Source organism: Gammaproteobacteria bacterium (assembly GCA_029880545.1).
GTDB lineage: Bacteria > Pseudomonadota > Gammaproteobacteria > Acidiferrobacterales > SZUA-150 > JAOUOD01.
This window is the reverse complement of record JAOUOD010000002.1, coordinates 115,343-172,683: the sequence shown is the minus strand read 5'-3', so window position 1 is coordinate 172,683 and position 57,341 is coordinate 115,343. Positions and strand designations below refer to the sequence as shown.

At 53.5% G+C, this 57,341-nt stretch carries 57 protein-coding genes, 2 tRNA genes and 1 pseudogene; 35 read left to right on the top strand and 25 right to left on the bottom strand.

Annotated features, from left to right (window positions below; translation table 11 throughout):
• Positions 1-206: 206 nt before the first annotated feature.
• The 23 genes from OEZ10_02870 (at position 207) to OEZ10_02760 (ending at position 24,209) form a co-directional block, all read left to right on the top strand.
• Complete coding sequence (locus tag OEZ10_02870; GenBank protein ID MDH5631914.1) at positions 207-1,202, top strand: hypothetical protein; 996 nt, start codon at positions 207-209, stop codon at positions 1,200-1,202.
• 140 nt (positions 1,203-1,342) lie between these two features.
• Positions 1,343-3,253 (top strand): cell wall metabolism sensor histidine kinase WalK, encoded by a 1,911-nt coding sequence (locus OEZ10_02865; protein MDH5631913.1) that lies wholly within the window; start codon positions 1,343-1,345, stop codon positions 3,251-3,253.
• Positions 3,253-3,651, top strand: coding sequence for a response regulator (locus tag OEZ10_02860; protein MDH5631912.1), 399 nt, complete (start codon positions 3,253-3,255; stop codon positions 3,649-3,651). The genes OEZ10_02865 and OEZ10_02860 overlap by 1 nt, the downstream gene beginning before the upstream one ends.
• Positions 3,644-5,848: an EAL domain-containing protein gene (locus OEZ10_02855; protein ID MDH5631911.1), complete on the top strand. Its 2,205-nt coding sequence runs from the start codon at positions 3,644-3,646 to the stop codon at positions 5,846-5,848. The genes OEZ10_02860 and OEZ10_02855 overlap by 8 nt, the downstream gene beginning before the upstream one ends.
• The gene (locus tag OEZ10_02850; protein MDH5631910.1) at positions 5,845-7,899 is read left to right on the top strand and encodes an ATPase, T2SS/T4P/T4SS family; all 2,055 of its coding nucleotides are present in this window, start codon (positions 5,845-5,847) and stop codon (positions 7,897-7,899) included. The genes OEZ10_02855 and OEZ10_02850 overlap by 4 nt, the downstream gene beginning before the upstream one ends.
• A 10-nt stretch (positions 7,900-7,909) precedes the next feature.
• The gene (locus tag OEZ10_02845; GenBank protein MDH5631909.1) at positions 7,910-9,040 is read left to right on the top strand and encodes a type II secretion system F family protein; all 1,131 of its coding nucleotides are present in this window, start codon (positions 7,910-7,912) and stop codon (positions 9,038-9,040) included.
• A 263-nt stretch (positions 9,041-9,303) separates the two neighbouring features.
• Complete coding sequence (locus OEZ10_02840; GenBank protein ID MDH5631908.1) at positions 9,304-9,840, top strand: type II secretion system GspH family protein; 537 nt, start codon at positions 9,304-9,306, stop codon at positions 9,838-9,840.
• A 36-nt stretch (positions 9,841-9,876) separates the two neighbouring features.
• The gene (locus OEZ10_02835) at positions 9,877-10,419 is read left to right on the top strand and encodes a prepilin-type N-terminal cleavage/methylation domain-containing protein (GenBank protein MDH5631907.1); all 543 of its coding nucleotides are present in this window, start codon (positions 9,877-9,879) and stop codon (positions 10,417-10,419) included.
• A 14-nt stretch (positions 10,420-10,433) separates the two neighbouring features.
• On the top strand, positions 10,434-10,913 hold the full coding sequence (locus OEZ10_02830; GenBank protein MDH5631906.1) for a prepilin-type N-terminal cleavage/methylation domain-containing protein: 480 nt from the start codon (positions 10,434-10,436) through the stop codon (positions 10,911-10,913).
• Entirely contained in the window at positions 10,913-11,944 is a 1,032-nt protein-coding gene (locus OEZ10_02825; GenBank protein MDH5631905.1) for a prepilin-type N-terminal cleavage/methylation domain-containing protein, read from the top strand. Before OEZ10_02830 ends, OEZ10_02825 begins: the two co-directional genes overlap by 1 nt.
• Before the next feature lie 51 nt (positions 11,945-11,995).
• Positions 11,996-12,301: a hypothetical protein gene (locus OEZ10_02820; GenBank protein ID MDH5631904.1), complete on the top strand. Its 306-nt coding sequence runs from the start codon at positions 11,996-11,998 to the stop codon at positions 12,299-12,301.
• Positions 12,302-12,327: 26 nt separating this feature from the next.
• Positions 12,328-15,072 (top strand): DNRLRE domain-containing protein, encoded by a 2,745-nt coding sequence (locus OEZ10_02815; GenBank protein MDH5631903.1) that lies wholly within the window; start codon positions 12,328-12,330, stop codon positions 15,070-15,072.
• Positions 15,073-15,336: 264 nt separating this feature from the next.
• Positions 15,337-16,506 carry a GGDEF domain-containing protein gene (locus OEZ10_02810; GenBank protein MDH5631902.1) on the top strand — a complete coding sequence of 390 codons (1,170 nt, stop codon included), beginning with the start codon at positions 15,337-15,339 and terminating at the stop codon, positions 16,504-16,506.
• Positions 16,503-17,639 carry a pilus assembly protein PilM gene (pilM, locus tag OEZ10_02805; protein ID MDH5631901.1) on the top strand — a complete coding sequence of 379 codons (1,137 nt, stop codon included), beginning with the start codon at positions 16,503-16,505 and terminating at the stop codon, positions 17,637-17,639. Before OEZ10_02810 ends, pilM begins: the two co-directional genes overlap by 4 nt.
• Entirely contained in the window at positions 17,632-18,282 is a 651-nt protein-coding gene (locus tag OEZ10_02800; protein MDH5631900.1) for a PilN domain-containing protein, read from the top strand. Before pilM ends, OEZ10_02800 begins: the two co-directional genes overlap by 8 nt.
• 2 nt (positions 18,283-18,284) lie before the next feature.
• Positions 18,285-18,836 (top strand): type 4a pilus biogenesis protein PilO, encoded by a 552-nt coding sequence (gene pilO / locus OEZ10_02795; GenBank protein ID MDH5631899.1) that lies wholly within the window; start codon positions 18,285-18,287, stop codon positions 18,834-18,836.
• The gene (locus tag OEZ10_02790) at positions 18,833-19,168 is read left to right on the top strand and encodes a hypothetical protein (GenBank protein ID MDH5631898.1); all 336 of its coding nucleotides are present in this window, start codon (positions 18,833-18,835) and stop codon (positions 19,166-19,168) included. The genes pilO and OEZ10_02790 overlap by 4 nt, the downstream gene beginning before the upstream one ends.
• Positions 19,155-21,086 carry an OmpA family protein gene (locus OEZ10_02785; GenBank protein MDH5631897.1) on the top strand — a complete coding sequence of 644 codons (1,932 nt, stop codon included), beginning with the start codon at positions 19,155-19,157 and terminating at the stop codon, positions 21,084-21,086. Before OEZ10_02790 ends, OEZ10_02785 begins: the two co-directional genes overlap by 14 nt.
• A gap of 182 nt (positions 21,087-21,268) precedes the next feature.
• On the top strand, positions 21,269-21,706 hold the full coding sequence (locus OEZ10_02780) for a hemerythrin domain-containing protein (GenBank protein MDH5631896.1): 438 nt from the start codon (positions 21,269-21,271) through the stop codon (positions 21,704-21,706).
• Positions 21,706-21,972, top strand: a complete 267-nt coding sequence (locus OEZ10_02775; GenBank protein MDH5631895.1) for a DUF2249 domain-containing protein — start codon at positions 21,706-21,708, stop codon at positions 21,970-21,972. The genes OEZ10_02780 and OEZ10_02775 overlap by 1 nt, the downstream gene beginning before the upstream one ends.
• 4 nt (positions 21,973-21,976) lie before the next feature.
• Entirely contained in the window at positions 21,977-23,272 is a 1,296-nt protein-coding gene (locus OEZ10_02770) for a hypothetical protein (protein ID MDH5631894.1), read from the top strand.
• Positions 23,273-23,382: 110 nt separating this feature from the next.
• Positions 23,383-23,799 carry an HIRAN domain-containing protein gene (locus OEZ10_02765; GenBank protein ID MDH5631893.1) on the top strand — a complete coding sequence of 139 codons (417 nt, stop codon included), beginning with the start codon at positions 23,383-23,385 and terminating at the stop codon, positions 23,797-23,799.
• A 2-nt stretch (positions 23,800-23,801) separates the two neighbouring features.
• Positions 23,802-24,209, top strand: coding sequence for a hypothetical protein (locus OEZ10_02760; protein MDH5631892.1), 408 nt, complete (start codon positions 23,802-23,804; stop codon positions 24,207-24,209).
• A gap of 140 nt (positions 24,210-24,349) precedes the next feature.
• On the opposite strand, the gene OEZ10_02755 is transcribed toward OEZ10_02760, so the two are convergent.
• From OEZ10_02755 to OEZ10_02735, 5 genes are all read right to left on the bottom strand, one after another.
• Positions 24,350-24,706 (bottom strand): DUF6488 family protein, encoded by a 357-nt coding sequence (locus tag OEZ10_02755; GenBank protein ID MDH5631891.1) that lies wholly within the window; start codon positions 24,704-24,706, stop codon positions 24,350-24,352.
• A gap of 42 nt (positions 24,707-24,748) precedes the next feature.
• A complete protein-coding gene (locus tag OEZ10_02750) occupies positions 24,749-25,561 on the bottom strand; it encodes a HupE/UreJ family protein (protein ID MDH5631890.1) in 813 nt (270 codons plus the stop codon).
• A 74-nt stretch (positions 25,562-25,635) separates the two neighbouring features.
• Positions 25,636-26,088 carry a hypothetical protein gene (locus OEZ10_02745; GenBank protein MDH5631889.1) on the bottom strand — a complete coding sequence of 151 codons (453 nt, stop codon included), beginning with the start codon at positions 26,086-26,088 and terminating at the stop codon, positions 25,636-25,638.
• Between the two features lie 127 nt (positions 26,089-26,215).
• Positions 26,216-26,833 carry a hemolysin III family protein gene (locus tag OEZ10_02740; protein MDH5631888.1) on the bottom strand — a complete coding sequence of 206 codons (618 nt, stop codon included), beginning with the start codon at positions 26,831-26,833 and terminating at the stop codon, positions 26,216-26,218.
• Positions 26,834-26,851: 18 nt separating this feature from the next.
• On the bottom strand, positions 26,852-28,351 hold the full coding sequence (locus tag OEZ10_02735) for a leucyl aminopeptidase (protein MDH5631887.1): 1,500 nt from the start codon (positions 28,349-28,351) through the stop codon (positions 26,852-26,854).
• Positions 28,352-28,529: 178 nt separating this feature from the next.
• Between OEZ10_02735 and lptF the strand changes: the two genes are divergently transcribed.
• Both lptF and lptG read left to right on the top strand, forming a co-directional pair.
• Positions 28,530-29,630 carry an LPS export ABC transporter permease LptF gene (gene lptF, locus OEZ10_02730; GenBank protein ID MDH5631886.1) on the top strand — a complete coding sequence of 367 codons (1,101 nt, stop codon included), beginning with the start codon at positions 28,530-28,532 and terminating at the stop codon, positions 29,628-29,630.
• A complete protein-coding gene (gene lptG / locus OEZ10_02725; protein ID MDH5631885.1) occupies positions 29,627-30,709 on the top strand; it encodes an LPS export ABC transporter permease LptG in 1,083 nt (360 codons plus the stop codon). The genes lptF and lptG overlap by 4 nt, the downstream gene beginning before the upstream one ends.
• A 4-nt stretch (positions 30,710-30,713) precedes the next feature.
• Here the strand turns inward: lptG and OEZ10_02720 are convergent, their stop codons facing one another.
• Complete coding sequence (locus OEZ10_02720; protein MDH5631884.1) at positions 30,714-31,160, bottom strand: RDD family protein; 447 nt, start codon at positions 31,158-31,160, stop codon at positions 30,714-30,716.
• 467 nt (positions 31,161-31,627) lie between these two features.
• Here OEZ10_02720 and OEZ10_02715 point away from each other — a divergent pair, with 467 nt between their 5' ends.
• From OEZ10_02715 to OEZ10_02705, 3 genes are read left to right on the top strand one after another with little or no spacing between them, the layout of a single operon-like run.
• Positions 31,628-33,622 carry a heme lyase CcmF/NrfE family subunit gene (locus OEZ10_02715; GenBank protein ID MDH5631883.1) on the top strand — a complete coding sequence of 665 codons (1,995 nt, stop codon included), beginning with the start codon at positions 31,628-31,630 and terminating at the stop codon, positions 33,620-33,622.
• The gene (locus tag OEZ10_02710; GenBank protein ID MDH5631882.1) at positions 33,615-34,136 is read left to right on the top strand and encodes a cytochrome c-type biogenesis protein CcmH; all 522 of its coding nucleotides are present in this window, start codon (positions 33,615-33,617) and stop codon (positions 34,134-34,136) included. Before OEZ10_02715 ends, OEZ10_02710 begins: the two co-directional genes overlap by 8 nt.
• Positions 34,133-35,014, top strand: a complete 882-nt coding sequence (locus OEZ10_02705; GenBank protein MDH5631881.1) for a hypothetical protein — start codon at positions 34,133-34,135, stop codon at positions 35,012-35,014. The genes OEZ10_02710 and OEZ10_02705 overlap by 4 nt, the downstream gene beginning before the upstream one ends.
• Before the next feature lie 108 nt (positions 35,015-35,122).
• Here the strand turns inward: OEZ10_02705 and OEZ10_02700 are convergent, their stop codons facing one another.
• The 7 genes from OEZ10_02700 to OEZ10_02670 all read right to left on the bottom strand — a co-directional run bounded on the left by OEZ10_02700 (position 35,123) and on the right by OEZ10_02670 (position 38,708).
• A complete protein-coding gene (locus OEZ10_02700; protein MDH5631880.1) occupies positions 35,123-35,650 on the bottom strand; it encodes a DsbE family thiol:disulfide interchange protein in 528 nt (175 codons plus the stop codon).
• A complete protein-coding gene (gene ccmE, locus OEZ10_02695) occupies positions 35,647-36,114 on the bottom strand; it encodes a cytochrome c maturation protein CcmE (GenBank protein ID MDH5631879.1) in 468 nt (155 codons plus the stop codon). Before ccmE ends, OEZ10_02700 begins: the two co-directional genes overlap by 4 nt.
• Complete coding sequence (gene ccmD / locus OEZ10_02690) at positions 36,111-36,278, bottom strand: heme exporter protein CcmD (GenBank protein ID MDH5631878.1); 168 nt, start codon at positions 36,276-36,278, stop codon at positions 36,111-36,113. The genes ccmE and ccmD overlap by 4 nt, the downstream gene beginning before the upstream one ends.
• Positions 36,275-37,018, bottom strand: a complete 744-nt coding sequence (locus tag OEZ10_02685; GenBank protein ID MDH5631877.1) for a heme ABC transporter permease — start codon at positions 37,016-37,018, stop codon at positions 36,275-36,277. The genes ccmD and OEZ10_02685 overlap by 4 nt, the downstream gene beginning before the upstream one ends.
• 60 nt (positions 37,019-37,078) lie before the next feature.
• Entirely contained in the window at positions 37,079-37,753 is a 675-nt protein-coding gene (ccmB, locus tag OEZ10_02680; protein ID MDH5631876.1) for a heme exporter protein CcmB, read from the bottom strand.
• Positions 37,750-38,382, bottom strand: coding sequence for a cytochrome c biogenesis heme-transporting ATPase CcmA (gene ccmA / locus OEZ10_02675; GenBank protein MDH5631875.1), 633 nt, complete (start codon positions 38,380-38,382; stop codon positions 37,750-37,752). The genes ccmB and ccmA overlap by 4 nt, the downstream gene beginning before the upstream one ends.
• A 249-nt stretch (positions 38,383-38,631) precedes the next feature.
• Positions 38,632-38,708 (bottom strand) — tRNA-Arg (locus OEZ10_02670).
• Positions 38,709-38,779: 71 nt separating this feature from the next.
• Between OEZ10_02670 and OEZ10_02665 the strand changes: the two genes are divergently transcribed.
• Positions 38,780-39,727, top strand: coding sequence for a flippase-like domain-containing protein (locus OEZ10_02665; protein MDH5631874.1), 948 nt, complete (start codon positions 38,780-38,782; stop codon positions 39,725-39,727).
• Between the two features lie 65 nt (positions 39,728-39,792).
• On the opposite strand, the gene OEZ10_02660 is transcribed toward OEZ10_02665, so the two are convergent.
• From OEZ10_02660 to ispB, 11 genes and pseudogenes are all read right to left on the bottom strand, one after another.
• Positions 39,793-40,530 carry a methyltransferase domain-containing protein gene (locus OEZ10_02660; GenBank protein ID MDH5631873.1) on the bottom strand — a complete coding sequence of 246 codons (738 nt, stop codon included), beginning with the start codon at positions 40,528-40,530 and terminating at the stop codon, positions 39,793-39,795.
• Positions 40,527-41,693 (bottom strand): glycosyltransferase, encoded by a 1,167-nt coding sequence (locus tag OEZ10_02655; protein ID MDH5631872.1) that lies wholly within the window; start codon positions 41,691-41,693, stop codon positions 40,527-40,529. The genes OEZ10_02660 and OEZ10_02655 overlap by 4 nt, the downstream gene beginning before the upstream one ends.
• Positions 41,690-42,412, bottom strand: coding sequence for a methyltransferase domain-containing protein (locus OEZ10_02650; protein ID MDH5631871.1), 723 nt, complete (start codon positions 42,410-42,412; stop codon positions 41,690-41,692). Before OEZ10_02650 ends, OEZ10_02655 begins: the two co-directional genes overlap by 4 nt.
• Positions 42,413-42,477: 65 nt before the next feature.
• Positions 42,478-43,329 carry a class I SAM-dependent methyltransferase gene (locus OEZ10_02645; GenBank protein ID MDH5631870.1) on the bottom strand — a complete coding sequence of 284 codons (852 nt, stop codon included), beginning with the start codon at positions 43,327-43,329 and terminating at the stop codon, positions 42,478-42,480.
• A gap of 36 nt (positions 43,330-43,365) precedes the next feature.
• Entirely contained in the window at positions 43,366-44,223 is an 858-nt protein-coding gene (locus OEZ10_02640) for a glycosyltransferase family 2 protein (protein ID MDH5631869.1), read from the bottom strand.
• A complete protein-coding gene (locus OEZ10_02635; protein MDH5631868.1) occupies positions 44,220-46,055 on the bottom strand; it encodes a hypothetical protein in 1,836 nt (611 codons plus the stop codon). The genes OEZ10_02640 and OEZ10_02635 overlap by 4 nt, the downstream gene beginning before the upstream one ends.
• 560 nt (positions 46,056-46,615) lie before the next feature.
• A pseudogene (locus OEZ10_02630) lies at positions 46,616-46,738 on the bottom strand (prepilin-type N-terminal cleavage/methylation domain-containing protein).
• Between the two features lie 443 nt (positions 46,739-47,181).
• Positions 47,182-48,558, bottom strand: coding sequence for a sigma-54 dependent transcriptional regulator (locus OEZ10_02625; GenBank protein MDH5631867.1), 1,377 nt, complete (start codon positions 48,556-48,558; stop codon positions 47,182-47,184).
• A gap of 18 nt (positions 48,559-48,576) precedes the next feature.
• On the bottom strand, positions 48,577-50,241 hold the full coding sequence (locus OEZ10_02620; protein MDH5631866.1) for a HAMP domain-containing histidine kinase: 1,665 nt from the start codon (positions 50,239-50,241) through the stop codon (positions 48,577-48,579).
• Between the two features lie 344 nt (positions 50,242-50,585).
• A tRNA-Pro gene (locus OEZ10_02615) sits at positions 50,586-50,662 on the bottom strand.
• Positions 50,663-50,694: 32 nt separating this feature from the next.
• Positions 50,695-51,663 (bottom strand): octaprenyl diphosphate synthase, encoded by a 969-nt coding sequence (gene ispB, locus OEZ10_02610; GenBank protein ID MDH5631865.1) that lies wholly within the window; start codon positions 51,661-51,663, stop codon positions 50,695-50,697.
• Between the two features lie 205 nt (positions 51,664-51,868).
• Here ispB and rplU point away from each other — a divergent pair, with 205 nt between their 5' ends.
• The 4 genes from rplU to proB all read left to right on the top strand — a co-directional run bounded on the left by rplU (position 51,869) and on the right by proB (position 54,719).
• On the top strand, positions 51,869-52,174 hold the full coding sequence (gene rplU / locus OEZ10_02605) for a 50S ribosomal protein L21 (protein MDH5631864.1): 306 nt from the start codon (positions 51,869-51,871) through the stop codon (positions 52,172-52,174).
• A gap of 37 nt (positions 52,175-52,211) precedes the next feature.
• A complete protein-coding gene (gene rpmA / locus OEZ10_02600; GenBank protein MDH5631863.1) occupies positions 52,212-52,469 on the top strand; it encodes a 50S ribosomal protein L27 in 258 nt (85 codons plus the stop codon).
• Positions 52,470-52,561: 92 nt separating this feature from the next.
• The gene (gene cgtA / locus OEZ10_02595; GenBank protein MDH5631862.1) at positions 52,562-53,599 is read left to right on the top strand and encodes an Obg family GTPase CgtA; all 1,038 of its coding nucleotides are present in this window, start codon (positions 52,562-52,564) and stop codon (positions 53,597-53,599) included.
• Positions 53,589-54,719 (top strand): glutamate 5-kinase, encoded by a 1,131-nt coding sequence (gene proB, locus OEZ10_02590; protein ID MDH5631861.1) that lies wholly within the window; start codon positions 53,589-53,591, stop codon positions 54,717-54,719. Before cgtA ends, proB begins: the two co-directional genes overlap by 11 nt.
• A gap of 94 nt (positions 54,720-54,813) precedes the next feature.
• On the opposite strand, the gene rpsT is transcribed toward proB, so the two are convergent.
• Positions 54,814-55,074, bottom strand: coding sequence for a 30S ribosomal protein S20 (rpsT, locus tag OEZ10_02585; GenBank protein ID MDH5631860.1), 261 nt, complete (start codon positions 55,072-55,074; stop codon positions 54,814-54,816).
• A gap of 256 nt (positions 55,075-55,330) precedes the next feature.
• On the opposite strand from rpsT, the gene murJ reads away from it, so the two are divergent.
• Positions 55,331-56,875 carry a murein biosynthesis integral membrane protein MurJ gene (gene murJ / locus OEZ10_02580; GenBank protein ID MDH5631859.1) on the top strand — a complete coding sequence of 515 codons (1,545 nt, stop codon included), beginning with the start codon at positions 55,331-55,333 and terminating at the stop codon, positions 56,873-56,875.
• A gap of 11 nt (positions 56,876-56,886) precedes the next feature.
• Positions 56,887-57,297 carry a DUF2203 domain-containing protein gene (locus OEZ10_02575; protein MDH5631858.1) on the top strand — a complete coding sequence of 137 codons (411 nt, stop codon included), beginning with the start codon at positions 56,887-56,889 and terminating at the stop codon, positions 57,295-57,297.
• Positions 57,298-57,341 lie beyond the last annotated feature (44 nt).

Below are 57,341 nucleotides of genomic sequence, written 5' to 3'. Positions count from 1 at the left end.
CTGGCAAAAAAGCAGGGTTTCCGGTAAAGCCAAAATACGGGGCCACGGAACCCGATAAAACCCGGATAAAGAAATGGCCGGATCGCACGATACTATAACCATAAACAGGGTTTGCCCACTCAAATATTATTGATTGATGGCGCAAGGTTTGAACATGTCGGGGTGCGCCGAATACGCACCGGCAGTACTGCATAAAAAGGATTGTTATGTCACCGAGCAAGTTAGCCCAGCGCATGATGGCTGCATCATTCATGATCGTGCTGGCTGGTTGTGCCGGCTCGCTCATGAAGCCGGTAACACCGGAATACAGGCCTGTTATCGAAGTCACCCGGGCACCCGGGCAGGATTTGTCCTCCTATCGCACCTTTTCCATGATTCCGCCATCCATGCTGGTTAATGACATGCCACAAAATGATATGGATGCCATTGATTATCACCTGGCATTCCAGGCGCGCAACCAGCTCGAAGGTCGGGGCTATCGCTGGGTGCGCGCCAATGAGAAGCCGGATTTCCTGGTGACGATACTGGCAAGACCGGGATCAAAAAAAGGTTTGTTCGGGGCCGGTGTTGAATCCGGCCCCAGGTGGGCGCCAGGCACAGACATTTTTCAATACAGGAACAGCGCTCGTTCATCTGACCTGGCGCAACTCCCCGAGACATTGCCGTCGTGGGGAAAAATGGACCGGTCGGACTATGTCGGCGCGGCTCACGATCCGGTTGCAGGAGATTCCGTGAGTGGCCCGGGCGCCCAACTGGAAGTCGAACTGGCAATATTTGATCGCATGCGGCTGCAATCGGTATGGAACAGTGTGGGTACCGGTATGTCGTCTGTCAGTGATCCGAGGATAGCCGGCCAGTTGATCGTGAGACTGATTACGAAGAACCTGCCTGTGTCCTCGTTCCGCGCTGATAATGTGCCTGCGGGCACGTTCAAAACCGGGCTCGGTTTCGTGATTACGACACTGAACGGAAATGAATATTTCCCGATGATAACCGGCTTGACCAGGAATGGTCCGGCCCACAAGTACGGTGTTCAACAGATGGATATGATCCTGTCCATAAATCACGCGGACACGGCCAATAAAAGTATGTATGAAATCGGGGAAATGCTGACAGCGGGAGAGCAATCGGCCCTGGTTCTGAAGTTATGGCGCGACGGAATGTTGCGGGAGTTAACAATCGATCGTCAACGGGGCACTTAATAATCGTATATCTACAATGTTTTACGACATAAGGCTTGAATCGTTACCGCTGTTTAATCTAGTTTTTATACCTGAGAAATCGATAGAACTCATCAGAGCTTATCACCGTGCATGCGGCACGTTTTTTAAAGGCCCATATTATGCTGCCGATACTTGAAGCGGTTGATAATACAGGCAGACAGGTGGATACCGAATTGATTACTCGGCGTGGTATAGCCAATCTTGAAAACGAGCGTCTCGGCCTGATCATGATCGGTATGACGTTATTGGTGATCATTTTTATCACCCTGATGATGTTTGATAACCGGCGTGATTCCAGGATGGAGTTTATCCAGGCGCAAGGTGTAAGCCTGGCGCGCATCCTTTCCGATTTGCCACTGTCGGATCTGGTAACTGAATCCGGGACTGGTGGTGTTCTGAGAGTGTTGAAGGAAATCCTGACCACGCCTGAATTCGCCTATGTTGCTGTTGTAGATCGCTCCGGCGCGAAGCTCCGCGAGGTAGCCAAGTCAGGTGTAATTGTGCCTGAGCTCAGGATAAAGGAAGAGCCGTCTTCATGGATCGGGCGTCGTACCATACCGGGAGAAAGTCGTAACAAGAACTTCATCGAATTTCACGCACCGGTCATATTATCGGGCGAGCTTTACGGTCATGTCAGGATTGCCTATTTTGAGCCAGGATATGGAATAGACAGCACGTACCTGCCATTTGTTTCTACGATGGCGCTGATGGTGTTTCTGCTGACTACGCTGTCCTACTACCTGGTGAAAAAGGAAATCAGGCCGATAAGAACGGCTTGTACTGCCATCCACGACATGGCAAACAGGAATGACTATCAGCCCATAGACGTGACAGCCAGCGGCGAGATCGGTGAACTGATCGGTTGCATCAATCACTATATCGAATATACCGGCAACCGGGTCAGCAGTCTCGAAAAGAGTCACTTCGATCTGGATGCCTCGGCCAAGTTCCTGAACTACAAGCGCGAACGCATTGAAATGGTCTTGCAGTCGTTGCCGGACCCGGTGGTTGTCCTGGATGAAACCGGCATTGTAAATATGGCCAATTCGAGGATATCCAATATCCTGAATATTCAGTCAGACGACCTGCGGGGCAAGCGGTTGATTGAGTATGTCAATCACCCGGCAATGCAGGGTTATCAACCAAGGGGAAAAACCCTGTCCCCGGCCAACAAGCGTGGCAATAACTGGTCATTTGTTCCGGAGAATGAAAAAAACAAGACCTATTCCGTAGAAGCATTCCCGCTGTTTTCGGTGAAGGACCGGAAAAAAACCTACGGTTCACTGGTTGTGTTCCATGACATTTCGGAAGAAGTGCTGGCCAAGCAGAGCCGGGCCGAATTTGTTGCCCATGTTGCCCATGAGCTGAAATCTCCGCTTAATGTGCTGACGATGTACAGCGAGGCACTGATCGGAGAGGAAGGGAAATCCAGGGAGTTCCAGATTGATGCGTCAAACGTCATACGTGACGAAGTCGAGCGCCTTGCATCATTGATTAACAACCTGCTGAGCCTGACACGGTTTGAAGTCGGCGGAATGCAGATCAGCCGGCAGCGCGTAAAGCTGAAGGAGATGGTCGAGGATGCCTTCGAGAATATATCGAGAAACGGTTACAACAAGAATTGCGAATTCAGCATTGATTTGCCGAACCAGGTCAGCGCCATTTCGGCGGACAAGGACCTGATGCGTATTGCAATCAACAATATCCTTACCAATGCCATAAAGTATAACAAGCCGGGCGGCAAGGTATCCATGACGGTAACCGAGGATGCGCAGTCGATAACAATATCAATACGGGATACAGGAATAGGCATCTCTGAAGATGATATCAGCCATATTTATGACAAGTTCTTCAGGTCCGAAAGCGAAGAAGTGAGAGACCGTCCCGGACACGGACTCGGGCTCCCGCTGGCGAAGGAAATTATCGAGCTTCATAACGGTGAGTTGCTGGTTGAGAGCGTGCTCGGAGAAGGTACCGAGTTCATCATTGTCTTCCGGAAAGACAGCGGCATCATCATGGAGGCAGTGTAATGGGTGGCTACATACTGATTGCTGATGACGAGCCACATGTAATAAGGGTGCTGAGGCTGGCGCTGGAGCGTGATGGCTACCAGGTCGAGTCAGCGCCAAACGGGCAGCTGGCATTTGAAAAAATCATGGAAAGACGGCCTGATGTCCTGATAACGGATATTGCAATGCCGAGAATGACCGGCCGGGAATTGTGCGAAAAAATAGAAGCCGAAATGCCTGATCGGGAATTCCTTATTTTTGTCTCGACTTCGCGGACCGAGCTGGAACACCGCGAGTGGTCCCGCAAGATCAGGAACCTGATGTTTATCGAAAAACCTGCAAGCACCAGGAGAATCCTGGATATGCTTAATGATTACAATGAAACCAGGATTGCCGCAGACGAGGTTCCCGGTGGATAGAAGATCTCTTGCGGCTATCGATTACTCCAAGTACATGCGACTGCTTGAATCCGGCGTCGCTGAAGTGGAAAGTTTTCTCGTGTATACATCGGACGGCTTCACCGTCTGGTCCAGCAATAATTCAGACACCAGTATCCACCTGTTCCCCGGCGGGAAATTCAGCAGCGTTCATGACAGAAAAATTACGTTTCACAAGCTGAGCGAAACAGAAATACTCTACCAGGCCGGAATAGTTACTGAAAATGACTGTCACATAGCCAACGTATCTGCGTTGCTTTCTTACCGAAACCAGGATGGTGTTACCGGTTACATACCCGGAACCGTAAAGCTGATGGATGATGTTGCCCTGTGCATCAAGACCGAGTTGATGCTCAACAAGGAACTCGACGAGATGGCCGAGGAGCTTGGAGAGCGCTACGAGGAGTTGAACCTTGTCTATCATGTCAAGGAAGAGACTGCCGGATTCGAGGATATCAACAAGACGCTATCGAGCCTGGTAAAACAGTGCCTTTCCTATCTTGATGTTGAAATCGTTGTTCTTTTTCTGCCTGAGCGAAATGTTGTCATAACACTTGGAAACAAGGACAGTGCCATGTGCAGTGGCACAATACTGTTGCCGGAGCTGAGGAACAGGGTGCTCAGGCACGTCAAGGAGACCGGAAAGAGTATCGTGGTCAATCACCAGTCTGAAGCAGAAGGGCTGATTGCGGGCATGAGGGACAAATTATTGTGCAGCCCGGTGTTTACCGGCTATGGCGCCGTGACAGGAGTATTGCTGACAATCAGCATGTGCGGCAAAAGGGAATTTACCAACAGTGATCGCAGCCTCCTGGAAGTAATGGCAAGCAAGGTCACCAAGCTTCTGAACAGGACCTACGACTCCCTGACCGGACTGCATACAAGAAAGAGTTACGAATATTATGTAGGCAAGAGTATCGAGTCGGCCCAGATGTCCGGCATGGAGCACTGTGTCCTTCATTTGAACCTGGACCAGCTGAAAATCGTGAATGAGAATGCCGGTCATGAAGCCGGCGATGCGCTGATCAGGATGGCGGGTGATACCATTCACAAGTATGTACGGGGCCTGGATATTGTCGCCAGGATAGGCGGTGATGAATTCGGCGTGCTGCTGGAAAGTTGCCCTATTGAGCGCGCCGAAAGACTGGCGGAGGACATCAGGCAGGCAATCGGAAAGAGCCCGTTCGAATGGGAATCCTCGGTCTTTGATATCAGCGTCAGTATCGGTGTAGCCTGCATAGACGCGGGTACAAGGCTTGTATCCGAGGCATTGAATGCTGCCGAGGTAGCCTGCATGGCGGCTAAGGATATTGGCAAGAACCAGGTAAAGGCATTCAGTTCCACCAATACGGATATGCTCGCCCGCAAGGATGAAATGCACTGGGTAGGCCGGATAAGGGAAGCATTGATTGATGACCGTTTCGAATTGTTCGGACAGGCAATCAAGGATCTTCAGCAGCACAGTGACGCTGTTCATGTGGAAATCCTGGTAAGAATGCGTCTCGAAGACGGCGAGGTCGTGGCGCCCGGGAACTTCATCCCGGCCGCCGAACGTTACAACCTGATGCCAAAGATAGATCGATGGGTTGTAACCAACCTGTTCAGGATTCTCGCCGAAAACGGCAACAGGATTCCGCACGGTTCCGTATTTGCCGTTAATCTTTCCGGCCAGTCCATCAGCAGCAAGTCGTTCCTGGAATTTCTGGTCAATATCATAGACAGGTCGGAAATGGATGCGAGCCAGATATGTTTTGAAGTAACTGAAACCGCGGCTGTTTCACATATAGACGACGCGAAGGAATTTATATCAACTATACGGGAAAGGGGATGCAGCTTCGCGCTGGATGATTTTGGCTCCGGCCTGAGTTCGTTTGTCTATCTCAAGAATCTCGATGTTGATTACCTGAAAATTGACGGAATGCTGGTCAAGGGTATTGTTACAGATCCGATTTCAGAGGCGATGGTCTCATCGATCAATCATGTCGGAACCGTAATGGGTATAAAGACCGTAGCGGAATACGTCGAGAATGCCGAAATCGAGGCCCGCCTCGTAGCGCTGGGAATATCCTATGGGCAGGGATACGCCTACGGTTTCCCGGTACCACTGATCCAGCACTTTGAGTGTGAACCGGATACTTCAAGCATTCATAGCGTGCACAATGGTCAGCGTCAACAATGATTTCGCCAGCGGAACAAAAATCCGAAAATGTGGTTCGTACGCGCATAGGCGTCATGACATGCCTGGCGCCCAGGAAGCGCCTGGACAGCGAAGGCATGATGGAACATTTGTCCGAATGCGTGGATGAATGTACGGAGGTCGGAGAAGACAGGATTGTTCTTGATCTCGCATCCGTACAGGCTATCGACAGCACATCTATCGAGCAGCTTCTTGATATAAATGACAAACTGATTCACCGGGGCGGTTGGCTCAAGCTGACCCGGATTAACTCGTTGTTAAAGGAAATATTCTCCATTACCGGCGTAAGTCACTACATACCCTGTATAGATGACAATGATGAAACCATTTCGACTCATGAACATTTGGAGCCCAAAAAGGCAAGGCTGGGAGACATACTGGTCAACAAGGGGGTCGTGAGTGAAGCGCGCATAGAAGAAGCAATCCAGTTGCAGAGAAAACTGGGAAGGCGCATGGGGCAGATTATTGTCGACAAGGGATGGGCGCCGGAACGTGTAGTCCTGGAGGCTGTCAGTGAGCAACTGGGCCTGGCATTTGTCAACCTGCGGACCGGTTTGTGTGATGTGGCCGTTGCCAGGGAACTGGGCAAGGATATCTGTACCCGGCTGAAACTGCTGCCACTGTTCAAGATCCGGAACCATGTCACGGTTGCGACCACCGACCCGCAGGCCATTCCCGCGCTTGAGGAGGTCGAGGAGCATCTGCAGTGCCAGGTTAACCCGGTAATTGCAGAAAAGGACGGGATCTTTCAGCTGCTCAACGAAATATTTTCGGAGCGAGATCTCACCGCGGACCTGATTGCCGAGGTCGATGATGACTTTGAGGTTATCAGCAGTGAGCGTCAGGACGACCCGGACACGATTGATGAACTGGCGGCCGGCAGCCCGGTAATCAACCTGGTAAATTCAATCATTCAGCGTGCTGTGCAGGATGGTGCCAGTGATATCCATATTGAGCCTTCACGTGACAAGACCCGCATTCGATTGCGAATGGATGGCGTCCTGTACGAGATCATGGCATTAAGAAGCGAGCTGCATTCGGCCGTGGTATCGCGTCTCAAGGTTATGTCCAACCTGGACATATCGGAACGGCGCCTGCCACAGGACGGTCGAATCCAGGTGCATACACGAGGTCGTCCGGTTGATCTTCGGTTCAGTTCATTGCCGGGCCTGTATGGTGAAAAGGTGGTATTGCGCGTACTTGACAAGAACAGGGCAATTCTCGATATCAACAAACTGGGCATGACCAGGAGAAATGTTGATTCCTTTGGCGGCCTGCTGGGTCATAGTTACGGACTGATCCTGGTAACCGGCCCGACAGGTAGCGGTAAAACCACAACACTCTACGCGGCGCTGAACTATCTCAACAGCATCGAGAAGAATATTGTCACCATTGAAGACCCGGTGGAATACCAGGTCGACATCATCAATCAGAATGAAGTGCGGGCGAATATCGGCCTGACATTCGCAAAGGTTCTGAAGCATGTTCTTCGGCAGGACCCGGATATTGTCATGGTTGGCGAAATACGCGAACGGGAAACGGCCGAAATCGCGGTGCAGGCGGCGCTAACGGGTCATCTGGTGTTGTCGACACTGCACACCAACGACAGTATTGGCGCCGTCACCCGTATGATCGACATGGGTGTCGAGCCATACCTGTTGTCATCGGCGCTGATAGGCGTTGTAGCCCAGCGCCTGGTGCGAACAGTGTGCCCGTCCTGCAAGACCACCTACCTGGCAGAGATGGAACTGGTCGAGCGGTTCGGATGGAATGCGGATGCCGGCATCAAGCTTGCCCGTGGCCGCGGGTGCAACGACTGTTACGATTCCGGTTACAAAGGCAGGCAGGGCGTGCATGAAGTACTGGTTGCAACCGAATCCCTTCAGAAGCTGATTATTTCGAATCCGAGTCGCGATCAGCTCGACACCTATCTCCGTGAAATGAATGTCGCCACGTTGTTTGATGACGGCCTGGAGAGGGTGAAGCGTGGTGAAACCACGCTGGAAGAAATATCGAGATCGATTAACATCTAGGAGTCCCGCCGTGCCAATCGACAGCAAAAACACGGGCAGCCAGCGCGCGGACTTGAATGTAAGCGGGTTGCTTGCATCCCTGGAGGCTTCGTTTCGCCGGCCCAGGAGCCTGCAAGTTACAGACAGGATGTTTTTCACCGAACAGTTATCCCTGCTGCTCAGTACCGGCGTAAGCCTGGTACCGGCACTGGAAGCGATGAAGAGTCAATCCGAGGATCAGTCATATGTCGCCATGCTCGAGTCGATGTGTGCCGCAATTTCCGAAGGAAAATCATTCTCGTTTGCGTTGTCAAATCATCCCGAACTGTTTCCCCCGTCTTATGTAAACCTGGTTGCCGCCAGTGAGAACGGCGGATTTATGGACAAGGTTCTGGTCCAGCTCTACGACATTGATGAAAAGCAGCAGCAGATGCGAAGCACGGTAATGTCAGCCATGTCATACCCGATTTTTCTTGTGTTGTTTTCCCTGGCGGTGGTGGCGTTTGTCCTGGTCGTCGTGTTTCCCAAGTTCGAGGACATGTTCAAGGCAATCGCCGATCAGTTACCGCTATCAACCATAGTGCTTATGCGAGCCAGCGACATCTTGCGGCATTACTGGGTGTTTGTGATCGCGGCAATATTCGGAATCCTTGCGTTAATACGCTACTGGATGCAAACAGAATCAGGACGCTTGCAACTTGACAGGGCAAAACTCAGCATACCTGTGTTAAAGGACGTATTTGTAAAAATATACCTGAGCCAGTTCCTGCGAGTTATGGGAACATCGCTGGCAAATGGAGTCGGTATTGTGGACACCCTGAACTCCTGCAGGGGCGTGGTTCAAAACAGCGTTTTCCAGCAGTTTATAACGAGAATGCAAAACGGCGTCCAGGATGGCAAGGGAATCGGCCCGGAGTTCAGCAACAGCAAGTTCATTCCTCCCGTTGTCAGGCAAATGGTAAAAACCGGCGAAGAAACCGGCAGCCTGCCCCTGGTTATGGCCAGGATTTCTGACTATTATGACCGCGAGTTGTCCAAGCAGTTAAAGACACTGGCAAGACTGGCAGAACCGCTGATGTTGATCGTCATGGGACTGGTTGTCGGGTTGCTCGTAAGTTCACTAATCCTTCCTATTTTCAAGCTTTCTCGCGCGGTGCATTGATTGTGAAAAATTATTGCCTCGGGATTGCATTGTTCATGTTCTGAACACGGCAAAGGGTATTGCCGGAAAATATTTTCACAAAAAAATACATTTACCGTGAAATTGATAAAGCGAAATATTCAGATTGTTATTTAATGTTATACGCCTTGTTTTCTCCCCGTTTGAACATAAAGTAGCAATAGGAGTTACCGATATTCGTTGGGAACAGAACTTGGGACAATGCCCTGTCTGTTTCGTGGATGCTAATTAACAGGGGTTTTGACATGAAAAAGTTGATGTTTAGGATGGAACAGGGCTTTACGCTGGTAGAGCTGCTGATTGTGGTAATCATTTTGGCGATTCTGGCTGCTATTGTCGTACCGCAGTTCGCATCTTCTACCGACGATGCAAAACTGTCGGCCCTGGATTCGACGCTCGCCAACATGCGCGGCGCAATTGATTTGTATTACCAGCAGCATGGCAAGTACCCGAGTGCCGCCGCAGCAACCGGCGCTACCTGCCCGGGTGGCGGTGCAGCAGGAACAGGTGCAATCAATACGGTGCAGTCGTTTGTCGACCAGATGACACGTTATACGAATTCCGCAGGACAGTCTTGCACCACCCGTGATGCGATCTTCAAGTATGGTCCTTATCTCAAGAAAGACTTGCTGCCGAACAATCCTCTTACCGACGTCAATACGCTGGTTGTATCTACTGCCGGTGCACTCGGAATGACCGGTGCTGCAGTCGGGGCAGGCTGGAAATTTGATAATGTCACCGGCCAGTTCATTGCCGATGACGCGGCTTATGATGATCATTAAACGGCAAATGTTGCTGACTGCCGACAGGATTTGTTTATGTTATTGAAAAAACAGGCCGGGATTTCGCTGATCGAGATGCTTGCAGTTGTGATCGTCCTGGGTCTTGCAGCGTCAGTTGTCACCCCGAATTTCGCAGCTACCAATCCGGCAAGGCTGGAAGTGGCTGCGGAAGAGGTGGCCCAGGCATTGCGGTATGCACGGAATCGCGCTATCAGCATGGGCAGCCCGGTGGGTTACGTCTACGAGAGTTCCAGCTACAGGATGCGCGTATTCAACATCAATACTGCGATGTCTCCCTGGGCGCCGGTCTATGACATTTACCATCCTGTCAGCAAAAAGCTTTATGACATTGATGTATCCGCCATTCCATCGGCTGCAGTAAGTAATAATTCCCAGTCTGTTGTCCATATAGGTTCGTGCAACGCCATGGATCAACTGTATTTCGACAGCCAGGGCATGGCCTGGTGCACCAACCCGGACACCACGGCAGTCAGGGAGTTCAAGGTTGTGTTGTCGCTCGACGGGTTCAGTCGCACCGTCACGCTTAATGGCAGAAGTGGCAGGGTAACCATTAGCTAGAGACGGGGGCTCGCATGCGCATCAATGCCAGGCGGCAGGCCGGTCTCAGCATCATCGAGGTTCTTGTTGCTACCGTGCTATTGAGCATTGCGCTCGTTCCCATGCTGGATGCCATTCAAACAGGCGTGACGGGGTCCGGGATGCACCAGTCTGCCGTGACCGACCAGTATCACCTGTTGCAGCGTGCTGAGGAAATATTGGCACAACCTTTCGCTGTTCTGAAAGCGGAAGCGGCAAGTCTCAACAACAAGAATACGCCCACCAGTTATTCCGACAGCGCCGGCAGTGAGCGACGCCGGCTGGTGTACCTGTCATTTTATGATTTTGGCAATACGGACGGCGACAGCAATCCCTTCACCATCATGGACCCGGACATTGACGGTGACGGCAATCCCTATACCGGTCACGAGGTGAAGATTCATTCCTTGTGGCTGCGCGTGGAGATTGAAGGCACCAGCATGGCCATGGAAACCATGACCGGTATGCGGCACTGATGATTGCGGCCCGTCGACAAGGCGGCATGACCATGCCGGAGTTGCTCATTACGCTGGTAATGGCCGGATTGTTAATGAGTGGCCTGGCGGGCGTGGTCAGCCAGGGCCTGCAGGCACAACAACAGGCAAGTGATGCCAATACGCTGGCACAGCAGGCAGCCTTTGCCATGCAGCGCATGACTGATTCGGTACTGGGTTCGCGCCGACTGTTGTTGCCACTGGCGGATAACCCGGCCACCAACTGGCGCGAACATGTGCGCGAACAAACCCTTCCGGCGTCAGTGCCGGAAGGCAGCAGCACCTTTGCCAGCGCGGTACTGGCCGTGACGTTGCCGCCATCCATCGACCGCGACCGCGACGGCTGGGCCGATGCCAATAATGACAGGGATTTCCTGGATCGGAATAACAATGGCATCCGTGATCCCGGTGAACCGGAACGCATTGATGAAGACCCCGGTGCCGATGCCAGCAACGACGGCAAGAACGGCATTATCGGCATTGATGATAACGGTAATGGCACGATTGATGATGGCGCCGCGCCCAACGCCGGTGTCTGGGTGGATGATGACGAAGATGGTCAGCAAACAGAAGATGTCAACAACGGCGAGGATGATGACGGTGACGGTTCCGTCGACGAAGACAGCAAGGGCGATATCAGCCACGACGGTTCGCCCGGCGTGGCAGGGGTGGATGATGACCTGGACGGCACCGTCGATGAAGGCAATCTGAACGATGATGATGAAGACGGCAGCCATAACGAGGACTGGCCCGACCCGGTGGTGTATTACCTCAGTGGCAGCAAGTTGATTGAGCGCCTGCCGTCACTGGCGGATCAAGATGGTGACGGCGTCTTGACCGGAAAGGATTTCACCGAGCACGTCATTGCTGAACATGTCAGCCGCTTTCGGGTGGAACGCGTCCCGGTAGCCGCCGGGCAAACCGTGCTGGTGGACCTGCTGCTGGAATTGACCAGCCCGGTGAACGGTGAAGTGGTGAGTGTACAGACAAGGGTGCGTGTTGCCGGTCATTGACGGATGAATTCAGCCATATACGCAAGCCAGACTTCCTGAAAGGAGTAACTCATGAACCTTAACGAAACCATATTGTTCCTCGTTGCATTGCCGGTAACTGTTGTTGCATGCCTGTACCTGTTTTTGCCGCAGTGGTCGTTGCGGCTACAGCGCACACTCAATCAACCCTGGGGCGAGCGCATGATCGCGGCCTTGCGCCTGGGTGTGCCGGGTGAGCAGCAACTGGAAAACCGCATGAACCGCACTGTTGCCGGCAGGGCCATTGTCTGGGATGCCTGGACAGAGCGTAACCCGCGTGCCACCGGATTCATTTTGCTGGTGATTGCTTCGGCTTTCTGGGCGGCATTGATTCTTTAACCAGTTAACCATAACCGTCTTTCTGCATGAACACCGCGATCAATAAACAGCAAGGTTATGTGCTCATCACCGTAGTGGTCACGTTGTTTTTGCTGGCCTCTATCGGCATGTTGTTGGGCCAGCAGTCGGCCATGGGTCTGAATAACGTATCCCTGCAGGGGCAGAAATTGCAAGCGCGGTATATTGCCGAGGCCGGTATGCAACATGCGCACTGGCAAAGCAATAGTGCCGGTTGCACAGCCTACGCGTTGCCGCAAACCAGCTTTGCCGGCGGCAGTTACTCGGCCGTCTTTACGCCGGATAACGGCTCGCCGGTGAACATGCTGGTGAAGGCGCAAACCGCCAGCGGTGCAATACACACCATTCGCCATGATCAGTTCAGGGTGCTTGAATCCATGAACACGCTGGTGTTGCAGCCCGGTGCCGCCGAGGCCAAAGACACGTATATCCGTCAGTGGTTTGCTGGCAGAAATTACGGTATCGACGATGAGATTCATGTTAACGGCTGGTGGGGGGATTATCACCGCGGCCTGATGAAATTTGATCTGGGCGCCGTTGCCGCCGGCAGCCAGGTGCTGTCGGCGACGCTGGAACTGTATTCGAATACGACTAGCTGGTCACCCGCCACGCTGAATATTCACCGCATGACCCGTAACTGGGATGAGGGTGGTCAGAATAATTCCACCGGTGAGGCCAGCTGGAACAGCGCCCAGTCCGGCCAGGCCTGGTCCGCGGCCGGGGGGGACTTTGACAATAAAGTCTATGGCACGGCAGTCACCCCGGGTGCGGTGGGCTGGGTCAGCTGGGATGTGACCAAGCTGGTGCAGGAATGGGTCGATGGCAAATACGATAATCATGGCCTGATGCTGCGGGCCACGGCCCTGAATGAGGGCGCCGAGTTCGACAGCAGTGATGCCGCCGATGCCAGCAAACACCCCAGGCTGACCATTCATTATGCCTGCGAGTGCGGCAAGGTATGTGCGACGCCCGCTCCTGTAGCCTGTGATGCCGATTACACCCCCAGTTTTGAATTCAAGAACTACAGTGTGTCGTTCAGCGGTTCCAACAACCCGCGCAGTATCGTGTTTTTACCTGAAGGCACGGTGTTTAACGGCGTCACCGTGCCGGCCGAGGGTGCCTGGACCACCATTGACACCACCACCGCGCGTATTTACCTGTTTGATATGGCCGGTACCCTGCTCAGTGAGCTACCCACCGGTGGTAACTTTAACGGTCATGGTTACGTGGCCGGTGGCTTGTTTGCCAATCACCTGGTCATGAACGGTGCCGGCAGTACGCTGGTGTTTATGAGTTTGGATGGTGCCAGCCAGTTTGCCGTTAACATCAGCTTTGTCAGCCAGGTGAAGGCCATTGCCTATATCGGCAAAACCGCATCGGGCAGCTACGATGAGCAGCTCATGTTCCTCGAACCTTCGCAGGAAATTTTGCACATCATGAGCCAGACCGGCACAACCATTACCAGTTTTTCGGTGAATGATGCAACTCCCCAGGGCGTGGTGGACCTGGTGCACATGCCCGGTACCGACAAGATTATGGTTAGTTATACCGACCACGTCTCGATTTATGATTTTAGTGGCAACCTGTTGCGTGATTATGACCTGACCTCATTCGGGGTGAGCTTTGCCGAGGGTGTCAGTATCAATCCCTTGACCTGCGACCACGTGGTGCTGGATGACCAGGCCAACCTGGTGCGTTACCTGGAGCAGGGTACCGGTGTACTGGAACACTACCTGGATGAATTTTCTGACTTCACCTGTGGTTCAGCCCAGGAGTACCACGGCAGTAATGGCTCACTGGACTGGACTGCCTACGGCTGGATTGAAAACAGTGACGATGGCAGCGCCTGCAGTGGCGATATCCAGGCCATGGATGACCCGCTATATGCCGACCCAGGCGGCAATCGCCTGAGGTTGACCGGTATGTCTCGCTCGGTTGAGCGCCAGATTGACCTGGGCAAATATGCCACGGCCAAGCTCCGCTTCGATTACCGGCGCGCCAATACCGGCGCCGAAGTGAGGCTGCAAATCTATGATGCCGTCCAGGGGATCTGGAAGAACGCGAGTCCAAATATTACGACAGGAAATGATGCGGACTATGTAGCCTCGCAGACGTATGACCTGGGTGCTTATCTTGTCGACGGCACTCGCATTCGGTTTGTCACCGGCGGCACCTTCACCGGCGAATTTTACATGGATAGCGTGCGCATTGAGGTGTTCGAGGGCAGCGGGTCAGGCGGTGGTGGCGGTGGTGAGTCGTTCATCTGTAACGGCACCTACGCGGATGCTTTTGACAGGCAGGATTTTGCCAACAGCACCGGCACCATAGACTGGTCGACCAGTCCGTGGATTGAAGTAGGGGAGGCGGATGGAGTGAAATCCGGCGATATCGGTTTCTTTAAGGACATCAGTAACTACCAGTTACGCATCCAAAGCGGCGGGAAAGGGGTGATGCGTGCCCTGGACCTTGGTGGTGCCGCGACTGCGACGTTGCGTTATGACGTCCGTCGCGAGTTGCTGGACAATGCCAATGACTATGCAATCGTGGAAATTTCCGCAGACGGGGCAAGCGGACCGTGGACCGAGTTGGCACGACATCAGGGTCTGGCCAATGACCCCGGCTATTCGTCGGTCGCGATTGATATCAGCAGTTTTATCGGCAACACCGCTCACTTGCGCATCATGAGTTCCGGTGCATTGGGAAACAGGGATATCGTATGGTTCGAGAACCTCGAAGTTCAGTGTATACCGTAGTTTTTTTATCGCTATGGGCGATACAGGTGAATTTTAGTGTAATCATAATTGATCGACTGATGTCATCGTCATCGTGGAGATCGCTCACGTATCAGGATTAATTCCCCGAAAATCACCGCTTTGCGTACATCAGTGAGGCCATGAGCACATGCCGAATGCTGTCGCGGGATACCTCAAGAATCATGTATTTCAGCCGACATAGAAACAGGCAATACAGCACCGGTTATTCCATCAAATATAAAGCAGGAAATAAGGCGTTACGCAGTGGATGCATTCAGGCTACTAACCAAGCTTTGGTCGGTTACTCAATTCCGAAAAGGTGAGCTGACTGACTACGCGGAATCGTTTATTCGCGAGGAAGTTCGCAAGGGGATCATGGTTCTCGGGGTGGTGTCTGTGCTGTTACTCGGGGCTGCCACCACGCTGTATGCCATGCTCGGCTTTGGTACCGCCTACGTCTATACGTTTTCCATGCTGACACTTCTGTCCCTGCATGTTGCCGTTTCTTCCCGGGTTATCAAGGATACACAAATACTGTACCTGCTTGGCATGGCGCTGCTGATTATCGCCGGAACCGCGTTTGTCTTGCTTGCACACAAGACCGGTGTGTTCAGTGCCGCGTTGTTGTCGAGCGCAGTGTTGCTGTTCATGGTTGTGCCGCTCGTGCCCTGGGGTCTTCGCGAGGCGTCAATCGTAGTGACGCTGGTATACGTTGTATTCACGATTTCCACGTTGAGTGTAAAGGGCCGGTTTGACATTCAGACCGTGTGGATCCTCCAGTTTTTGATGCTAGGTTCGGGGCTGACGACGTTGACCGTTGTTGCCCGGAATGTCGGTATCAGAAAGGATGACATTATTACCCGTTACAACCTGGAAAACGCGCACCGTGAGCTTGAACTGCTTTCCTATACAGATCCGCTGACGGGGACATGGAATCGCCGGTTCCTGGAAACCAATTATGAAATGATAGTGGAAGACTATATACGCAGGTCGATGCATTACCATTTTGCCATTATCGATGTAAATAATTTCAAGGAAATCAATGATACCTACGGGCACGATTACGGTGACCTGGCGCTGAGAAAGGTGGTCGGCGCGGTAAAACAGGGCATAAGAGACAGCACTCACATGATCAGGCTGGGCGGAGACGAATTCGCATTATTGTTCCCAGGACTGGAGCCAAAGCAGATGCTGGAGAATGCAGTCGAAGTTCTGGCCGGCACAAAGTCGAATCATCTCGGTAATGTTGTAGACATCAATATAAGTATTGGCATGGCCAGCGTTGTCGACGGGCGCATGATTGCCTTGACTCACCTGTTCAAGAAGGCTGATGAAGTTCTGTACAGGGCCAAAAGACAAAGCAAGGCCGAAACCGAATCGAACAGCGTCATTGTGCACGAGATATACAACGACGCAGAGCGGCATTACGTATGATGTCCCAATTGCTGCAAAAAATTGCCAGGTACGATCGTTTTGTTTCCCGTCGTTCAGTGCTCGGACCCATAGGCATCGAGTTCTCGATGGAAAAAATACATATGGTGCAAATCGGAATGCGTGCCAATGGTGAAAAATACCTGGTCGGTTGCGCGTCCGCCGACTATCCGACGAAGCGGGATGCATTCCTGTCTGAGCCGGGAGAAATGAAAGCTACCTTGCGCCGGTTGATGAAGCAAAACGGATTTTCCGGCTCCAGTGCCGTTGTTGCAGCACTTCCGGGAATGGCCAGAATTGTTCCGGTAACGTACCAGCTGGGCAAGGACCAGGCGGACGAAGACGCGATCATCAAGATAATGCGAAACCGGATAGATGGAAGCCTGGACGAGTACGTTATTGATTACCTGCCAATCAGGTCAGGCGGTGCGGATGATGACAGGCTGGCGATGGTTGCCTTCGCCAGGAAATCCGATGTCATAGCGTTTCTTGAGCGTCTGCGTCACTCCGGGTTGAGTATTACCGCTATGGAAGTGGCGCCATCAGCTATAAATCGCCTGATAACCATTATTTCCGGCGAAGACCCCGGGAGCAATATCCTGGTTGTGAGCACGGGTTACCAGATCAGCTTCATGACCATGATTTCCGGCGATCGGGTTCTGTTTGATCACAAGGTCAACTTTGGCGAGGCAGACCTGCTTTTCGAATTGAGCGAGATGCTGGATATGGGCCAGGAAGAGGCGCGTGACCTGATAATCAAGAATGGCCTGTTCGCGGACGAAGACCCGGAAAAAGACGGTCTGGTCAGCCGCCCTGATATTGCCGAGGGTATTCGCGAAATCGTCAAGCCGGGGTTCATGAAACTGGTTGACGAAGTTAACCGGTCGCTGATTTATGCCGCCGCCCAGACGCACGGAAAGTCAGCTAACCGGATATACCTGCTTGGGGTAATTTCCAGGTGGCCCGGTGTAGACAGGCTGCTTGGAAGAATGGCCAACATCGCCATCACAATACCCGACCCGCTGCGGACACTGACAAACGAGAATGGCCCCTGTTCAGGCGGCAGCGTCGGTTCGAATACCGATATGGCTATTGCTACCGGCCTTGCCCTGAGAGGGCTGGATCAACATGGCTAGTATTGACCTGATCCCGGTCGAGTACCGGCAGCGACTTGATCGAATCAAATGGCTGCGCCTGCTTGGCATGTCTGTCTCGATACTGGCGCTGGTCGAGTTCGCAGCGCATGCGGGAATCAGCTACCAGATTTCCGGTTTGAAGCGCGACATCAAGGATCTGCAAAGAAAGCAGGCGATCACTGCGCAACAAAGAACAGAATTGAATGATCTGCAGCAAAAACGGGATGACTATCAGCAGCAGCTGGATTTGCTGAAGGGGTTGCGTGGCGGAACCGAAGCCGCGCACATGCTCGTATCCGTTGACAAGGCGTTGCAGGGTAACGATGTCTGGTTTGATCAATGGGAATTCCAGCGATCCGGGGAAGCTGTAAAGGAAAATGAAAAAGCGGTGAATACCGGCTATTTCGTTGTCATTCCGAAGCAGGGCAACCAGGCAAGCCAGGAAGGCTGGCTGATTAACAGTCATATGACCATAAGAGGCCAGGCGCGTGATCATGCCGCGCTATCGGAGTTTGTCCGGCGCCTGATTGACCAGCAGGCGATCAGTGAAGTGCGCATAGTCCGAACCGAGCAAAGGAAGTTCAGGAGCATGGCGGTTGTGGATTTCGATCTCGCAGTCGTTGTCGGGCAGGACAAGTCATGAACATGATTGACTCCGCAATTTCTGACCCGAGACAGGCCAGGCTGGCATTTGGCCTGTTACTGTTGCTTATTGTGACATTGTCATTTGTCTATATTGTCTATCCGCGTATCAAGGAGTACCAGGGGACAAAGAAAGTACGAAGCAATCTTGTGCTTGTTGTTGAAGATGGCAGGGAACTGCCAGGCCAGCTGGCAGAGATGACCGCCGAAGTTAACAGCCTGGGCAAGACGCTGCATGGCGACATGGCACACCTGTCCATGGAGAAAATGGAAGCGTACATCATAGAGCGGCTCCAGAAGATTTCGTGGCGTAATGAAGTCGAACTGGCCGGTATCAAACCGAAGGCCGGCAACACCGTCCATGTTTTCCGGGAGATCCTGTTTGATATAGAAATTCGCGGCGACTACATGAACCTGGTTCGATGGCTGCAGGAACTGAACAGCGAAATCGGGTTTATCGTAATCAACCGGTTCCAGTTTCTTCCGGTTCGCTATGTTGACCAGGTTCCCATACTTTCACTGAAGTTGACCATAGTTTCATACAAGGCCATATGATGACAATCCACAAGTCCATTATTGTGTTTTGCATCCTGCTGCCTACGGCAGCAGCAGATGATATTGGGCGGGAACCCTTGAAGAACAACCCGTTTATACGACCAAGCGGCGTTGACGTGGCTGCTGGCCAGGGGAGCGGCTCCGGTACGCATGGCATTGATCTCCGGGCAACACTGGCATCAATGCAGAACGGGCTGGCAAATGTTGGTGGCACCATTGTCACTGTTGGTGAGGAGATCGGCGGGTACAGGCTGGATTGGGTTGGAGAAGGCGAAGCAATTTTTTCAAAGAATGATGTGCGAGTCAGGGTGAAAGTAAATGGTGAACGCTAGGGAAAGTGTATTGGTGTTTGTTGCGATACTGCTGTTGCAGGCAGTTTCTGGCATTGCGCTGGCAGAACAGCCCGTAAAACCTGACGGCGCGAGCAATCAGCCGGAAGGCGGAATTCGTTCGGAGATCATCGTATTTTCACCCGGGTTCTCGCGCGGGTTAAACGTATTGTCTGATACTGATTATGTTGATCTTGACCGGCTGCTGACGCTTCGCAGAAGTCGACCGGTTGGTCGCGTATATGTTTTTTCCCATACCGATAACAGCCCGCTTTCGCAGGCAGCCCGAAGCGAGTTTACCGACAACTACGTGTTGTCCCAGGCAAGGGCGCGCAAGGTGGCGGATTATATCAGGCGGGTACTGTCGCTGTCCGCGGACCAGGTTGTCGCAACCGGTCTTGGTCCTGATTACCCGGTGGCTGACAACCGGATGGAATCCGGTCGCAGAAAGAACAGGCGATTTGATATTTTTGTGTTGACGCCGGATCAGCATGACAGCGGCATTACGCTGCCTGACCTGGTTGACATGCTGCGCGAGGATTCACGGAAAAAGGTGGCCGCGGGAAACAGTATTCCGGCAAGGCGTGTGAATTCGATAGCGTCTGACCGGGTCACGCTGAACCTGAACGACGTAGAGTTGTCTGAAGTCATGGCAATGTTGTCCAGAAAGCACCGGGTAAATATCCTGCTGTCCAAGGACGTTAGCGGAAAGGTTTCGCTTAACCTTTATGACGTGGGCATCAAGCAGGCCATTCACTCCATTGCCAGGGTCGGTGGCTATGCAGTTGAAAGCAAGGGCGGCAGCTATTTTATAGTCAATCCTTCAGATGCCGGGAAGAATGGCCATGGCGGTGTTACGAAGCTGCAGTCATTCAAGGTGCAGTATTCAAAGCCCAAATCCATTGAATCAATTCTGAAAAACCACCTGTCGCGATACGGAAAGATCACCACGCTTGAGGATCGTAATCTTCTTGTTATTGAAGAGCTTCCCGAATACCTCGCGAGTATCGGCAAACTCATAAGGGAACTCGACAGGCAACCCAAACAGATTCTGATCGAGGCCAAGATACTTGAAGTGATCCTGGATGACTCCGAGACTTTTGGCGTCGACTGGACGCGGCTGTTTGATTCCGGGGATCGCGTCCGGACTTACGGGGCCCAGGGGTTGTCGTTGCCGGGATCGCCGGGATTTTTCCTTGATCTTGTTACGCCGAAGATGGACCTGGCATTGAGTGCACTGAGTTCGGATGGCCGCGTGAGAACATTGTCGACACCCAAGTTGCTGGCGCTTGAAAACCAGGAGGCGTCCGTAATTATAGGTGACAGGATCGGTTACAAGGTGACGACCACGGTAAACCAGGTTACAACCGAAAATGTCCAGTTTCTTGAATCGGGTGTCATACTGAAGGTCAAGCCTTCTGTCGATGAAGACGGGCGCGTAATGCTGGATATCCATCCCGAAGTCAGTACCGGCAGTGTATCCGAGGGCATTCCTTCGCAGTCGACCACGGAAGTTACCACGCAGCTGCTGGTGCCTGATGGCAAGACAGTATTTATTGGCGGCCTGATGAAGATGCGGCTGTCGGAAAGTCGCAGTGGTGTGCCGATTCTTGGCCGGATTCCGTTGCTGGGAAGACTGTTCTCGGCACACGAAAAAACCAGCATTAACACGGAAACCGTTGTCATGATTACGCCGCATGTAATCGAAACAGACAGGACCGGCTGGGCGGTCGGGCATCTTCAAAAGGTGAATGAAACAGATGCTGTGCTGCAGGATACGGCGACCCGCATCGGCCGGGGAATCAGCAGCCGCAGTCTTGAGCGACTGGACAAGACTGCCGCCCGAAAATCGATATTCAAGGAATGGAGCACCGATGGAATCACGGAAGCCTGGAACGCCAGCGATGAGAATATCTGGTAGCCCTGCCGGTGAACCGGTCGCCAGCCTGGCCGGCAGTCGCTGACCAGGCAGCCGTATATTCACCGGATTTTGTCCCCGGGGCTTGCCCGCTACAGACATGCCGCATAAAAGTAGTATACTATATACATCTATTGTGAATTTTGCGGAAATCGTCAACGGGGCTTGGAAAGAGGGCCGGGTTTATGGATACAAGTGACATGATGACGGCGAATCACAAGGAATGTGATGAGGTGTTTGCGGCAGTGGAGGCTGCTGCCGAAAAGCAGGATTGGCCAGGACTGGAATACACGCTGGACAGGTTTGTCCGCCTGATGCAAAAACACCTGGCAATGGAAGAAGAGGTGTTGTTTCCGGCACTGGAAAAGGCCATGAGCATGGCGGCGGGTCCGATTTCGGTAATGCGGAGCGAGCATGAGCAGATGCGGGAGTTGTTCGCACAGCTTGAGCAACTGCTGGAAGCGCGGGACCGTGACGGTCTGCTCGGTACATCCGAGACCTTGCTGATCCTGATGCAGCAGCACAACGCCAAGGAAGAGCAGGTGCTGTACCCGATGATTGACCGGGTGCTGGCAAGCTCTGCCGAAGACTTTCATGCCCGCTTCAGTGGCTGGCACGAGTAATGGCCAGGCAAGTACTCCTGGATGTCAGTGACATGGAGCCGCCCGACCCGCTGGTGATGGCAACCGAGGCGGTGAGTCAGTTACAGCCCGGTGAATACCTGTGCCTGCGTCATCGGCGTGACCCGTGCCTGTTGTACGAGCAATTGCAGCAATCGGGGTTTGGGTTCAGGCAGCGGCAGGGCAGCGTGACCGCGGTTGAGTTGCTTGTCTGGCGCGTCGGTGATACCGAGGCCGAGGCGGCGGTGGTGGCCGAGTTCGACGAGTAAGTTAATGCCTGCCAGCCTGTCATTACAGCAGACCCCGGCATTTTCTGTTCCGATCCCGTTTATTCTTTCGGCACCGGCATTTGGAATGCTGGCTGCGCTTGTATTGTTGTGGTTCGGACCCGAGCCCTTTTTCAATCGCTGGTCAGCAGAAAGCCTGGCCGTCACCCATATGCTGACGCTGGGTTTTTTGCTCATGACCATGGTTGGCGCCATGCAGCAATTGTTGCCGGTACTGCTGGGCACGCCGGTTCCGGCAGCGCGGTTATTCAGTGTATCGGTATATTTCGGGTTATTGACCGGCATTGCCAGCCTGGTATCGGCCTGGCTGACCGGTTTTTCGTTGCTGTTTGTGTCGGCATCTGTACTGCTCGGGCTGTCAATTTTCCTCTTTATAGTGATGTCGGGGCACTGCCTGGCGGTATCCGTGAGCGCGCATGCTACACGCACGACAATGCTGCTGGCGCTGGGCGCCTTGCTTGTAACGGTTGTGCTGGGTACGGGCCTGTCAATCACATCTGCAGGAGCCGGCTCCATATTCACTCGTGAGTTGACGTCACTTCATATGAACTGGGGTTTGACCGGCTGGGTGATACTGCTGCTGATGGCGGTTGCCTACCAGGTCATACCCATGTTCCAGATCACGCGCGAGTACCCGCTTTGGCATCGAAAGGCGCTGGCCTGGACAGCAGTGACGGGCCTGGTGTTGATGACTATCGGGCAATCGTTTTTTGAGCCCTGGCTCGCCTTGTCCGGAAACATCGTTGTTGCCCTGGTGATAATGATGTTCTCCGCCACCAGCCTGGTGTTGTTGTGGAGCCGCAAGCGCAAGCTGAAGGACGTTGGCGTGCTGTTCTGGTACCTGGCCTTTACCAGCATGATGCTTGCCTGTGTATTGTGGCTGGCGAGAGACAGGCTTGGCCTGGAAGCAAATGACATGCTGCTGGGTGTCGTGCTGGTGGTGGGATCATTCTGTTCCGCGGCCAACGGCATGATGTACAGGATTGTCCCGTTTATTGCCTGGTTGCATCTCAACCTGATCCGGCAACAACAAGGCTTGCCACAAAGCACCGTGCCCAATATGAAACAACTGGCGTCCGATCAACTGAGCCGCGTGCAATTCTATCTGCACTTGTCATCGCTAATACTCCTGGCGCTGCATTACCTGGTGTCATCAATCGCGTTTTATCCCGCGGCGCTGGTGTTTTTCCTGTCACAGGGCCTGCTATTGGCCAACCTGGTGAGCGCCGTCGAGCATTACCACGTTGCCCGAAGAACACTCCTGAAGCCAATGTCTTGCTAAAAACAGCCCGGCGGTCTTGATGCCCTGCCTGTCATACGGGCTCACCCAGTGAGCCAGCGTCCGGGTTAGGCTGTGCCCGATTATGGCAATTATTGCGTGAGGGTGATGTCATGAAACGACGCGGATTTCTGGGACGGTTGGCAGGCTTGGCTGGTCTGGGCTTTGTGGCACCGCAACTACCGGCAGCGGCGAATCCCGCGGTCCCTGCTGCGTCGCCGAAGCGACGGCTAATCCTGCAGCACTCGCCGGTGGCAGGTTTCCGGTACTACAACGGCCCGTTCCTGCAAGCTGATCTCAGAATCGGGGACGAACTCAGCTTGTGTCGTGAACCTGGTAACCCGCACGACCGCCGCGCGGTGAGCGTCTTTCTGGACAACTGGAAACTCGGTTACGTGCCGCGCCGGCACAATGTTGCTGTCAGCCAGATGCTGGACCGTGGCGAGACCCTGCGCGCGCACATCTGCGGGCTGCAGCAGTCCGACAACCCCTGGAAGTGCCTTTTTATCGAGTTATGGCTGGAGGTGTAGCGATGGAATTTCTTGCCTCGATCTTCTGGTTTGTGGTGGCCTGCATTATCGGTGACTGGTTTGACAGTTTTTTGGTTGGTTTTTGTGCATATTTATTGTTACCTTTTATCGTCCATTTGACAGGCTTTGTGATAGCGGAATGGATGGACCCGCCCATGTACGGGCCTGATAATGATTACAACTTATACCAGCCCCGACCCGGGACCGACCTCATCAGGCTGGAGGATGCCGAAGATGCGCAGTTCGATGATGAACCACGGTATTTCGATCGCGAGCGCCTGTACGACGAGTATGACTTTTACAAAGACTCCCGGGAAACCCGCGCCCCGAAAGAATCGTGTCCAGGCCTGCTCGAGATTGGTCTCATGGTGCTGGGCATTGGCTGGTTGATGGGCGGGGATGATGACTAACAATTATTGTGCAGATCCTGGAAATTGATCGGGTTCATCTGGGCGGCGAACTTCAATCGTGTCCATTACGGCTGCGTGGATTTGTGATTCACATGTCATTGGAAAACAAAAACGGGGCGCTTTCGCGCCCCATCGTTGGTTTATTTTCCTGAATGGTTGGTGGCGAGATACTTGCCGCCAAGGGTGAAGAAAACGTACAGGTTCTGTTTCGCCGGGTCGGTTGCCTTGCTGTTTTTGTAAGTCACAACCCATTCCGTCTTTCCGTTATATTGTTTTTTTTCCGCGCTTACCGGGTCAAGCTTCGCCCAACTCGTATCCAGTTTTCCTTTTTCGACAAGCTGCGCAATCCTGGCCGCGGCTTTTTGTTTTGCCTGGTCGGCGGAAACGGGCTTGTGTGAATGACTGTGACCGTGTTCGTGTTCATGGCCGGGGCCGGCGAAAGCGGGAGCAAGCACGGCAAGTGATGCCAGGAGTAATGCTGTAACCAGTGATTTCAATGTCTTTCTCCTCAAACTGTAGATGAGTAACTTTTGCGTACGTTAGTCGATGGATTCGTGCCTGTTGTTGCGTCCCGCCTGGTCAGCGGATTGATTGTCCATCTTCATGTGCTCGTGGTAATGGTTATCGCTGCTGAAGCCAAATTCGTCCGGCGCAGAGATATGGGAATAGCCGTGCATCTGGACCAGGAACAGGTACAAGCCGGCAAAGATCAGGCCGAAATTGGATACCTTGCTGAAGGACGTAAAGGACTTCATGTTGCGCCAGCCGGCCAGCAACAGCAGCATAACAGTCAGCGCCAGGATCTGGCCAAGCTCAATGCCAATGTTGAATGAAATGATATTCATCAATAAATGGTTTTCGGATAACGGAAGTTGTTGCAGGCGCGTGGAAAGGCCAAGTCCGTGGATCAGCCCGAGGCCGGTAATCATGGCCAGCAGGTTGGGTGGCCTGATACCGAGATGCCGGTTAAAGCCATCGAGATTGGCAAAGGCGATATAACACACGCTCAGCGCGATCAGCGCATCGATCAGGAAGTAATTGATCTGGATGCCGTTGAAGGTTGCGTAGATAAGCGTGACGCTGTGTCCCAGGGTAAATGCCGTAATGTATTTGACAATATCCCTGAAGCTGGTCAAAAAGAAAATAATGCCAAAGACAAATAACAGGTGATCATAACCTGACAACATGTGGGTGGCGCCGATGATCATATAGCGCAGGTTGCCACCCTCGATGATGGATTGGTTTTCGGCGGCGGACATGCCGTGTGCCATTGCCTGGCCGGCGGCAACCGCCGCCAACGTAGCCGCCAACGTAGCCGCCAGCCAGCGCCAGGATCGGGATTCAAATACCATAACTACCTCTCTGAAAATATGCAGCAAACAAGCAGGCCGGGCCATGCTGCCATGGCGCCGGTAGCGACAAAGATCTAGACCAGGGAAATTTCAGGAGGAGCGCGGGAGCGAACCAGGGAATGGGCCGGGTTATCGATGACCGGGTCATGATGCGGAACCTTGTCCCGGGCCATGGTGGCCGAAGCGATGTTTAACGCGGGCGCGGACGACGGCAGGGCATACTGTGTGGCCTTGCCGGTATGCTGCATACGGTTGCCGCATTCCTGGTCAAGCTCAACGATATTCTGATGTGTATCATTTTGATGTGTATCGCCGGTATTGCTGTCGGTGGCGATATCGATTGCATCGGCATGATGTGTTGCGGCACTGAAGTTATGCGCTGCATGAATCCGGGCCCCGTGTTCATGCGGCATGCCGTCATGATCGTGCTGAGCCACCAGGTGCATATGTGGCGTGAACCACTGTAGTGAAACCAGTGCACTGACAAGCAGCGGTACCAGGAAACCGGTGTGGCGTGGGCGATTCATGGTGTAAATGATAGCAGTCGCCGGGCGACCGGCAAACACTCGCAACAAACCTTGTGACAAGTGCCGGGCATGGCTGGTTTGATTATCAAGGGCAGATTCATTTGACAGGCAATAAATGCTGCTTGCCTTATGCCAGGTATAACGCCACCGTCATGTAATGACTGATGCTGCCGCCAAGCACGAACAGGTGCCAGATGCCGTGACCATGTTTGAGTTTTTTGTCGAAGACGTAAAAACCGACACCGCCGGTGTAGAGCAGGCCGCCGGCCACGAGCCAGGTGATGCCGCCGACGGGCAGGTTCTGGATCATCGGGTAGGCGGCGATGACTACCAGCCAGCCCATCATTGTATACAGCGTGACACGCAGCTTGCGTTTGCCGTTGATATCCAGGTTATCGAGAATAATGCCGGCAATGGCCAGTATCCACACGACTGCCAACAACGACCAGCCCCAGGGGCCGCGCAGGGTGATGAGTGTAAACGGCGTATAGCTGCCGGCGATGAGCAGGTAGATGGAACCATGATCCAGCTTGCGGAACAGGATTTTCCCCGGTCCACGCAGGCTGTGATACAGCGTTGATGACGTGTACAACAACAACAGCGTCGTGCCGTAGATGGCAAAGCTGACAATTTTCCACGGGTCGCCCTGCTGGATTGCCAGCGTCACCAGCACGGTCATGCCGACCAGTGACAGCACCGCACCTACCAGGTGGCTGATGCTGTTGAATTTTTCGCCGTGATACATCCGTGTGCTGCGCCGGCCCTAGCTTACACCGGCGCGTTTCATCAGGAACTCGGTGAGCAGGCCGACCGGGCGACCGGAGGCACCCTTGCCCTTGCCCTTGTTCCAGGCGGTACCGGCGATGTCCAGGTGTGCCCAGGTCATGTTTTTGGTATAGCGTGCCAGGAAGCAGGCGGCGGTAATGGTACCGGCTTCGCGGCCGCCGACGTTGGCCATGTCGGCAAAGTTGGAATCCAGTTGTTGCTGGTAGTCATCCCACAGCGGCAGGCGCCAGGCACGATCGCAGCTGGTTTCGCCAGCACTGAGTAGCTCGTCAGCAAGATCATCATCATTGCTCAGCAGGCCGGAGGCATGGGCACCCAGGGCGACAACACAGGCGCCGGTCAGGGTGGCGATATCGACCACGGCTACCGGCTTGAAGCGCTCGGTATAGGTGAGGGCATCACACAGAATCAGGCGGCCTTCGGCATCGGTATTCAATACTTCAATAGTCTGGCCGGACATGCTGGTAACCACGTCGCCGGGCTTGTTGGCGTCGCCGTCAGGCAGGTTCTCGGAGCTGGGTACAACGCCAATAACGTTCATCGGTAACTGCATTTCGGCGCAGGCCTTGAGTGCGCCAAACACGCTGGCGCCACCACACATATCAAATTTCATTTCATCCATGGCAGCGGCGGGTTTCAGGGAAATGCCGCCGGCATCGAAGGTCAGACCCTTGCCTACCAGTGCTACCGGTGCGTCACCGTTCTTGCCGCCCTGGTATTCCATAATAATGAGCTTGGCCGGCTGGCGGCTGCCGCGGGATACGGACAACAGTGCATCCATACCCAGTTCAGCCATTTCGTCTTCTTCCAGTATGGTGCAGCTGATGCTGTCGTACTGATCGGCCAGGTTGCGGGCTTCGTTGGCAAGATAGCTGGGTGTGCAGATGTTGCCGGGCAGGTTGCCCAGTTCACGGGTCAGGCAGGTGCCGGTACCTATGGCCTGGCCCTGGATCAGCGCCGCCTGGCAGTCATTGTCCGCCGCTTCATCCAGCGCCAACTTGATGGTGGTCAGCGGCTTGTTTTCGCTGTTGTCATCTTCGGTCTTGCTCTTGGTTTCCGTGTAACGGTAGCGGGCAATAATGGATTCGGCCGCTGCCTGGCGAACCCGCCAGGCAGCGCTGCGCTGATCCATTTCGATGCCGGGCAGGTAGTTGCCGGCGCTGGCAATGTTGTGGCCCAGGGCCGAGGCGGCAGCACGGCAAGCCTTGTTGTAGCGTGCCGGGCCGAACTCGGCTTTTTTTCCGAGCCCGACCACCAGGACGCGCGGCGACTTGAGTCCGGGCAGGTCGTGTAGTAACCATGTTTCTTCCAGTTTGCCGTTGATGTCACCTTGTTTGCACAACTTGGCAATCTTGTGTCCGCATACGGCGTCAAGGTCTTCGGCATCGGCGCTGAGCTCGCCATCGGCGTAGACGCCGACGATGATGCAATCGCTGTTGTCTTCGGCCGGGGAATCGCTACTGAGTTCAAATTTGATCATGATATTTCTGTTGCCTCGGTTACTGCATGTTCTGCATTGTTCTGTTTGTCTGTGGAAAAGTGCGCCGGTTGGTTATGTTATAGTCTATACGCCTGTTACATGGTATATCCCGGGCGATTTGAGTGGGATGATTGTCTATGGCTGCCAGTGTCTTGTCAAAAGAAGGTAGGGATTTGTGATTATTGAGCGCGCCTTGTTTCGTGAATCGGCGACGAACACCGTCGCCATCGCGCTCATTTTGTTTATTTTCATGCTGTTCCTGGGTATGACCCGGATACTGGGCAAGATTACGGTGGGTGGCCACGCCGGCCAGGTGCTGGCGGAAATATTCGGGCTGAAAATGATTCAGTCAATCGATACCTTGTTGCCGTTGGCGCTGTTCCTCGGTGTATTGCTGGCTGCCGGTCGCTGGTATCGTGATAACGAGATGGCGGTGCTGTCCGCCTGCGGCATCAGTCTTCGGCAGCTGGTCCGGCCGCTATTGGCATTGGCGCTGCTGGTAGCGCTGCTGGTAGCCGGCGTGTCCTTGTGGGTATCGCCCTGGGCGGCATTGAAAATTGAATACCTGCACCAGAGCTCCACCCAGAGTATGGCGTTTTCGGGTATTCGCGCCGGCGTTTTCAGCGAGACCTGGCCAAGTCGTCGAACTTATTACGTCGAAGACGTGGATACCAAGAACTACCGGTTGCGCAATATTTTTATCAGCGGCCTGGCGCCCAATGTGAAATACGGCGAAAGGCAGGGCACTATCTATGCCAGCCAGGGTATTTACGAGACTGACCAGGATACCGGTGAGCGCTACCTGGTTCTGCTGAGCGGGCACATGTACGAGGGTGCGCCGGGGCAGGCGGATTACCAGTTTGTCAGTTTTGATCGTTACAGGGTGCGCATTCGGCCACCGAAGTTGATTGCCAATGCCGGAGACGTGGACATGATGTCGCTACAGCAGTTGTGGCACACCGGCAGTCGCGAAGCGTTAAGCCAGATTCACTGGCGTATTGCCCGGCCCGTGGCCGTGATTATTCTCGCCATGGTGGCGCTGGTACTGGCCTATACAGATCCGCGCCGCGGACGTTTCAGTAACCTGTTTATTGCCGTTATTGTCTTCTTTTTGTATTCCAACCTGTTGGGCGTTGCCTCCAATATGCTGAACAAGGGCAAGTCGCCCATGTGGCTGGGATTGTGGTGGGTGCACGGCCTGTTTCTGATCTTTGCCTTCTACTTGTTCTGGCGTCGTGAAAACAACCTGCCGTTGCTGCCGTGGAGCCGGCGATGAAGCGTGTGCGCCTGTTTAGTACGCTGGATCAGTATATTGGCCAGGCCGTGATGCTGGGCACGGTGTTCGTGATTACCCTGCTGTTCCTGTTGTTCAGCTTCATTGGTTTTGTTGATGGCCTCAAGTTTGTCGGCAAGGCCAACTTCGGTTTGTGGGAGCTGGTACAGTTTGTCCTGCTGAGTCAGCCCAAGAGCCTGTACTTGTTGATGCCGGCAGCGGCGTTGGTCGGCAGCACCGTCGGCCTGTCCTACCTTGCCGCCAATTCCGAACTCATTGCCATGCGCGCCGCCGGTGTATCCATCTGGCGGGTTGGCGGTGCGGTGCTGAAAACCGGCATGATCTTTGTTATCGGCGGTATGCTGATCGGCGAATACCTGGTGCCGGTTACCGAGGAAATGGCGCAGCAGGGTCGTGCAGAATCGCTGGAAGTCGGGTTCTCGAAAAAGAAATACACTGGCCTGTGGCTGCGCCAGGATCATGAATTCATCAATGTGCGCGAGGTGTTGCCGGACAAGAGCCTGCTCAGGATCAATATATTCCGGTTTGACAAGGATATGCAGTTGCAGGCGCACACGGAGGCAGAGCGGGCGTATTTTGACAATGGCAACTGGGTATTAAATAAGGTATTGCATAGCGACATCGACAAGGATCGGGTCAGGGCGCATAAATATGATGACCGGACCTGGCAGACCGGTCTGACACCGGATGTGTTGACAGTATTTACGGTAAAACCGGAAAGCCTGTCACTATTGCAGTTGCGGCGCTATATCACTCATTTGAAACAGAATTTCCAGCAGACCAATGAATACGAACTGGCATTCTGGCGCAAACTGTTTTCGCCGTTGGCGATGGCGGTCATGTTATTGCTGGCGATCCCGTTCGTGTTTTCACCTCTGCGTGCGGCCAATATGGGTTCACGTATTTTTGTTGGTATATTGATTGCACTTGCGTTTTACATGGTCAATCTCAGTTTCGGCTCTTTTGCCCTGATTCGGGATTGGCCACCGCTGATGGGCGCCGCCGCGCCGCCGCTGGTATTCCTGCTGCTGGCGGCGATCCTGTTCCGCCGCGCCGCCTGACCAGTCACTTTTTGATCTTGGCGAGACGAAGTACTCGTGTGTGGCTCAGGCGGTCGTGCCAACTGCAGCTATTCTTGTCTACCAGTATCCATGCGTAACCCAGTCCTGCCGTGCCCAGGCTCAGTACAGCGGCTGCCAGGCGCTTGAGCGCGTCCGACCAGGTCACGGGGCCACCATCTTCACGAACCAGCTTGAGCCGCCAGGCGCGCATACCCAGGGTTTGACCGCCGTGCGTCCAGAACCAGCCAAAGAATCCGATCGCCACCAGCACCAGCCAGGTGCGTAGAACCAGTTTGGCCACCAAGGATTCGGGCGGGCCGCCAATAGCAATGACATAGGGAAACGTGGCCAGCATGAGCACGGCGAACAGCAGTAGCGAGTCGTAGGCCAGGGCGACAAGTCGAACCAGCAGGCCCGGTGTCGACGTGTTGAATGGCGACGGATGATTCATTTTTGTCTAGGTGCTTGATTTGGCGTGAGTCTTGGTCTGTTCACTGGTGGAATGACTTTTTCACAGGCTGTCAAGACTTGTCAGTGACGCCTGTTTTGTGCATTACCCTTATTAGCCGGGTGTTTAAGTAAATTCTTAAATTATTGATTATAAAAGATAAAATCATGGTGATGAAAATTTGTTCAAAGTAACTGAAAACCTGCAGTCATAGGGCTTTGATCGCGCACCATACCGGTTGTTCACAGACTTATCCACAGGAAATGTGAACAACTTATTGGTGAATTCATGTCCTGCATTTGCATCAATGAAAGTGTCTGATGTGTCATGCACTTATCTTGTTTATCCATAAAAAAATCATCACTGGTTTTCGTGCGCTGAGCCGGTACAATGACCGCCAAATATTTTCTGGCCGTGATGTTGTGGCGGCTATTTTGGTTTTCATTCAGATGTTCAGGTGGTAATCCGCTATGCAACTTAGCAATTTTGGGCTTAACCTGATTGAGCTCGGGCACTTTGCTGCTTTTCTGGCCATGTCGGTCGCCTTGATCCAGGGTATTACGCCGTTACTGGTTCGGGCGGGTGGCAAGCATCGCGTTCTCAATCTCTCTATCTCCGCAGCCGTGTTGACCTTTGCGTTGACCAGTATCGGCGGCCTGGTGCTGGTGGATGCGTTTGTCAGCAGCAACTTCTCGGTGCAGTACGTTGCCCGAAATTCCAATACTGCCCTGCCGCTGATGTACAAGATCACGGCGTTGTGGGGCAGTCACGAGGGCTCCTTGTACCTGTGGGCGTGGATCCTGACGCTGTACACGGCCATCGTGGCCTGGCACGGGCGCAATCGCTATGCCGATCGACTGCCTGTGATCCTGGCGATACAGGGCTGGCTGACGGTGGGTTTCTTTGGACTGGTGCTGTTCCTGTCCAACCCGTTTGAGCGCATGTTCCCGGTACCCATGGATGGGCATGACCTTAATCCCATGTTGCAGGACCCGGGCATGGCATTCCATCCGCCCATGCTCTATCTGGGCTACGTGGGTTACTCGGTGCCGTTTGCCTTTGCTATTGCCGCACTGCTGACCCGTTGGGACAGCACAGTCTGGACCGGGTTTATTCGTCGTTGGTCGTTGGTGGCCTGGGCGTTTTTGACCGGTGGCATTATTCTCGGCGGCTGGTGGGCGTACTACGAACTGGGCTGGGGCGGCTACTGGGCCTGGGATCCGGTGGAAAACGCGTCATTCATGCCGTGGCTGCTTGGTACCGCGTTGCTGCACTCCATTACCGTGCAGGATTACCGGCGTATGATGCACACCTGGAATATCTTCCTGGTCATCACCACGTTCTCGCTGTCATTGCTCGGCACCTTCCTGGTGCGTTCGGGCGTATTGTCGTCGGTTCACGCCTTTGCTGTTGATCCTGGTCGCGGCGTCTACATCCTGACGTTCATGATCCTGGTGCTGACGATTTCATTCGGCATTTTCATGACCAAGGGACGCTACCAGCAGGCGCAGGAAAACATCGCATCGCTGGTTTCGCGAGAATCCATGTTTGTCTGGAACAACGTCGTATTTACCGTCGCTTGCGTCTGCGTGCTGCTGGGTACGCTCTACCCGTTGGCACTGGAAGCCATTACCGGTGACAAGATCACCGTTGCCGCACCTTACTTCAACAGTGTCATGGTGCCGATCTTTATCCTGGTGGCCGTGTTAATGGCGGCGGCGCCGTTGATTCCCTGGCGTAAGGCCAATATTGCCAGGCTGAAGCAGCGGTTGTGGCTGCCTTTGGGTGTTGCCGTGTTGATTACGGCTGCGAGCATGGTGGTCTGGCAGCCATTGGGCTGGATCGCGGCGCTGGCTATTTTTACCGTGGCGTTTGGCGTAGTGGTAATAGTTTCCGACTTGTTCAGGCTGGCGGCTCCGCGCCGGCAGCAGAAACAGGAGTCACTGCCGGTTGCCGTAGGACAGATTGTTGTGCGTAACCGTCGTTACTGGGGCGGCATGACTGCGCACCTGGGTATCCTGATTATGGCTATCGGGCTGGTGGGATCCGGACTGTTCCGGTCTGAAGTGTCGGTTACCATGATCCAGGGTGAAATTATTGAAGTCGGTAGCGAGCGTATCCGCTTTGACGGGGTTACCCAGTTCACCAAGGACAACTACGACTCGATCCAGGGCAAGTTCACGATTATGGACGGTGGCCACGAGGTCTTGCCGGAGCGGCGCAAGTACCCGCGCCAGGCAGCGCCAACAACCGAAACCGGTATTGATTCTGACCTGTTCCGTGACGTTTATATTGTTCTGAACGAGACCGATGGACAACGCTGGGCGGTGCATGCCTATGTTAACCCGCTGGTGCAATGGATCTGGTGGGGTGGACTGATTGCCATGTTTGGCAGCCTGTACGCATTAAGCAGTCGTCTCAGCCGGCGCAAGACAGAAAGTGCCGGGGAGGTGGCCCATGCATAGGCTTATGGTTGCAGGGCTGCTGGCCCTGATGATGTCGATCCCTGCTATGGCCGAAGATGCAGCACTGCCGGGGCCGGTGAAGGCTGAAGATGCGGTTCAGGAAGACCCGATGCATCGCGAGATGCTGGACATCGCCAAGGATCTGCGTTGTGCCGTGTGCCAGAACCAGCCGGTATCGGAATCCAATTCCGAACTGGCGCGGGACATGCGCGTGATTATCCGCGAACAGCTGGAACAGGGTAAATCGCGCAGCGATATTGTCCAGTATTTTGTAGAGCGCTATGGCAACTTTGTATTGATGAAGGCGCCTTACAGCGGCACCGGCACCGTGTTGTGGTTGCTGCCGGCGATCCTGGTGGTGTTGGCGGTATTGGCAGCAGCGGTGTACCTGCGCAGCCGGCTTGGTTCCGGATCCGGTGCACGTGACACAGCCGATACTACAGATGCCGCAACCGCGGTGAGTGAAGAAGATCGTGAACGAATCCGAGCCTTGCGTGAAAAGGGGGGTGTATGACCGGTATTTACGTATGGGCAGCTATTGTGTTTCTGGGCAGTGTTGCAGTTATCAGTTGGCCGCTATGGCGCCGTCAGGGCGGTATCACCGGTGCTTCGGACGAAGGGTTGAAACTGCTGCGTGACCGTTTGTTGGCACAGCTGGCGGCGGTCGAGCAGGAACAGGCTGATGGCGCCATGGATGCGACCATGGCCGCAGCCGAGGTCAGTCGTATTGAACTTGAGCTGTCCAGGGTATTGCAGCAGCTTGATCAGGTTGATGGTGCCGCTGAAGTAGCCGACACCGGCAAATCACGCATGTTGATTATTCCCGCGGTCCTGATTTTGGCGGCGGGTGCCGGTCTTTACCTGGGTGTGTTTCAGCAACCCATAAGCCAGGACGACATCCGTAACCATGCCCAGCAACAGCAAAACCCGCACCAGGACGGTGCCGGCATGTCGACGCAGGTCGCCGAGATGGTCGGGCGCCTTGCTGAAAAGATGAAAACAGACCCGGACAACGTTGATGGCTGGAAACGCCTGGTTCGGTCCTACCAGGTGCTGGGGCAGATGGACAAAGCTCGCGATGCCATGGCCCAGGTCTACCGCCTGCTGCCTGACGATGTCAGCGCGCTGGCCGAATACGCTTCGCTGTCCTATGCGGCAGAACCGGGCAATACCGGAGGCAAGACCGCCGAGTTGTATGATCGCCTGCTGAAACTGCGACCCACTGAACCCAGTGCCTTGTGGTTCAAGGGTATTGCGCATTTTCAGAAGTCGGAATACGGCAAGGCGATCGAGTACTGGAACAAAACCATGGACAACCTGCCGATGGACAACCCGGCCAGGCAGGAAGTGCAGCGTGGTATTGACGAGGCCAAGCGACGCATGAGCCAGTAACCGGCTGACACATCACCCGGTGCAAATAAAAAGGGCAAGCTTCGCTTGCCCTTTTTTGTTTCCACGAAACTCTTTGAAAGATTCTTTCGGGAATTCTTTGTGAACCGTCTATTCCTGCCTGAGCTTGTGCACCAATGGCAAAATAGTCTGGAACAGTGATTGTTGATCGATCGGGCCGATGTGCTTGTAGCGGATCATGCCATTCTTGTCGATGACAAAGCTTTCCGGTACGCCGTAAACGCCAAGATCAATACTGAACCGGCCGTTCCGGTCGGCAACGGATTGTTCATAGGGATTGCCCATCTGCTGCAAAAAGGCCAGCGCATCGGCGCGCTCATCCTTGTTATCGACGCCAATTATTGGCACCAGGTTCTGGCGCTGAACTTCCATCAATAACGGGTGCTCCTGGCGACAGGCAACACACCAGGATGCCCAGACGTTCAACAGGTACACGCGTCCGAGCAAATCCTTTTTGCCAAGCATTTTTGATTCGTCGTGCACGGTTGGCAATGAGAACTCGCCCAGTGGCTTGCCGATCAGTGGCGACGGAATATGTCGTGGATTCAGCGACAGGCCGATGTATAGCAATACGCCGATGGCCACAAAGGCAATAATTGGTATCAGGAACTTCTTCATTGTTTTGTCTCACCTGCGGCTGTCTCCGCCTGCTTGGCTTCCTTGGCGCGTTTCATCGCGTCTGCTACTTCGGGCGGCATGTAGTTTTCATCGTGCTTGGCCAGTACCTCATCAGCAACAAACTGGCTTTCCAGGCTCGCCATCTTGCCTTGCGTGATCACGCCCTGACCTTCACGGAACAGGTCCGGCAGGATGCCCTTGTAACTGACGGCAATATCCTTGGCGAAGTCAGTGACAACAAAGCTCACGCTGAGACCGTCACCGCTTTTGACCACGCTGCCTTCCTTGACCATGCCGCCGAGGCGAAAGATCTTCTGCATCGGCGCCTTGCCGGCCATGACATCAGACGGTGAATGAAAAAACACCAGGTTGCTCTTGAATGCATCCAGCACAAACAGCGAAGCAACACTGACGCCGATTACGGCCGAGATAATAATGGCAAATTTCTTGTGACGCGGTTTCATGATTCCTGCTCTAGTGCAATCTGTTGTTTGAGTCGGGTGATTTCCTGTTTGTGGCGCACGCGTGCACCGACAATATTGGCAATCAGCACAACGGCGGTGACGCCATAGCTGGTCCAGACGAAAAAGCCGTAGCCACCCATGTTGAAGAATTCGTTCCAGTTCATGATTTCAGCTCCGGCAGGTCGCGTAACCAGCTGGTATGGCGTTCTCGCACCAGGATGATGTGACGCATGCGCATCAGTACCACGGTGAAGAAATAGGTCTTGCAGGCGACAAACATGACCAGCAAGGGTATGAGCATGCTTGGGTGAATCGACGGTTTGACCGCCTTGCTCACCGAGCTGATGGATGCCGGCTGGTGCAGGGTGTTCCACCACTCCACGGAGAAGTGAATGATGGGGATGTTAATGACACCTACCAGCGCCAGGATGGCGGACGCCCGTGCCGCCCGTCGCGGGTCATCGATACTGGCTTCCAGGGCCATGTAACCCAGGTACAAGAACAACAAGATCAGTTCAGAGGTCAATCGCGCGTCCCAGACCCAGTAGGTGCCCCACATGGGTTTGCCCCACAGCGACCCGGTAATCAGGGCGATAAAAGTGAAAGAGGCGCCGATGGGGGCGCAGGCCGAAGCCAGGATTTCTGATAATCGTGTTTTCCATGCCAGGGCAATGGCGCCTGATACCGCCATGACCACGTAGATGAACATGGACATCCACGCAGATGGGACATGGATAAACATGATCCGGTACGACTCGCCTTGCTGGTAGTCCGCCGGTGCCACGAAAAACCCGGTGTACATGCCATAACCGAACAGTATCGCGGTGATGGCGCCCAGCCAGGGAATGAGTTTGCCGGCGAAGGGGTAAAAAATGACCGGTGCCGCGTATTTGGAAAACCACATATTGTTACATCCAGAATCTTGTCAACTGTGTAATTGTTATCGTGCTAGTACGTCTTTAGTCTAGTCCAGGGAAATGCGCAATGCCGATGCTGCGGCCATTGGTGCAAACGTGAACGCCAGGGCCAGTATTGCTGCCAGCAGCGATGTGTGGGCCTGCATTGGCAAACTGTTGGCAACGGCCACTACCGCGCCGGCGCCAAAAATCAGTACCGGAGTATACAGGGGCAAAATCAGCAGAGAAACCAGTACGCCACCACCGCGCAGTCCCAGCGTCAGGGCGCTGCCAATGGCGCCAATCAGGCTCAGGGTCGGCGTGCCCAGCAGCAGGGTCAGGATTAGCGCCCGGGAGCTTTCCGCGTCCAGATTGAGCTGAATGGCCAGCAGCGGCGAGATCAGCACCAGTGGCAGGCCACTGAGCAGCCAGTGGGCAATGATTTTGGCCAATACCAGCAAGGTCAGCGGGCACGGGGACAGCAGCAGTTGCTCCAGCGAGCCCTCGTCGTAGTCGCGGTTGAACAGGCGCGGAAGGGACAGCATGGTTGCCAGGAGTGCGGCTACCCAGATCACGCCTGGCGCCATTTTTTGCAGCAGGTTGGGTTCCGGCCCCACCCCCAGCGGAAACAGGGCTACCACGATGATGAAAAATACCAGTGGGTTCAGCACATCATGCACCCGGCGGAAGGTGGTCACCATTTCACGTTTAAGCGTTGCAGTGAAGGCCTGATAACAGCTCATGGGTTCTTGTAGCCTTCCAGGTTGAGTTCGGAAACGCGCGATTTGCCGAGCTCGAGCCCGTGATGGGCGGTGACGACAAGCATGCCACCTTGATCCAGGTGACGTTCGATTTGCTGGTACAGCACAGCAGTGTTTTGAGTATCAAGACCGCTGAACGGTTCATCCATGATCCACAAGGGTTTTTTGTTCAGCAGCAAGCGTGCCAGCGCCGCACGGCGTTGCTGACCCTGTGACAGTACCCGTACAGGCAGGTGGGCATAGGCCTGCAGTCCGAATAATTTCAGTGCTTCGACCGGACTCATGCCGACCTCGGCCCCGGCGACGCGCGTGCTGAAATCGAGATTTTCCAGGGCAGTCAGGTCCCCGTGCATGCTGTTTTTGTGCCCGACATAGGCCTGGCTGGCGTGGTAATCATCGCTGTTTTCGGCGATGGAATCGCCTTGCCAGGACACCGTGCCTGTGTCGGGCCGGGTCAATCCGCACAGAACACGCAGCAGCGTGGTCTTGCCGCAGCCATTGTGTCCGGTAATGTGCAGGCATTGGCCGGATTCGACGCTGAAGTCAAGGGACCGGAAAAGCGTGCGGTCACCGCGCGAGGCTGCTAGATTGTTGATGGAAAGCGTGGGCACAAATAATACGTATTGTTGTTGGAATGACCTGAGTATAGCGAGGGAATCAGGTCGGGGCTATGGCGTTGCGCCAGTAGTTTGTCGGCAGCAACAGTTTTGTGAGACCAGCATGGCAAACGTCGTTTGCTGCTGCTGTTCAAACCTGCTCCGCAGGCTTGTCGAACGGCCCCGATGACGACGTCGGCCGTTCGAATCGCGTGGTGCTAGACACAGGTGTGCCGGTTGAAATGGTATGGGCGAAGGAGAAAGTGGTGCCCCGGAGACGATTCGAACGTCCGACCTGCCGCTTAGGAGGCGGCTGCTCTATCCTGCTGAGCTACCGGGGCAATGCGGGCGTATTCTAATCGAAAATGGTATTTGTCGAAACAGATCATCGGGAGAATAGTGGCGAGCATTTATGGTCGGGAATAGTGGCTTCTTGCGCAAACTGATCCGGGATTACTCGATGCCGTTGTTCGTCATCATCAGTATTGCCTACGCATCTTTTTATCTTTCCGGTCAGGTTGAGCAGATTAACCGTCATATTCGTTTTGCAATCTGGCCGTTGATCTTCAGTGCGGTATTCCAGTGCATGTTCTGGCTGGTATCGAGTTATATGTGGTCAATGGTTGTATTTTCGGTTGCACCTGTTAAGCCAGGTATCAAAGAAAGTTTTCTGCAGTTAAGTCTTGTGAATCTCGGAAAATATATTCCGGGAAAAGTATGGGGCATGATCGCGCGCGGGTCTCGTCTCGCTCGACAGCACGGGCTGGATACCGAAAAGATCGTTCAGGCAACGTATATAGAACAGGTTTTTCTGATGGGAGCAGGCGTTGTCGTTATGGCACTGCTGGGGGCGGTGCTGTTTGATACCGCGATATTGTGGTTTACAGCAATGACGATTACGCTGCTCGTCGTTATAGCTATCGGGTTTCAGCAGCCCTTGAATCTGTTGATCAGGTTCGCACGGCGATTAGCAGGTAACACGCAGTCAGGGCGCTCGGAAAATTTTGTATTATCGATTTCCAGGCAGTTCCGGTTTCTGGTGATGTACATGCTGGTATGGCTGTTGCTGGGCATGGTGATGTATGGAATATCCTTGTCGCTGCTTCCTGCAGCTCCCGGCTATCATGATGCAGCCATTGTTATTATTGCCTGTATCGCAGGAATGAGTGCCGGGTTCCTGGCGGTTTTCGCGCCGGGTGGAGTGGGTGTGCGGGAAGCGGTAAGTGCCTGGGTTCTGTCTGTTGCAATGCCATTGGCAGACGCGGTCTTGCTGGTGCTGGTGTTTCGTATCTGGCTCGCGATGCTGGAGCTTCTGGTGGGCGGCGGGCTGGTGTTGTTTTCCCGCAGACATTCCGGATGAATTATTCCGGACAAGACCGGGCTCGTGTATCAACAAGTATCGCTTTAGCCAGCTGCGGATCGCTGTCAATCTGAGCGGGCAACAATCAGCATCCTGGCCCGAAACAGACGACCAATGAATGGCAGCCCCATGAGCAGCCGGTCTGCAAGACCGATTATTCGATTATAGTGCGGGAGATATGTTACCTGTATTGCCCTGAACCCGGCTGCTTCGAGCAGCGGCAGGTGCTGGGAGTAGTTTCTGACTGCAATATGGGACTCAAATTGCTTAAGCACGAAATTCCTTGCCTTCATGCGCTCAAGACAGTAACCGGCATTGGGGGTGTGAATGATCAGTTGACCACCGGGTTTGAGAATTGTCTTGGCTGATCGAAAGAACCTGATCAGTGTATCGTCGTAAAGATGTTCTGAAATGTCCATCATCAGCACCTTGTCAAACTTCCCGGCTAACCCGGTGTTATCAGCAAGATGTTCAATGTCTTCTGAACGGAAATCGAGGTTGTGAATATCAGCCTGGCGTGCAGATTTTTGTGCCAGCGAAACGGCATATTCTGATACATCAATACCCGTTCCATGATGGATCTTTCCTGCCATCGCAATCAGGATGTGACCGGGACCACAGCCAAACTCGCATATATTATCTGTTTCAGACAGCTTGATATTGCGTATTATTTGAGTTATGCGCCTATCGTGTTTCGGATAGTTGTTGAAATAGTCTTCATCGTACCATTTATCCAGTTGTTCCCTGGGCATCGTATTTGTCCGGTATTCGGGTGCGGGATTCATGAGGTCTTGCCGTGTCATGAAAGCATTAACTCGTTTATCAATTTGTCTCGAAGGATCTGGTTCGAGAGGTTTGTATCATAGTAGTTTCTCGCCCTTTCGGAAAGCTGCGTGCGCAACTCCGGCGAATCTGCAAGATGTTCAATCTTCCCGGCGAGGGCCTGAGCATCTCCTGCCGGAACGGTAATAACAGGTTTGTCAGTTTCTCCATCGAACATGCGTCTTGCGCATTCAGTGTCGGCCGTAATGATGGCGCGGCCACATGCCATATAGGCGTAATTTTTGAGTGGCCAGACACGCCGGGTTTTCGGTGAGTCGGCGAATATGCCAAGACAAATGTCCGCCGATTGTATGTGCGTTGCCAGCGAGTCCGAGTCCTGCCATTCACTGATCCAGGTAACCCGGTTGTTCTCGTTTTCGCGGATGATTTGCTGGAAAGTGTCTACTGCCTGGCCGGTACCAATAACCACAAACTCTATATCTGGTCGTCTGCCAAGCAAGGCTATAGCCTTTGCAATGACATCCGTTCCCTGTAGTGGGACGAATGTGCCAATGAACAGTACTTTGCATTTCCTGTTGCCGGGACTGTACCGGTTGTAAACGAAACTGGTTTCATCGGTGGCCAGTGGAATGGCTCTGAAACGATCCACATCAATCCGGAAAAGTCCGGTGTAGTACTGCCGGTTTTCCTCGGTATCGACAGTGATGCGGGTTGCTGTTCCGAAGGCGTGCTTTTCGAGCAGAAACAGTAACCGGGCCGGTAATCCACCTGCCATAAGCAATTTTCGGTCACAGACAGCCGTGTCATATATCGAGATAAAACCGTCAGCAATGAGCATTCTTGGCCGCATAAAGCGGGGCAGCAGGGACATGAGTATTAATAATCCTGTGCCCGGGTAAGTGATGTAGCAGATATCCGGTTTTTTCGTCACGCAATAGCGCAATATTACGTATGAATGGGCAATAACGGCACGAACAGCAAGCCGCAGGAACTTGATAGATTTGGGACACAGTCCTGGTTTCTGCCCACTGAATGGTGCTGCTGAATACATCGGCAAAACAATTTCCCGGGTTTCAAGGCGCCCGGAATTCCTGAGCAGATCAACAGAAAAGCGGGTATTGGGGTACGCTGAAGAGTAGAGATGAACACCGAGGATGGTCAGCTTGCGTTTGTTCTGGCTCATGACGATTTCCTTGCCAGGACAATATAGCCGTCTCCAATATTGAATTTTCTGGTCAGATCCTGAACCAGGAAAAACGGTTTCATCAGTAAAACATACGGCAGCTTCCGCACCTTTTTGGCCGCACTTCTTTCGGTTCCGCTGCGCTGGGTGGCATCCTTCCCGGCCAGTGGCGTGCGCCGTTGCTGCACGTAGTAGTACAGTTTGCTGACAGGACTTAAAAAATTGGTTACTGGAAAGCCGTAGGACCAGAATTCACGGATATCAAAACCATTATCCTGAAACTGTTGTCGAAGTTCTTGCTGTTCATATCGCCTGACATGCCCAGCATACTTGTCTGCTGGCCCCCATTTTTTCATAAAGGCCGGAACGGAAAAGATGAAATGTCCACCGGGTTTGAGTAACCGAAATACCGACTGAAAAGCAGCGTTGTCATCGTCGAGATGTTCAAATACCTCGCAGGCAATGATGAGATCAAAACGGGCAGATCCCGTTATATTGTTGAAATCGGAGACAGCCAACGTGGCCCGCGGATTATCTCCGAATCGTGAGCGAAGGGTTTCAATGCTCGTCTCCGATATATCGGTGATGGTTGCCTGTATATCAGTGTAGCGATTGGTCAGATAAAGGCTGACATCGCCCATTCCGGGCCCAATTTCAAGAAACGATTCCGGGGTGCCGGGAATCATATCGATCATCTGGTCAAGCAAAGCGATTCTCATCAGATATCGAGGTGCCGGTGCAGCGAGTGATTCCAGCAAAGAACGACAGTTCTGCGGTGTCATGTTCACGTTTTCGATGGCGGGTTGATGGATACGGAGACGATATTCACGCTTGGCGCCGCATCTTTGTCGATAACGATATCGTCCAGGCTGAAACCAAACCTGGTCTCACTATCGGTTTCAGCATGGCCGGCCCTGGGCAGAAAGCTCTGAATTTTCTTGAGCAGTCCCAGGCTCATTTGCCTGTACCACTCGGGGCAAAACGGAAAGGTGAACGGGTACGCTGCCTTCCTGAGTTTTTCGGTTCGACGGGTTTCGATATCGACAACACTGCCGCGTGCGGTCATGCCATAAAGGGTTGTTTCCGGGAAGCTCCGGGACATCATTCGCAGAAATGTTGCTGGATCGTATTCGGTGATATGAAATATGTTCCAGGGCTTCTGTCCCGGGTACAGTCGGGTGCTGCGATCAGGTGTGGCAATAACCAATGTGCCGCCAGGTTTCAGAACGCGCTGAATTTCGGAAAGAAAGCGATCTGAGTTGCGAATATGCTCAACCACCTGGAATGAAATAACCGTATCGAATTCGTTATCGGTAAATGGCAAATCCGTGGTGTTGATGTCATCTATGTTCCGGTATTCGAGGTTATCTCGCTGGTACCGGGATTTTGCATAGTTAATCGCATCAACGGAAATATCAATGCCAATGATGTGCCGACATTCGGGAGCAATCAGAAATGTTCCGTAACCAGATCCGGATCCGAATTCAAGAACTCTTTTGTTCCTGATGTAAGGTGTGCAGAAATTATAGGTGGCGATATGAAACAGGTAGATCAGGTATCGCGACGCACTGGATTTGTAGTCATCCTCAATAACCCGTTCGCCGGTGCAGGCCAGTTTGCTTGTTTGTGATTCCATGTCGGTGCGATTGTTTGAGTCTGCGAAAGGTTGGAGTTAGTCCCTGTTTTTGTAGAGTAGCGCCGTGATTTGTTCCGATACCAGTCCGATCAGAAAAATCAGAATCGAGGCGACAAACAATAACGCGCTCATATTGGTGAAGCGGCCAAACATTGTATAAGTGTAGAAATAGTAGCCAGATGCGACCGTAAAATGGACCAGGCTGATCGGCAGAAACAGCTTTAACGGCGAATACAGGGTGGCGATCTTGAAGATGATAATCAGGAAGCGCGCGCCATCTCGAAGCAGGTTGATATGGCTTCTGCCGATTCGTTTTGCTGTCTCGATTGGCGTGTATAACACGGTATAACCGGCACGGAAAAAGCACATGGTAATGGTGGTTGGGTATGAAAAACCATTCGGCAGCAGGTGAAGAAATTCCAGGAAAAGCTCGCGTCTGACGGCACGAAAACCCGATGTCAGGTCTTCAATTCTGTGTCCAACCAGCAGGCTGGCAAGCCTGTTATACAGGCTATTGGCGAACAATCTTGCAACACTGGCCTGCCCGGAGGCTTTGCGCGCGCCGATGACCATATCCGCGCCGTTTTTGAATGGTTCCAGGAGTTTTGGGATATCTTCCGGATTATGCTGACCATCGGCATCCATGAAAACAATAATGTCCCCGGTTGCGGCACGGGCGCCGGACTTGATTGCTGCACCGTTGCCTTTGGAGTAGGTATGCCGAACATGCGTCACTGCATGGTCTGCACACAAGACCCCGGTATTGTCATCGGAGCCATCATCAATAACAATAATCTCTGCGCTGCTGTAACAGGACTTAAGCTTGGGAAGAAGCAGTTCAAGGCTTTTGCCTTCATTCTTTGACGGGAGGACTATTGATAGTTTTTCACTCATTTCCGGTTTCTGTCCATGTCATGTTCCAAATCGTCGTGAAGTCTGTCGTATGTATTGACGAGATGCTCGGGAAGACGAGTCTTGCCACCAATTTGTTTTAATGTCGCAAGTGATTCCTGAAATCTGTCGGCATGATGGTAAGCATTTGCCAGCTGTAGCAAATAAGCTGGTTTGGCATCATTTTCCACTGCGCCGCCAAATGATTCGATAGCTTCGTCGATTTTTTTCATATGTAAGTAGTTTTCGCCGAGAATGCTATAAGATTTTGCTACCCATTCTCGGGACAGCTTGACTCTGTTCGACGAAATCATCAATCTGAATGCCTCGACAATCCGGGCATTATCTTCAGGGATTGTCCTCGATTGTTCCATCAAGGCTTCGTACTGCCAGATTGTGACATGTGAATACGGTGTGTTTCTGGCGCAAAATTCCAGTGTCTCCAGATACTCCCTGGGTACAGGTTTGTAAAAGACATAGAGATGTTGCATCAGGCGCATCAGCTGGTGGGGTGGATCAGAGTCAAGTTCGGCAGCTTTCTTGAACAGGTTTTCGGCTTTGTCAAGCTGCCTGCTGTTGTGAAGCAGTATAGCCATATCGGAGTTGGCACGTGCCGAATTGGGGTGGTCCAAGAGCTGAGTCAGTTTCATTCGATATTCATTTGACCAAACAGACGCTCGTGCAAATGTTCCAGCCGAAAAAAGCAAGACTATTAAAACGAATAGGCCAGACCATAGTTTAAGGCTTTCCGGGTTCCTGGCATGGTATAGCAGATAATAAGTCGTAGCGAGAACAGGTCCAAACATGGGGACATAGTTCCGGTGTTCGTGGACAAGCTCAAGTGGCACAACGCTCGACTCAAGACTGTGCCCGGCAAGAAACCAGAATATCGCAAAAGAAATGATTGGCGCCCTATTTCTGAGAATAATTGCAACGACTGGAAGTAGTATCAAAGAAACTACCGAGTAAAGTGTAGACATCGGCTGTGTCATTGACGTCGAAAATGGAAAATAGTCATGATACAAGCCAAGTGCTGACGGCGTCGGGGCTGCGATGAGTTTGAGGTAAAACCAGATTACCCGCGCTTCTGTCATCAGTCGTTCAGCCATATCAAACTGACGCATATCGTAATGATCGAGCTTCAGTACACTGGTGGCGTAAATTGGAGATAAAAGTATGCCAACAATAATAGGGGCAACGTAGAAAGATATTATCGATGTTTTGTAATGCTTTCGGAGACCAATGTTTACAGAAAAGCGAAAGACGAATACCTCGATTATCATTGCATAAAAAAATATCAGTATGCCATTTTCTTTGCTTAGCGCGGATAGAATCCCAAAGCCGGTGAGAGATGCAACCGATATTATGAGACCGTTTCGAATTCCTGCTATCAGTCTGATTCTTCCCAGGCAGTATCCGATAAGCCCGAAAATCAGAAACGTGGCAGAAAGGCTGGTCATCCGCTGAACAATATATAGTACAGAGCTGAGGTTCAGTGGGTGAATTGCCCAAAGTAAAGCCGCTGCTGCTGCTGTCCAATAAGCCAGGCGGATTGACAGCAGGTTACCAGTCTTGTCATGGGTATTCTGAAGTAGCAGATTGGCGAGAACGAATAAACCAAAAGAGTTCAATATATGGATGACAAGATTGGTGGCCTTGTACGCAAAAGGGGATAATTCCGAGAAATAGTAATTTAGCGCGAAACTTACAGTTGATATGGGGCGCTTGAGAGGACCGCTTTCAAGTGACCGAATCGCATCTGCAAGCGCATCCCATGACAATTCAGAAATGTGGATTTTCTTGTTGATAACGATATTTGACATGTCGTCAAACATAAAGGGGCCGCTCAATCCTGGCCAGTAACTGATGGTCGTTATCAGCGCGATTATTGTAACGACGATGTAATTTGAGTGCTTGATCATTTGCAATAACTAGAGCAAAGAAAAAGCCCCCTGTAAAGGGGGCTTTGACTGTGTAGCTTGAAGCTATCCGAATATTATGACTTCGGACGATGTTTCTGAACCACGCCGTTTGGCGCTACGGTGCCAACATGGGAAACAATCCAGCGAATCTGACCGGAATTCTGGCGAGATACAAGGCGCAGATATGGAACAATTGCAGCAGAGTAAGTCGGCAGGATACCGGCATTAAAGAAACAATCAATCTGGGTTGACAGAATTGGGTTGCCGCCATCATCAGTCTCACCGTCGTTAACCAGGGTTACAACGATTTCACTAAGGTTGGTAGAGGCATATGACCCGCTTTGAAGAATACCGACAACGTCATTGTTCAGCGCGGGGCCATTTAATGCACCGGCACCAATAGGCTGAAGCGTGCCGTCCTGGGCTGCCAAGGCTACGTTGGTCTTGATTGCAGCTGAAGAGCCCGGGCAGTCAGAAACACGGGTCTTGGCGATGTAGTCAGAATAAGCCGGGATCGCGATGGCGGCCAGGATACCGATGATGGCCACTACGATCATCAATTCGATAAGGGTAAAACCGGACTGATGTTTTTTCATTGTATTAAGTCTCCAAGTACTAGCTATTTGTGTTTCCGGAAAAGGTGTCCTGGAAAATACCGGTTGCGCCACCCGGGGTTACCTCGTGATGCTGCTCCCGTTGTCTGCAGCGGAATTTGAGAATCAAGAGAGCCTTCTCAAGGAACCGACACTTTCCGTGACAACTTTTCCGATTTCTGAAAAGAGCCGAATAACGGCTCTTGTTCAATGGTGGTATAAAGCAGTTTCCGTGCCAACTTTTTTAGTCGTTCCTAAGTTACCGTTTATCCAAAAGAATTTTCCGTGTGTCGACAATACCTGACATTTTTAGTCAATTATTGCCAAAAGTTATCCACAGGGTCAAGGCTGTACCAATCGACTGAATCGTAACGAGTGACAATTTATGTCATGTGTAAAAAACAGGTGACAATTTTCGCCCGCTACCTTCTGCCGGAACAGGGGAGTCAATCAATCCCCAGTTTTTCCAGCTTGTAGCGCAGCGCCCGGAATGTAATACCCAGCAGTTTTGCTGCCGCAGTCTTGTTTTGACCGGATTTTTCCAAAGCATCGGTGATGCTCTGTCTTTCGATGCGCTCCAGGTAGTCATCCAGGGTCTCCGATTCGAGCCGTCCCGGTTCACCCGCCGCTGCCAGGTCGAATACCGCATTGCTACTGCCTGACTGGCGTAATTGCAAGTCAGCCCGGGTAATCTCGCCACCCTCACACAGGGTGATGGCGCGCTCCAGGATATTTTCCAGTTCGCGGACGTTGCCCGGGAAATCGTATTGGCTGAGTGCGTCAATGGCGGCAGCTGCCAGGGTAGGCATCTTGATGCCATGGGTCTCAGCCAGCCTGGCGGCAACCGCTTCGGCGATAATGGCAATATCTTCACGACGCTCGCGCAGGCTTGGAATGGTGAGTTCAATGACGTTTAGTCGGTAATACAGGTCTTGCCTGAATTTCCCGGTCTGGACCAGTTCGTGCAGATCCTTGTGGGTGGCGCTCAGGATGCGTACATCCACCCGGGTTTCGCTTTGAGTGCCAACCGGCCGGATGGTTTTTTCCTGGATAGCTCGCAGCAGCTTGACCTGCATATGCAAGGGCAGGTCGCCGACTTCGTCCAGGAACAGGGTGCCACCATCAGCCGCCTGGAACAGCCCTTCCTTATCGCTGGAAGCGCCAGTAAAACTGCCCTTTTTGTGTCCAAAGAATTCGCTTTCCATGAGCTGCTCGGGAATGGCGCCGCAGTTGACCGGCACAAAAGGGCGATCGGCGCGTGGGCCAAGATCATGTATCAGGCGAGCTGCCAGCTCCTTGCCGGTGCCGGATTCGCCACCAATGTAAACCGGCGCCTGGCCGCGGGCGAGTTTTTCGATCAGTTTGCGAACGGCATCAATGGTGGCAGACTTGCCGAGCATTCTAGAGGCGCTGTCGGCGGGAGCACGCTTGTCTTTATTGTCAGCCTTTTCCGGTTTGGACAGCTTGAGCGCAGTACGGACAATATTGCGCAAATCGTTCAGGTCGACGGGCTTGGAGATAAAGTCAAATGCACCGGCCTTGAGCGCAGCCACGGCGGTTTCCATGTTGCCGTAGGCGGTGATCACCGCAACGGGAAGATCGGGATGGTTGTTCTGGATCTCTCGTACCAGCTCGATACCGTTACCATCCGGTAACCGCATATCAGTCAGGCACAGGTCGAAATCGAACTGCTTCAGCAGGTAATTGGCTTCCTCGAGATTGGCGGCGGCACGAGTTTCGAGATCCATGCGGCCAAGGGTCAGCTCGAGCAGTTCCCGGATATCCGGTTCGTCGTCAACGATGAGTATTTGTTTTTTTCCCATGTGTGTCACAGACCAGTGTTATGCGCATTCATCAGCCGGAGAGAAGATTATGCGAAATCGGGCGCCTTCAGTATAGCTCGAGACAAGATGCAGGCCACCCCCGTTGCTTTCGCACAGCTCCCGGGAGATGTATAAACCCAATCCTGTGCCTGTCGATGCAGTTGTAAAAAAGGGATCAAAGATATTTTCCGCAATTTCTCTTGGCACGCCTTCACCCGAATCCGTGATATCCAGGTATGGCAGCCCTGATTTGCTGTCGACACCGAGCTCCAGCTCAATTACCGCTTTTGAGCCCTTTCGAGAGTGACGCAGACCATTCTGCACCAGGTTGGTGACCACCTGGGTGAGTTGGTTGGGATCCATGCAGGCTCGCACGTCGGTGCCGCCGTTCAGTATTAGCGTGTCCTTTGGCAGCGAGTGCTCATCAACAAACTGACCGATAAAATGACCAAGCCAGTCATGCAGCTGAATGCGCTCCTGATTTAGTCGATCGCGGCGCGCCAGCTGGGTGATGTTTTCGATAATACGGTTCATGCGCTTGCAGTGATCGAGAATGATTTGTGACAGGCGGGTTTCATCGCTGTTTGCCGAGACCGTTTCACCAAGAAGCTGGGCCGCGTTGGATATGGCCCCCAGCGGGTTGCGGATTTCATGGGCGATACTTGCGGTCAGTCGTGCCAGTGCCGCCATTTTGAGCTGCTGCGCTTGCTGTTTCAGTGCGGCGACATCGCTGAGAAAGATGAGTACGCCATCATTCAGATTCTCGGAAATGGGTTCAAATCGAGGAACTACAGCCTGGCCGTTGCGTGCCACAACCGGCCTTAATTGCTTGCGGCTCGGATACGCCAGCCAGTCCAGCAGCCCGGCCTCAAGGTCTGGCGACAAGTCGGCGAGGCGCCATTCCGGTTTGCCCGGCTCCTGTTCGGGGAGGTCGAAAAAATGCCCGGCACGGGTGTTGTACTGTTTAATCATAAGGTGATTGTCGCAGACCAGTACACCGGCCTGCATACGCTCGATAATCAGGGCATTAATCCTGGAGAGGTTTGAAATATCGGCGCCACGCTGATCGGCAATGGCTTCACTCAGCCTGAGTCGTTGCGCTAGCGTGTAGCCCAATACCGACGCCGTAAACAGGCCCAGGCCCAGCGCGCCCACCTGTGGATAGCCTTGTGAGATGGTGCCGTAATAGGTGTCAGTACCGGTAAGCAATCCCCAGGAATGCTGGATCAACGCCGCTACGGAAGCCAGTGACGCTACAAAAATAGTCATGCGCTTGTTGAGCAGCAGGCTGGCACCGGTTACCGCCACTACCAGGAACAGGCCAAGGCTGCTGGCGAGTCCACCGCTCGCGTGAGTAAGCAGGGTGACGAAAGCCACGTCTGAAAAGGCAAATACGCTGGCCTGGGTCTCGAAGTCCGGTTGGCGAATATAAGTGATGCGTAATCCGAACAGGCTGACAATAAAATAGGTGACGGCGACAATCTGGAACAATACCGGGTCGGTTTTTCCAAAAGGCGTGATCAGATCAATAAACAGTGACCCAAGGCTTGCGAGCCCTGCGATCCCGACCCGGTAGAGATTGAAGTACTGCAACAGGCGCCAGTTGGTGTGGCCTAGCGGCTGATCTGCAGCGACAGCAGAGGCCATTACCTCAATTTCCGGATCAATGTGAGTTTCGGTCATGCGGAAACAACTAGCATAGAAAGCCTGGTTGCGCAAAAGCCAGGCGGTACCTGATTTTCGTCATCAGGCCGGTTTATCCTGATCCCTGTGTTCAGCACAGCAATAGAATTTGCCATGGGCTCGAATGATTTCGTTGTCGGGCACGAATATTCCGCAAGTGGCGCAAGCGCTCATGAGCTTTTCAGGCGGGGGCGGGGAGCCGGATTCGGTGTCAGACTGATCGGATCGAGTGAGCGCCCGACGAATCCGGAACAAAAGCCAAATCGCAATACCAATAAACAGCAGGATTTTAATAACCTGGCCCATGTTTGCGCTCACCAGTGCCGGATCAAAGAATGAAAACCTGGTCGGGGTGAGAGGATTCGAACCTCCGGCCCCTGCCTCCCGAAGACAGTGCTCTACCAGGCTGAGCTACACCCCGTGTCGATTGTTTTGCAGCGATTGCAAGGCTGATCAAAAATCCCGGTGAACGGAAAGTCGCGCCAAGGCCTCAAGCGCGCGTTTGAATGACGAGTCGGGAATAACAGAAATCGCGTTGATCGCGTTTTCGGCCTCGCCTTCAGCCTGGCGCGCAGTGTACGTGATGGAATCGGTGGATTCAATGGCATCGATAACGGCCTCAATCTGGTCAAGCCCGCCGTCTTCAATGGCTTTGCGAATCAGTGAGCGCTGTGCCTCGGTACCTCGGCTCATGGCATGAATCAGTGGCAGTGTTGGCTTGCCTTCCGCCAGGTCGTCACCCAGGTTCTTGTCCAGACTGTTGTTGTTGCGACGATAGTCGAGCGCATCGTCAATCAGCTGGAACGCGGTGCCAAGATGCATGCCGTAGGCAGCCATGGCAGTTTCAACGTGTTCCGGTTGGCCGGTGATTACAGCACCCAATCGCGTGGCGGCCTCAAATAACTTGGCAGTCTTGCTCTGAATGACTTCGATATAGCGCGCTTCCGAGGTGTCCGGGTCGTGGACATTCATCAGCTGCATGACTTCGCCTTCGGCGATGGTGTTGGTGGTGGAAGCCAGGATTTCCATGACGCGCATGTTGTCCACCTCGATCATCATTTCGAAAGCGCGGGAATACAGGAAGTCGCCAACCAGTACGCTGGCTTCGTTGCCGAATACGGCATTGGCGCTGGCCTGTCCCCGTCGCATGTTGGAGCTGTCGACGACGTCGTCGTGCAGCAAGGTGGCGGTATGAATGAATTCGATAATCGCTGCCAGGGTCACGTGATGGACCCCCTGGTAGCTCAGCGCCCTGGCGGCGAGCAGGGTAATCAATGGCCGAATACGCTTGCCACCGTTACCGATAATGTAGTGGCCCAGTTGGTTGATCAGGACGACATCGGAGCTGAGGCGGGTATGGATCAGTTCGTCTACGGCTGCCATGTCATCGGCAGCCAGGGCCTGTATTTCGGCGGAATTCATGGTCTCGGTTCGGGCTTTTTGCTCTGTCCTATATAAAAGGTATCCGCCAACGTCCGGGGAAGGCGCCGCGCAATCCTAGGGAGCCAGCCCGGGGGTGTCAAGATGTTTGACCTTGAGCGTGGCTGCGGCTAGAATTGCCGCCCTTTAGCGCCCCCGCTCACATGGTAGCGGGTGCACAATGACAGATTTATCAGGAGAATCAAGCATGTACGCGGTGATTGAAACTGGCGGCAAACAGTACCGAGTCGCTGTAGGCGACAAGCTCAAGGTGGAAAAGCTGACCGCAGCCGAAGGCGAGTCCGTGAATCTGGATCGTGTACTCATGATTCAGGATGGCGGCAATGTTCAGGTAGGCAAGCCGACCCTGGACAGCAAGGTCAGCGCCAAGGTGGTATCGCACGGTCGTGGCGAAAAAGTCCGCATTTTCAAGATGCGCCGTCGCAAGCATTACCGCAAGCAGGCGGGTCATCGCCAGGACTACACTGAACTGGAAATTACCGGTATCGGCTAATTGCTGGTTCCGTACGATTGCGTAGAGGTTAGACAAAATGGCACATAAAAAAGCAGGCGGTAGTTCACGTAACGGTCGCGATTCGGAATCGAAACGCCTTGGCGTCAAGCGATTTGCCGGTCAGGAAGTGTTGGCAGGAAATATCCTGGTTCGCCAGCGCGGCACCAAGTTCCACCCGGGCACCAATGTGAGCCGTGGCAAAGATGATACGCTGTTTGCCACCAGTCACGGCGTTGTCCGATTCGAGATCAAGGGCCCAAGCAAGCGCAAGACGGTTAGCGTTTACCCGGCTTAAGACTCGACCCTGGAATGGGGAAGTGATCTGAAAACCCCGCCCGGGTGAACCGGGCGGGGTTTTTTCTTTGTGCGGGAACCAGAGTAGCAAGCATGAAATTCGTCGATGAAGCATCCATTCGCGTAGAAGCGGGTAACGGCGGCCGAGGTTGCCTGAGTTTCCTGCGCCTGAAATTCATGCCCAAGGGTGGTCCGGATGGCGGTGACGGCGGCAATGGCGGCAGTGTCTATCTGCAAGGCGATTCCGGGCTCAATACCCTCGCGGATTTTCGCCACAGTCGTCAGCATCGAGCGCGTAATGGCGAGCCGGGACGCGGACGAAATTGCACCGGGGCATCGGCAGATGACCTGGTTGTGCGTGTACCCCTGGGAACACGTGTTTGGGATGAAGACACTGAAGAACTGATTGGAGAGCTGACTCGCGAAGGCGAGCGCCTGTTGGTGGCCAAGGGCGGTGAAGGCGGGCTGGGTAACGCCCGGTTCAAATCCAGTACCAACCGCGCGCCACGCAAGACCACGCCGGGCACCGCCGGTGATCAGCGTTACCTGCGCATGGAGCTGCAGGTACTGGCTGATGTCGGTCTTTTAGGGTTGCCTAATGCCGGGAAATCCACATTCCTCAGGGCAGTGTCCGCGGCCCGACCGAAAGTGGCGGACTACCCGTTTACTACCTTGTACCCGAATTTAGGCGTGGTTCGTGTGGGCGAGTACCGCAGTTTTGTTATTGCCGATATTCCGGGCTTGATCGAAGGTGCTGCGGAAGGCGTGGGCCTGGGCGTGCAGTTCCTGAAACATCTTTCCCGAACCCGCATTCTGTTGCATCTTGTCGATGTGGCACCATTTGATGGCAGTGATCCGGTCAAGGAAGCGAGCGCCTTGCTCAACGAGCTGTCGAAATACAGCGATGAACTGGCCGACAAAGAGCGTTGGCTGGTATTGAACAAGCTCGACCTGGTGCCGGACGACGAACGCGAAGCACGGTGTCAGGATATCGTAGATGGATTGGATTTTGATGGCCCGGTTTACCGGGTCAGTGCCATTAATGGCGAAGGTTGCAATAAATTAACCGGGGCCCTCATGGGACACCTGGAAGAGCTGGGAGACGAGGCGGGAACGCTGCATGACGCATAATCAGTCCAGAGCAAAAATCAGTCAGTCCAGGCGTTGCGTCGTCAAGATCGGCAGTGCCTTGTTGACGGACGCGAAGCAGGGAATCGACGTCGCCGCCATCGGCCGCTGGGTGGAGCAGGCGGCAAAATGGATGTCGCCAGGACGTGAATTATTGCTGGTTACATCTGGCTCCGTAGCAGCCGGTCTGCATCGCATGGGTGGCACCACGCGCCCGCATGCACTGCATGATCTGCAGGCGTTGGCCGCCATCGGCCAAATGGGACTGGTACAAACCTATGAAACCGCATTTCATCGTTTTGGCATCCATTCCGCCCAGATTCTGTTGACTCATGCTGACCTTGCCAATCGTGAGCGCTATTTGAATGCCAGGAGCACGTTGAAAACCCTGTTGAAGATGGGCGTGGTGCCGGTCATTAATGAAAATGACACCGTTGCTACCGAAGAAATCCGGTTTTCCGACAATGACACCCTGGCAGCGCAGGTGTGTAATCTTGTCGAAGCCGATCTGCTGGTCATTCTTACCGATCAGGAAGGTTTGTTTGAGCAGGATCCCCGGGAGTGTCCCGATGCCAGGCTGGTTAGCCACGGCCAGGCCGGCGATCCGTCACTGGTAGCCATGGCGGGAGGTTCGGGAAGCCTGGGTCGTGGCGGCATGCGCACAAAGGTATTGGCTGCAGGCAAGGCTGCACGTTCTGGCACCTGCACAGTTATTGCTAACGGTCGCAAACAGGACGTATTAAGCCAGGTCTGGGCCGGTGAATCTGTTGGTACCTACCTGGAAGCTGCCCAGGGTCGTGTGGCCGCGCGCAAACAGTGGTTGGCGTCACAGGCGAAAACGGCTGGTCGACTGGTGCTGGATGCTGGTGCGGTACGTGTTGTGCGGGAAAATGGCGGCAGCTTGTTGGCGGTGGGCGTGATTGCCGCAGAGGGCAAGTTTTCCCGTGGCGAGGTGGTAGCCTGTGTTGATGCCGATGGCAACGAGGTGGCGCGTGGACTGGTTAACTACGGTATTGATGATACTCGGAAGATTCTGGGAAAACCCAGTGAACGTATTGAATCGCTGCTCGGGTATGTGGATGATCCAGAACTGATCCACCGCGACAATATGGTGCTCGTGTAAGACCCGGTTCCGACCGCCTGATCGATTCCTGAAGGCATGAAAAAACCCGCTATCGAACATGCCGATAGCGGGTTTTATTATCTGTAGCAGCAGGTCAGGCTGATTTCAGGCGTGCGCTCAGGCGACTCTTGGTGCGGGCTGCCTTGTTGGCGTGAATCAAGCCACGCTTGGCGGCGCGGTCCAGAAACGATGATGCGGCCTTGAGCTGTTCTGCAGCCGCGTCTTTTTCGCCATCCTTGATCAGCTTGAGCAGCTTTTTGACCTGTGTGCGCATGTTGGAACGCTGGGCTGTATTGCGTTCACGATGGACATCGGCCTGACGGGCGCGTTTGCGGGCTTGTGCTGAGTTAGCCATTTTTGCTCCTGAATCCTTTGAGATCGACTTTTCTTGGTAAAGTCGGGTTTTGGCCGGCCCGGTTGATGGAAGTATCTGGCCGGTCGCCGGAAAGCGCCGAACTATCCTGATTTTCTGTCTATTTGTCAATACCTTGAGCTTTGGGGTGATGAAAAATCGGCCTGGTGGGCGCGCGCGACGAATTGCCCTATGATTGCCCCTGAATCGGCCTGCCCTGAACCATTTTGAGGCAGGAAAATCAACAATAAGGATATTCATGTCAGGCAAATTGCTGAAATCCACTGCGGTGACCGGCGCCATGACCCTGGTTTCGCGTATTACGGGCTTGGTGCGCGATGTGTTGTTTGCGAGGTTTCTCGGGGCTAGCGCCGGGGTTGCCGCCGATGCCTTTTATGTTGCCTTCGCCATTCCCAATTTTTTCCGTCGCATATTCGGTGAGGGTGCATTTTCACAGGCATTTGTCCCGGTCCTTGCCGAAACCCAGAAAAAACAGGGTGACGAAGCGGCACGTAAATTTGTAAACCACATGTTTGGTGCTTTTGGCCTGATCCTGTTCCTAGTAACGCTCATCGGGATTATTGCCTCGCCGCTTATTATCATGGGCCTGGCGCCCGGTTTTATGGATGAGCCCACCAAGTTTGACCTGACCGTGGCCATGCTGCGAATTACTTTTCCGTACCTGATGTTCATCTCGTTGGTGGCCATGGCCGCGGGAATTCTGAATACGCGTGGCAAGTTTGCCGCTGCCGCGTTCACGCCGGTATTTCTGAACCTGTGCCTGATCGCGGCGGTCATTTGGTTAACACCGTTAATGGACCAGCCGGTGGTCGGACTGGCCTGGGGCGTATTTATAGCGGGCGTCGTCCAGCTCGGGTTCCAGGTACCGTTTTTAAAGCGCGCCGGCATGCTTGGCTGGCCGAAACTGGCGCGGCACAACGAAGTCAGCAAAGTGTTCAAGTTGATGGTGCCCGCGATATTTGGCAGCTCGGTGGCGCAGGTGAACCTGCTGGTGAACCGTATTCTGGCTTCATTCCTGGTAACCGGTAGCGTCTCGTGGCTGTACTACTCGGATCGCCTGATGGAATTTCCACTCGGCGTTTTTGGTATTGCCTTGGCAACAGTGATCTTGCCCAGCCTGTCGCGTCGTTATGCCGACGGTGCCGCTGGCGAGTTTTCGCATTTGCTTGATTGGTCGTTACGACTGGTATTCCTGATCGCGGTTCCGGCTGCCGTTGGACTCGCTGTATTGGCAGGACCCATGATTGTCACCTTGTTCCAGTACGGCGCATTTAATGCCACGGATGTGGAAATGACATCACGGGCGCTGGTTGCGTTTGCGATCGGTCTGCCCGGATTTATCCTGGTCAAGGTGCTGGCTCCCGGGTTTTATGCCCGCCAGGATACGCGCACCCCGGCGAAAATCGCCATGATTGCCTTTGCCGCCAATATTGTCCTGAGCCTGGCGCTGGTGTGGCCGTTGAAACATGTCGGCCTGGCGCTGGCAATCTCACTTTCAACATTTATTAATTGCGGCCTGTTGTTTGTCCGTTTGCGCAAAGAGCAGATTTATCAACCGGATTCAGGCTGGTCCTTGTTTCTGATCCGGATTGTCCTGGCCAGCACCGCCATGGGCACGCTGTTGTATTTTGGCGCTGCGGATATTCAGTCGTGGCTGGACGCCGGGTTCTGGGTGCGTGTTGTCAGGCTCGCGCAATGGATTGGTTTGGGTATACTGGTCTACGGAGTCGCCTTGGTATTGTCTGGCCTGAAGCCGGGCAAGCTCATCCATAAACCGCACTGATCGTTCCAGTCATGAGTGATAGCCACACCCAGATCGGAAGTTGCAACAGCCCGCGGGTATTCAGTCTGTCCGAGGCGCAATCGCTATTTCCCATGGTGAGAAAATTGACCGAGTCTGCCCATGCGGAGCTGGAACCCCTGCGGCTCAAACTGGAGTCCATGCTGCCCACCAACCCGGCCTTGCCGCGCGTGGAGGCCGAATACGAAACCATCGTCAAGCGCTGGGTCGGCAAGATGGAGCGACTGGGGTTGGTGGTCAAGGGCCTGTGGTTAGTGGATTTTGATACCGGCGACGGTTACCTGTGCTGGAAGTTTCCCGAGCTGCGCCTGGGGCATTATCATGGTTACGATGATGGTTTTGATGGCCGGCGTCCTGTTGGCGAGGTTATTGACGAACTGGATCCTGACTGGGCCCATCATTGAGATCGAGGCGCATACCTGGATTTACCCGGTTGTCTGGACCTTTC

Bases quoted from the DNA above. Each gene is read 5' to 3' on its own strand.
- OEZ10_02775 (MDH5631895.1), top strand. From the start codon at position 21,706: ATGGCCAGGCAAGTACTCCTGGATGTCAGTGACATGGAGCCGCCCGAC.
- OEZ10_02655 (MDH5631872.1), bottom strand. From the start codon at position 41,693: ATGAGCCAGAACAAACGCAAGCTGACCATCCTCGGTGTTCATCTCTAC.
- pilO (MDH5631899.1), top strand. From the start codon at position 18,285: ATGATTGACTCCGCAATTTCTGACCCGAGACAGGCCAGGCTGGCATTT.
- pilM (MDH5631901.1), top strand. From the start codon at position 16,503: ATGATGTCCCAATTGCTGCAAAAAATTGCCAGGTACGATCGTTTTGTT.
- rplU (MDH5631864.1), top strand. From the start codon at position 51,869: ATGTACGCGGTGATTGAAACTGGCGGCAAACAGTACCGAGTCGCTGTA.
- OEZ10_02850 (MDH5631910.1), top strand. From the start codon at position 5,845: ATGATTTCGCCAGCGGAACAAAAATCCGAAAATGTGGTTCGTACGCGC.
- murJ (MDH5631859.1), top strand. From the start codon at position 55,331: ATGTCAGGCAAATTGCTGAAATCCACTGCGGTGACCGGCGCCATGACC.
- rpsT (MDH5631860.1), bottom strand. From the start codon at position 55,074: ATGGCTAACTCAGCACAAGCCCGCAAACGCGCCCGTCAGGCCGATGTC.
- OEZ10_02700 (MDH5631880.1), bottom strand. From the start codon at position 35,650: ATGAAGAAGTTCCTGATACCAATTATTGCCTTTGTGGCCATCGGCGTA.
- OEZ10_02635 (MDH5631868.1), bottom strand. From the start codon at position 46,055: ATGTTTGACGACATGTCAAATATCGTTATCAACAAGAAAATCCACATT.
- OEZ10_02660 (MDH5631873.1), bottom strand. From the start codon at position 40,530: ATGACACGGCAAGACCTCATGAATCCCGCACCCGAATACCGGACAAAT.
- OEZ10_02620 (MDH5631866.1), bottom strand. From the start codon at position 50,241: ATGACCGAAACTCACATTGATCCGGAAATTGAGGTAATGGCCTCTGCT.
- cgtA (MDH5631862.1), top strand. From the start codon at position 52,562: ATGAAATTCGTCGATGAAGCATCCATTCGCGTAGAAGCGGGTAACGGC.
- rpmA (MDH5631863.1), top strand. From the start codon at position 52,212: ATGGCACATAAAAAAGCAGGCGGTAGTTCACGTAACGGTCGCGATTCG.
- OEZ10_02745 (MDH5631889.1), bottom strand. From the start codon at position 26,088: ATGAATCGCCCACGCCACACCGGTTTCCTGGTACCGCTGCTTGTCAGT.
- OEZ10_02760 (MDH5631892.1), top strand. From the start codon at position 23,802: ATGGAATTTCTTGCCTCGATCTTCTGGTTTGTGGTGGCCTGCATTATC.
- ccmB (MDH5631876.1), bottom strand. From the start codon at position 37,753: ATGAGCTGTTATCAGGCCTTCACTGCAACGCTTAAACGTGAAATGGTG.
- OEZ10_02715 (MDH5631883.1), top strand. From the start codon at position 31,628: ATGCAACTTAGCAATTTTGGGCTTAACCTGATTGAGCTCGGGCACTTT.
- OEZ10_02785 (MDH5631897.1), top strand. From the start codon at position 19,155: ATGGTGAACGCTAGGGAAAGTGTATTGGTGTTTGTTGCGATACTGCTG.
- OEZ10_02780 (MDH5631896.1), top strand. From the start codon at position 21,269: ATGGATACAAGTGACATGATGACGGCGAATCACAAGGAATGTGATGAG.
- OEZ10_02870 (MDH5631914.1), top strand. From the start codon at position 207: ATGTCACCGAGCAAGTTAGCCCAGCGCATGATGGCTGCATCATTCATG.
- OEZ10_02790 (MDH5631898.1), top strand. From the start codon at position 18,833: ATGATGACAATCCACAAGTCCATTATTGTGTTTTGCATCCTGCTGCCT.
- OEZ10_02815 (MDH5631903.1), top strand. From the start codon at position 12,328: ATGAACACCGCGATCAATAAACAGCAAGGTTATGTGCTCATCACCGTA.
- OEZ10_02665 (MDH5631874.1), top strand. From the start codon at position 38,780: ATGGTCGGGAATAGTGGCTTCTTGCGCAAACTGATCCGGGATTACTCG.
- OEZ10_02865 (MDH5631913.1), top strand. From the start codon at position 1,343: ATGCTGCCGATACTTGAAGCGGTTGATAATACAGGCAGACAGGTGGAT.
- OEZ10_02710 (MDH5631882.1), top strand. From the start codon at position 33,615: ATGCATAGGCTTATGGTTGCAGGGCTGCTGGCCCTGATGATGTCGATC.
- OEZ10_02770 (MDH5631894.1), top strand. From the start codon at position 21,977: ATGCCTGCCAGCCTGTCATTACAGCAGACCCCGGCATTTTCTGTTCCG.
- proB (MDH5631861.1), top strand. From the start codon at position 53,589: ATGACGCATAATCAGTCCAGAGCAAAAATCAGTCAGTCCAGGCGTTGC.
- OEZ10_02820 (MDH5631904.1), top strand. From the start codon at position 11,996: ATGAACCTTAACGAAACCATATTGTTCCTCGTTGCATTGCCGGTAACT.
- OEZ10_02720 (MDH5631884.1), bottom strand. From the start codon at position 31,160: ATGAATCATCCGTCGCCATTCAACACGTCGACACCGGGCCTGCTGGTT.
- OEZ10_02800 (MDH5631900.1), top strand. From the start codon at position 17,632: ATGGCTAGTATTGACCTGATCCCGGTCGAGTACCGGCAGCGACTTGAT.
- OEZ10_02835 (MDH5631907.1), top strand. From the start codon at position 9,877: ATGTTATTGAAAAAACAGGCCGGGATTTCGCTGATCGAGATGCTTGCA.
- OEZ10_02825 (MDH5631905.1), top strand. From the start codon at position 10,913: ATGATTGCGGCCCGTCGACAAGGCGGCATGACCATGCCGGAGTTGCTC.
- OEZ10_02740 (MDH5631888.1), bottom strand. From the start codon at position 26,833: ATGTATCACGGCGAAAAATTCAACAGCATCAGCCACCTGGTAGGTGCG.
- OEZ10_02765 (MDH5631893.1), top strand. From the start codon at position 23,383: ATGAAACGACGCGGATTTCTGGGACGGTTGGCAGGCTTGGCTGGTCTG.
- ccmD (MDH5631878.1), bottom strand. From the start codon at position 36,278: ATGAACTGGAACGAATTCTTCAACATGGGTGGCTACGGCTTTTTCGTC.
- ispB (MDH5631865.1), bottom strand. From the start codon at position 51,663: ATGAATTCCGCCGAAATACAGGCCCTGGCTGCCGATGACATGGCAGCC.
- OEZ10_02840 (MDH5631908.1), top strand. From the start codon at position 9,304: ATGAAAAAGTTGATGTTTAGGATGGAACAGGGCTTTACGCTGGTAGAG.
- OEZ10_02705 (MDH5631881.1), top strand. From the start codon at position 34,133: ATGACCGGTATTTACGTATGGGCAGCTATTGTGTTTCTGGGCAGTGTT.
- OEZ10_02750 (MDH5631890.1), bottom strand. From the start codon at position 25,561: ATGGTATTTGAATCCCGATCCTGGCGCTGGCTGGCGGCTACGTTGGCG.
- OEZ10_02860 (MDH5631912.1), top strand. From the start codon at position 3,253: ATGGGTGGCTACATACTGATTGCTGATGACGAGCCACATGTAATAAGG.
- OEZ10_02645 (MDH5631870.1), bottom strand. From the start codon at position 43,329: ATGGAATCACAAACAAGCAAACTGGCCTGCACCGGCGAACGGGTTATT.
- OEZ10_02685 (MDH5631877.1), bottom strand. From the start codon at position 37,018: ATGTGGTTTTCCAAATACGCGGCACCGGTCATTTTTTACCCCTTCGCC.
- OEZ10_02625 (MDH5631867.1), bottom strand. From the start codon at position 48,558: ATGGGAAAAAAACAAATACTCATCGTTGACGACGAACCGGATATCCGG.
- OEZ10_02575 (MDH5631858.1), top strand. From the start codon at position 56,887: ATGAGTGATAGCCACACCCAGATCGGAAGTTGCAACAGCCCGCGGGTA.
- lptG (MDH5631885.1), top strand. From the start codon at position 29,627: ATGAAGCGTGTGCGCCTGTTTAGTACGCTGGATCAGTATATTGGCCAG.
- OEZ10_02830 (MDH5631906.1), top strand. From the start codon at position 10,434: ATGCGCATCAATGCCAGGCGGCAGGCCGGTCTCAGCATCATCGAGGTT.
- ccmE (MDH5631879.1), bottom strand. From the start codon at position 36,114: ATGAAACCGCGTCACAAGAAATTTGCCATTATTATCTCGGCCGTAATC.
- OEZ10_02640 (MDH5631869.1), bottom strand. From the start codon at position 44,223: ATGAGTGAAAAACTATCAATAGTCCTCCCGTCAAAGAATGAAGGCAAA.
- OEZ10_02650 (MDH5631871.1), bottom strand. From the start codon at position 42,412: ATGAGAATCGCTTTGCTTGACCAGATGATCGATATGATTCCCGGCACC.